Origin of the sequence: Pseudomonas boreofloridensis (assembly GCF_030580795.1) — a bacterium.
Classification (GTDB): Bacteria; Pseudomonadota; Gammaproteobacteria; order Pseudomonadales; family Pseudomonadaceae; genus Aquipseudomonas; species Aquipseudomonas boreofloridensis.
On the sequence record NZ_JAUQOQ010000010.1, the window covers coordinates 56,320 to 112,179 of the forward strand.

Here is a 55,860-nt window from a genome sequence, read left to right on the forward strand (position 1 = left end):
GGATGCCGAGCCGTGGCTGGCGCAACTGGCGGCGTTGCTCAAAGGTTGATCTTCAGCGGTCCGCCAGCGGCCCACGCTCGCGCACCAGGTCCAGCCAGGCCTGCGCGGCGTGCGACAGGTAAGCGCCTTGGCGCCAGATGAAGGCGATGTCCCAACGCAGGTGATCCGGTGCCAGCAGCGGCAGGCGTACCACGCCATCGCGCTGCAGGCGGCGGGCGACCACGCTGGGCAGCAGTACCACGCCCTGGCCAGCGGCGACCAAGGCGGCGAGGAAGTCGGCCTGGCCGCTGCGCCCCCCTTCCTTGGGGGTGAAACCGGCCTGCTGGCAGGCGCTGAGCAGCTTGTCATTGAGCATGAAGCTGCGGTCGTAGAGCAGGAACGGTGTGTCTGCCAGCTCGCTCAGCGTTACCCCATCGCGCCCGGCCAGGGCATGCCCGGCCGGCAGTAGCGCGTCAAGCGGTTCGTTGCAGAACGGCTGGCGGGCGAATGCCGGGTCGCTCGGCGTGACGCTGCCGCCCAACTCCAGTTCGCCACTGCGCACGGCCTGTTCGACGATACGGCTGCCACCTTCGATCAATTGCACGCCGATGTTCGGGTAGCGCCGCCGGTACTCGGCGAACAGGCTGGCGAACAGCGCTTCCCCGCCGATCACCGGCAAGCCCAGGCGCAGTTCGCCGCGGGCCAGTTGGCTGAGGTCGTCGAGTTCGGTGAGTAAGGCCTGGCGCCCACGCCACAGGGCTTCGCCACGCTCGAGCACGATGCGCCCGGCGGCCGTGAGGTGAAGTTGCGAGCCCTGGCGTTCCAGCAGGGGCTGGCCGAGGTCGGCCTCAAGCTGTGCCACCTGCTTGCTCACCGCCGACTGACTGATATGCAGCGTCAGCGCGGCCTGGGTGAAGCCGCCTCGGTTGACCACCTCGATGAAGCTGCGGAGCTGTTTGAAGTCCATCTTTTGAATTCCATTTTGGAATGGTAGGCAGTCTAACAATTCGCTTCTGGCCTGGGCAGCGGCTTTCTACAATGCGCGCATGTCGAGGATCCCCACTATGAATCTTTCCCGCTCCACCCCGTTGTTGCGCCTGCTCGGCGAACTCGCCGTGCTGTTCGTGCTGTACCTGATCGGCGGCCGGTTGGCAGCCTGGTCCGGCTGGCCGATTCCGGCCGGTGTCATGGGCATGGCGCTGCTGCTGGTGCTGTTCGCCATCGGCGCCGTGCAGCCCGGCACCTTGCAGCGTGGCGCCGGCTGGCTGATGGCGCAGATGCTGCTGTTCTTCATCCCTGCGCTGATGAGCCTGCTCGATTACGGCAGTCTGGTACGCAGCGAGGGGTGGCGGATTCTACTGGTGATCGCCTTGAGCACCCTGCTGGTGATGGTGGTCACCGCTGCCACGGTGGAAGTGGTGTGCCGCTGGAGCCTGCGCCATGAATCTTGAGCCGATGTCGCTGTTCTGGCTGGCGCTGACCTTGCTGGCCTACCTGTTCAGCCGCTGGCTGTACGGGCGCACCGGGCGCTACCTGCTGTCGCCGCTGGTGCTGGTGCCGGTCCTGCTGTTGGCGGTGGCGGTGCCGCTGCACACCGCGTATGCCGACTATGCGCGCGACACCCAGTGGCTGGTCGGCGTGCTCGGCCCAGTGACGGTGGCCTTCGCTGTGCCGATCTGGCAGCAGCGGGCGATGCTGGCCCGGCACTGGCCGGCGCTGTTGCTGGGGATGCTCGCCGGTAGCCTGGCCTCGATCGGCAGTTCCTGGGGCCTGGCGCACCTGCTGGCGCTGGACGATGCGGTCAGTCGTTCGTTGCTGCCGCGTTCGATCACCACGCCCTTCGCCATGCCGATGGCCCACGACCTGGGCGGTGTGCCGGAACTGACGGCTGTGTTCGTGCTGTTCACCGGCGTGCTGGGGGCGCTGTTCGGCGGCGTGTTGCTCAAGGTGCTGCCGCTGCGCACGCCCTTGGCGCGAGGCGCCCTCTATGGCGTTGGCGCCCACGGCGCCGGGGTCAGCCGCGCCCATGAGGTGGGCGGCGAAGAGGGCTCGGTGGCGGGGCTGGTGATGGTGCTCACCGGTCTGCTCAACTTGTTCGCCGCGCCCTTGCTGTTGCACCTGCTGTGACCGTTCGTGCGACTGTCCCGCACGGTCATCAAGCTGGCTGCCAAGGCAAGTTTCGCCGCGTGAGGGCCTGACTAGACTGGCCTCGACACAGAGAGCACATGCAAGTGCCGAGGTGCAATGCAATGAACGCAGCCTTGTCGTACATCTTCATCGACACCGTCATTACCTGACCAGCGGGACTATTCCGATGCCTTTGGCCGAGATTCCATTGTGCGTCTGGCGTACCCGTGGGCGCAGTTTCATCTTTCGGGGCCAGAGCATTCGTTATTGGACAGCAGGGCAGGGCGCGCCCTTGCTGCTGCTGCACGGATTTCCTACCGCCAGTTGGGACTGGCACTACCTGTGGGCACCCTTGGCGCAGCGCTTTCGCGTGGTGGCGTGCGACATGCTGGGCTTCGGCGATTCGGCCAAGCCGCTCGATCACCGCTACAGCCTGATCGAGCAGGCCGACCTGCAACAGGCACTGCTCGAGCACCTGCGCATCGTCCAGCCGGTGCACCTGCTGGCCCACGACTATGGCGGCAGCGTCGCCCAGGAACTGCTGGCGCGTCACCACGAAGGCCGGGCGAACATCGCCAGTTGCGCCTTGCTCAACAGCCCGTTGTTCCCTGAACTGTGTCCTTCGCCGCTGATCCACAAGCTGCTGCTCAGTCCGCTGGGCTGGCTGGTGGCGCGCTCGTTCGGGCGTGACGACCTGGTCGACACGGTCAGCCAGTTGTACGGACCGTGCACGCACCCCAGCGAAAGTGCGCTGGACGACTGCTGGAGCCTGCTGCTGTCCAACCGGGGCACACGCATTCTGCACAAGCTGATGGCTTGGGTGCCGGAGCGTCATCGATACCGGCAGCGCTGGGTGGACGCGTTGCAAGCGCCAGGCGTGCCGCTGCGGCTGATCCAGGGCGCGGTCGATCCGTTGCACGGCGCGCGCGTGGTGGAGCGCTACCGGCAATTGCTGCCCGAGGCCGACGCCGTGTTGCTGCCGGGCATCGGCCACTTCCCGCATACCGAGGCGCCGGCGCAGGTGCTGCGTCATTACCTGGCGTTTCGCGAGCAGCCGTTGAAGTGGCTGCCGCAGCGGGTGGCCTGGTCCTGAGCGCGGCGATCATCGCTGGGTGTTATCGACGGTCATTCAGGGCGAGTGCGCTTGATTGTCCGTCGCCCGGTGCTGACCGACACTCCAGGCTTTCCTGTCCTGCCTGGAGCCATGAGCATGAGCGAGCCGATCAGCCTGCAAGACCGTGTGGTCATCGTCACGGGGGCCGGCGGCGGCCTGGGCCGGGCGCACGCGCGGCTGTTCGCTGCGCGCGGGGCACGGGTGGTGGTCAACGACCTGGGCGGCTCCACCCACGGCGAAGGCGCCAGCGCCTCGGCAGCCGACCGTGTGGTCGAGGACATTCGCGCTGCGGGCGGTCAGGCGGTGGCCAACCACGACTCGGTGACCGACGGCGCGCGCATCGTCGAGCAGGCCCTGGACAGCTTCGGGCGCCTCGACGTGCTGGTGAACAACGCCGGCATCCTGCGCGACAAGACCTTCCACAAGATGGACGCGGCCGACTGGGACCCGGTGTACCGCGTCCATGTCGAAGGTGCCTATCGAGTGACCCATGCCGCCTGGCCGCACCTGCGCGGGCAGAACTGGGGTCGGGTGATCTTCACCGCGTCTACCTCTGGCATCTACGGCAACTTCGGTCAGGCCAATTACGCCATGGCCAAGCTCGGCCTGTACGGCCTGACCCGCACCCTGGCCCTGGAAGGCCGCAAGCACGGCATTCTGGTCAATGCCATAGCCCCTACTGGGGGGACGCGCATGACCGAGGGTCTGATTGCGCCGCAGGTGTTCGAGCGGCTGCGGCCCGAGCTGGTCAGCCCGCTGGTGGTGTATTTGGGCAGCGAACAGTGCCAGGACAGCGGCCAGTTGTACGAAGTGGGCGGTGGATGGGTGGGCAAGGTGCGCTGGGAGCGTAGCCTGGGGGTGGGTTTCGACCCGAACGCTGGCTTCACCCCGGAACAGGTGGCCGAGCATTGGGCGCAGATCGGCGATTTCGACGGCGCCGTGCACCCTGAAGACAGCTTGCAGGCGTTGCAGCAGATGATGGCCAATCTTGAGCGCTATCCCGCCGATCAGTAGCGCCGCGAAGACGAAAAAAAGCCGCTGCACGGGCAGCGGCCAATCGAGACGTCAGATCAAGGAGCTTCAAAATCAACGTCGGTGAACCTGGGACAGGCGAACGACGGAGGGGGATGGTGCCGTTCGCGCGACCCAACGATGCGCAGGATAAGCCTCTGATCCATCGGGAAAAATAGCGTCTTGCGACATTCACCTTTACCTCTGGGGTAAAAGTCGGCAGCGCTTCCCGACTGACTCCTGACGGCGCCGTGCTCACCATCGCGACTTTCCACAGCGGAGCGTCGGCGATGATTGATTCACTCGGTTTCGAGCTTTTTCCCCAAGGGCCTGATGGTCAGGCGGCGGTCGATACGCAGACGCCGCGTGAGGACCTGCTGCTGGAGCTGGCCAGGTGCTGCTCGCAGGTGCAGCGCTGTTTGCGCACCGCCCCTCATTTGCACACGATTGCTCCCGCGCTTGACGAAGTCGAGGGCCTGGACGCGGCGCGGTCAGGTCGCAGCGCCGCGCTGGCGCAGTGGTGGGCAACCCACTCGGTGATCAAGCTGAACACGGCCTCATTGGCGTCGCTGCTGCTGCGCCTGGTCGATCTCGAAGAGTTGGCCTTCGTGCACACCCGCCAGAGCGAAAGGGAGGCTATCGGGGCGTTGCTGTTGACGCGGGGGGAGGCCTGCGAACTGCAACGGGTGTGGTTGGTGGTGGGCCAGCAGCGCATTGCACTCCCAGGAACCTACGCCGGTATCCATGACCCGGAGGACGACGTGGCGCCGACCGATCTGCTGGTGCACTGCGTGGCTACCGGCGTGTGGTTCGACGCTCAGCCCAAGCGCGTGGCCCGGCACCTGCGGGCCGCGTTGTTGGAGGGCGGCGTTTGGTTCGAACTGCTGAGCGAGGCCAATCGGCAACACCTGCTTGACGCACAGGATTGCGACCTGGAATTCGAACCGCTGGAGCGGTCGCTGTACAAGACGGTGGTGGAGGATCTGGGTCAGGTGCAGGCGATGCTGTCGAGCAGGGCGTTGCAACGGCATGCCGACACCGTCCAGACGGTCGCCCAGTGGGATGCCGCCGCGCGCCTGGATGCGTTCGTCGCCCAGGCGCAGCAGTATGCCGCCGCACAGATGGCCGCCTATCGCCACAGCCTGCTGCCGCAATGGCAGCGCAACCTGCGCGGCGATGACCTGGAGCGCTATGTCCAGCTCGAACAGCAGATGCTGCAGGCCGAGCAGCAGTGCGTCGCGCATCTGGGGACGCTGGCCAGTGTCGATGCCTACGCGCAGCAGGCCGTGTCCGATTACCTGCAGAAGAACCTGGAGCTGACCCTGGACCCCTCGACGGTTCAGCTCGAAATCGAACGCCGGTTCGCCACGACCGACCCGGTCGCCGACAGTGGCCGCACGACGCTGCTGCGCTGGGCGTTGCGCGGTGGCTACCGGGGCGGGCGTCTGGCGGTCAAGGTGCTCGATCCCCTGTTGGCACCGGCATTGGACGCCGCCAGCATACAGCGCATGATCGACACCCTCGATTTGCGCGTGCGTTACATCGAGGCGATCAAGCAGTTGTATCAGCACGAACAGACCCAGCTCGACGTGCAGGCGGCCATTGCTGCACGTCTGGCGCTGGCCAGTTGCGCGGCGCGATTCCAAGGTGCGGCTGCCCCCGCCTGCGACCTGATCGAGGCCGCCATCGCCGACCAGATGGCGCAGCGGGGCATCAAGGCCGGGCTGTTGCGCATCGATCAGGCGACGTCCCCACTCAAGCACCTGCTGTACCTGACCGATGGCAGCGCGCATCTGCTCTACGCGCCGGGTTCGCCCGATGGCGATTTTCTCGTCTACCCATCGTTCACCGCGCTGTCCTTGGCCGTGGGAGGCTGGACGGCCCAGGCATCGGGGGTGGAGTACCTGGTGGAGCAATCGGCGCTGGCTGACCGCGAGGCGCTGTCGCGCCAGCTTGCCGAGGTCGTTCGCAAGCCGACGCTGTGGACGCCGCAGACCGTCGACGTGCATTGGATCGATTCACAGGCATGGTCGCAGGTGCTGCACGCCGTGTGCGCGCGACGCTGCCAGGCCATGCCCGAGGATCTGCTGGCGTCAACGCCACCGTGGTACCTCGAGGCGAGCGTCGAGCTGCGCCGAGCGCTTGGCGATACCGATCAAGAGCTGGAACAGGTGTTGGCGGTATACCGCCTCGGGACGCCCTTGGTCAGTTTTCAGGACTATGCTCGGCACGAGGTGAGCCAGTACGTCAATAGCTTGCCCGGCAATCGGGCAGGGCACATCGATCCGGACCAGGTGACCGTGCATTTGGACGAGGATCGAAGCCTGAGCCTCACCGAACTGGTCATAAAAGGCCATGACACCAGTTACAACTTCGCTCAGTTTGCACGGATCGATTCCACCACCCGGCTCGGCCAGGATGTTTCGCATCTGGATCGTGTCGTGTTGGCCAGTTATGTTCGCAGCGCCAGGCTCGGTGAGCGCTACATCGAGTTGCTCAAAGATCGCTACCTCGACCCTGCGGCGCCGGACTACACGCGCCAGCGTGAGTTGCACCGGTTGCTGGTGTCGCTGAAGATGCGCCGCGACCTGCTGTGTCAACGGATGCAGGGGCAGATCCCGGAACAGGTCGCCGGTTGGCTGCTCGAGGGCGTCGAGAGTCTGGCCACGCCGCAGATCGCCGACGACTTCGCGGTGGTCGACTTGAGGCTGGACGGCTGTCGGATCGAAGGCGCCTACCGGTTGTACCGCGCCTCCAAACCCGAGGCCGGGGAAGCGCTCTACCTGCCAGACGTCGCCCAGGGTCCGGCCTATCGTTCCCGAACGCACTTGGCCCAACGCTGGCGCGAAGATCGGCTGGGCGATTATTTCTACGCCCGTGCCTCCTGGCGCAATCAGCCCAGGATCGGCAGCCTGCATCAACGGTTCATGCGCGACGGTGATGGGGGCCACGAGGTGGTGATGCGCGCCATTCAGGCCTACCGGGATGAGCCGTTGCGCGACCTGGCCGACGATCTGGCGCCCCGTGTGCGGCGTCTGATCGCCGATGCCGATCGCCATAGCACCAGCGTGGCGGAGCGGGTCTCGTCGCTGGTGGTCGAGTGGGTGATCGTCGCGGCGGGGCTGCTGACCATCCCTATTCCGCCAGCGAACATGCTGGTGGGCATCGGGTGCGCGGTGAGGTCGTTCTTCAGTGCGGGGCAAGCCTGGAAAGATGGCGACCGTGCCGCGTTCTACACCCGACTGGGCGTGGGCGCGCTGGGGCTGTTCGCTTCCAGCGGCGCCTTGGGGCGGGTGCTCGGCCGCGTGTCGCAGTCCTTGCGCGGCCTGTTGGGCCAGCAACCGCAGGCGCCGAGCATCGTGGTGAAAAAGGTGCCGTACGGCAAATGGATCGTGCAATTGGCGGACGACTTCGGCGCGGATGCTGCCTCGGAAGTGCTGCCCGCCCTGTACGACGGCTTCGACGACGAATTGCTCAAGCTGGTGGAGCTCAAGACCTGGAACGCTTGAGTCAGCGAGGCTCGAAGCCCATGCGCCGACTCACTGCCTGAGTAGCCTGGAGCAATTGCACCGCGGCTGGCCCTGCGGCATCGGCATGGAACATGGAGGTGGGGCCGACCACGGTCATCACCGCGGCGATCTGGCCGAGGGCGTTGAACACCGGGGCCGACAGGGCATCGACCCCCGGCATCAGCAAACCGTGGACGTGGTGCAGGCCTCGTTCACGGATCTGCGCCAACGGCTCGACGTAGTCTTCGACGCGTTGCCCCAGTAGGGCCAACTCCCGGTCGCGCAACTCGACGGTCTCGCGTTCCGGCAAGTGCGCGGCGAACACCAGGCCGGTGGACGAACTGAGCAGCGGCAGCACCGAGCCGATCTGGGTGACCACGGTGACCGCACGTACCGCCGGCTCGATGTTGACCACCGTCGCGCCCTGGTTGCCCCACACGGCGATGAAGCAGCTTTCGTTCAGTGCATCGCGCAGGTCGGACAAGGGCCGCGCGGCCACCTTGAGCACGTCGATGCTGCCCAGCGCCGCCAGCCCCACGCGCAGGGCTTCGCGGCCCAGGCCGTAGTGGTTGGTGACCGGGTCCTGTTCGGCGAAGCCGCTGGCGATCAGCGCCTGGAGGTAACGGTGGACCTTGCTCGCCGGCATCTGCACATGCTCGGCCAGGCGCGACAGCGCAGTGGAGGGCGACAGCTCGGCCAGGGCCTTGAGGATGTCGGTGCCGACTTCGGCCGAACGCACTTTCTGCTTGGGGTTGTCGGGAGCGGGCGTGTCTTTGTCCATTGTCGGGCGGGTCCGGGAGTCGTCGTGGCGCCTTTATAGCTTGACGCGGGCGTAGCGGCAAATTACGTTATTCGTAATTGAATTACGATAAAAACAATTTTCCAGGGTGTGGGTTGCGCCAACAGTGCTCGGGCTGTGCCGAGCCGAAGCGACACCGCCCGCCAACGACGGCTCCCCGAGCCCGGAGGCCCTGATGACCCGCGACACCTCTGCCGATCTCACCTACCTGAGCGGCTTCGGCAACGAGTTCGCCAGTGAAGCGCTGCCCGGTGCCCTGCCGGTCGGACAGAACTCGCCGCAGAAAGCGCCCTACGGCCTGTACGCCGAACTCTTGTCCGGCACCGCGTTCACCATGCCGCGCAGCGAACTGCGTCGCACCTGGCTGTATCGCATCCGACCTTCGGCGCTGCACCCACGCTTCGAGCGCCTTGAGCGCCAACCCCTGGCTGGCCCGCTCGCACCTGGCAACCCCAATCGCCTGCGCTGGAATCCTCAGCCGATTCCCGACGCGCCCACCGACTTCATCGAAGGCTGGCGACCCATGGTGGCCAATGCCGAGGCCAGCAGCCCAGCTGGCGTGAGCATCTACCTGTATACGGCCAACCGCTGCATGGACCGCGTGTTCTTCGACGCCGACGGCGAGTTGCTGCTGGTGCCGCAACAGGGCCGACTGCGCATCGCCACCGAGCTGGGCGTGTTGCAGGTCGAACCGCAGCAGATCGCGGTGATCCCGCGCGGCATGAAGTTTCGTGTCGAACTGCTCGACGGCCAGGCCCGCGGCTACATCGCCGAAAACCATGGCGCGCCGTTGCGCCTGCCCGACCTGGGGCCGATCGGCAGTAACGGTCTGGCCAACCCGCGTGATTTCCTCACGCCGGTGGCGCATTACGAAGACCGCCAGGCGCCGGTGCAACTGGTGCAGAAATTCCTCGGCGAGCACTGGGCGTGCGAGTTGCAGCACTCGCCGCTGGACGTGGTCGCCTGGCACGGCAGCAACGTGCCGTATCTGTATGACCTGAGGCGTTTCAACACCCTGGGCACCGTCAGCTTCGACCATCCGGACCCGTCGATCTTCACCGTGCTGACCTCGCCCAGCAGCGTGCAGGGCCTGGCCAACCTGGACTTCGTGATTTTCCCGCCGCGCTGGATGGTGGCCGAGAATACCTTCCGCCCGCCGTGGTTCCACCGCAACCTGATGAACGAGTTCATGGGCCTGATCGACGGCGCCTACGACGCCAAGGCCGAAGGCTTCCTGCCCGGCGGGGCTTCGTTGCACGGGGTGATGAGCGCCCACGGTCCGGATGCCGAAACCTGTGACAAGGCCATCGCTGCCCAACTGGCGCCGCACAAGATCGAACAGACCATGGCCTTCATGTTCGAGACCAGCCAGGTGCTGCGACCCAGCCAGCAGGCCCTCGACAGCGCGCAGCTGCAAACCGACTACGACCGCTGCTGGGCGAGCCTGCCGAGCACCTTCAACCCGAACCGGAGATGACCGATGAACCAAACCGCCATGGCCCGTAGTTGGGTCGAACACGCCAACGGGCATCGCGATTTCCCCCTGCAGAACCTGCCGTTGGGCATTTTCAGCCCAGCGGGCCAGACGCCACGCTGCGGCGTGGCCATCGGTGATGCGATTCTCGATCTGGAGGCGGTGCTGGCCCTGGACCTTCTGGAGGGGGAGGCCAAGGCGGCCGTCGAGGCCACCCGAGGCGGTGCGCTGAATGCCTTCTTCGCCCTCGGTCGAGGGCCGCGCGTGGCCTTGCGCGAGCGTTTGCAGGCATTGCTGGGCGAACACAGTGCGCATCAGCAGGCGCTGACCAGCGCGTTGCATGCGGCGCACGCGTGCCAGATGCACCTGCCGGCCAAGGTGGGTGACTACACCGATTTCTACGTGGGCATCGAGCACGCCCGCAACGTCGGCAAGCTGTTCCGCCCAGACAACCCGCTGCTGCCTAACTACAAGCATGTGCCGATTGCCTACCATGGCCGTGCGTCCACCCTGCGCCCGTCCGGTACTCCAGTGCGCCGTCCCAAGGGTCAGACCTTGCCGGCCGGGCACAGCGAACCGGCCTTCGGTCCCTGTGCACGGCTGGACTATGAGCTGGAACTGGGTATCTGGATCGGCCAGGGCAACGAGATGGGCCAGGCCATCGCCATTGGCGATGCCGCCGAGCACGTGGCGGGCTACTGCCTGCTCAACGACTGGTCGGCGCGCGACATCCAGGCCTGGGAGTACCAGCCGCTCGGTCCGTTTCTGTCCAAGAGTTTCATCACCACGCTGTCGCCCTGGGTAGTGACGGCCGAGGCCCTGGCGCCGTTCCGCAGCGCCCAGGCACCGCGTCCGGAAGGTGATCCGCAGCCGCTGCCGTACCTGTACGACGAACGCGACCAGGCCCAAGGTGCCCTGGACATCGAGCTGGAAGTGCTGTTGCTCACCGAGCGCATGCGCGACGAAGGCCTGTCGGCCCATCGCCTGACCTTGAGCAACAGCCGCAGCATGTACTTCACCGTGGCGCAGATGGTCACTCACCATAGTGTCAATGGCTGTCAGTTGCAGCCGGGCGACCTGTTCGGTTCCGGCACCTTGTCGGGCGCCGAGCCCGGCTCGTTCGGCAGCCTGCTGGAGATCGCCGAGGGCGGCAAGCAGCCGGTGCAACTGGCCAGCGGCGAGGTGCGCACATTCCTCGAGGACGGCGACGAGATCATCCTGCGTGCCCGTTGCAGCCGTGAAGGCGCTGCCAGCATCGGATTCGGGGAGTGCCGCGGCAGGATCGTCGCAGCCAACTGAGGAGGGCAGGGCGATGCAACTGTTCACCTACTACCGCTCCACATCGTCGTATCGGGTGCGCATCGCCCTGGCGCTCAAAGGCCTTGGCTATCAGGCGCTGCCGGTCAATCTGCTACAAGGCGAGCAGCGCGGCGCCGACTACCTGGCACTCAACCCGCAGGGCCGGGTGCCGGCGCTGTGCTGCGACAGCGGCGCGCTGCTGGTGCAGTCGTCGGCGATCATCGAGTACCTGGAAGAGTGCTTTGCCGACCCTCCGCTATTGCCCCAGGGCGCCGAGGCACGCGCCAGGGTACGCGCGGTGGCCGCGCTCATCGGCTGCGACGTACATCCGCTGCACAACGTCAGCGTGCTCAACCACCTGCGTCAGCTCGGCCACGACGAGGTGCAGGTCAAGCAGTGGATCAGCCACTGGATCAGCCAGGGGTTGGCGGCGGTGGAACGGCTGATCGGCGATGAGGGCTTCTGCTTCGGCACGGCGCCGGGGCTGGCGGATGTGTACCTGCTGCCACAGGTGTACGCGGCTGAGCGATTCGAGGTCGACTTGGCGCCGTTTGCGCGCATTCGTCGCGTCACCACACTGGCTGGGCAGCATCCGGCATTCATCGCCGCGCATCCGGCGAATCAAGCCGATACCCCTTGAATCAGTGGATCGAGCGCGTGGCCGTGGGCAGTTGTCCGAGGCGATCGCTGAGTTTCAGGCGCTGCATCGGATCATCGGTCAACAGCAGCGCGTGCTCCAGGTCGAAGCGCTCGGCCTGGGGACAATCCAGTTGCTGGTAAAGCGCGGCGCGGGTCAGGTAGTCGGTGACCTGTACCGGCCCCAACTGCATCACCCGCTCGGCATCGATCAGCGCGGCCAGGGGCTTGTCGTTGCTGATGTGCAACTGGCGCAGGTTGCGTGACAGGCGCTGCAACATCAGCGCTGGCGTGGCGCCGCGCAGGTGCTCGGCGCTCAGGGTCGTCTGCGGACCGTACTGGCGGGCCAGCAGTTCGCGGCAGTCGTTGGGGTACAGGCGTCGGCCACCGCAGGGGTCGAGCAGATGATCCGCCCCCGGCACCCGCAGCAGGAAGTGGCCGGGGAAGTTCACTCCTTCCAGCGGAATCGACAAGCGTCGTGCCAGCTCCAGCGTAAGAATCGCCAGCAGCAACGGCTGGCCGCGTCGGCGCTGCAGCACGTTGTCCATCAGCGCAGCCTGAGGCCGCAGCGGATGGAACTCGTCCTGCTGGAAACCCAGGGCACTGAGTTGGCGCAACAGCGGCTGCGCCAGCTCGACCACTGGCAGCATCGGCAGGCGGGCATTGATGTCCTGATACAGGCCGTTGAATTGGCTGATGCAGGCAGGCACATCCACGTCGCGGTGGTGCTCCGCGGCGATCCACAAGGTGGCTTCCAACAGGGCGACCGGTGAGCGGTCGAGGCAGGCCAGGCAGGCGTGACGTGGGTTCATGGGACTTCTCCGCACACACGAATGCCCTGTCTCGAAAATCCGCGGTTTCAGTTGGGCCGAGTGGCTTGGGGGAAGCGGTCACTGGCAAACCTGAGCAGCACATGTTCGAGACAGGACACTTGAGGTGTAGCCTCGGTAGGCGCGTTCGTCCAGTGGTCTGGCCAACGCCCGGGCGATGGCGAACTGCCTATACTGGATGAGCACCGCGAAGGGGAGCCCGTCGATGTTCGCGCTCATGCAAAGCACCCGCACCCAGTCCCTGCACCTTTGGACCGATCCGGACACGGGCCTGAAGGCCGTGGTGGCCATCCACAGCCAGCACCTGGGACCGGCATTGGGCGGCTGTCGCTACCTGCCCTACGCCGATGAGCAGCGTGCACTGAGCGAGGCGGTGCAACTGGCGCAGGTGATGAGCTACAAGGCGGCGCTGGCGGGGTTGCCGTTCGGCGGGGGCAAGGCGGTGATCCTGCGCAATGTCCATGTCGAGAATCGGGCGGCGTTGTTCGAGGCATTCGGGCGCTTCGTCGACACCCTGCAAGGGCGTTTCATCACGGCGGTGGACAGTGGCACGTCCGTCCAGGACATGGACTGCATCGCCCGAGCCACGCCCCATGTCAGCAGCACGACAGCCTGTGGCGATCCTTCGCCGCACGCAGCGTTGGGGGTGTTCGCGGGGATTCGCGCCACGGCCATGGCGCGCCTGGGCAGCGACAACTTCGAAGGGCTGCGGGTTGCTGTGCAGGGCCTGGGCAACGTGGGCTATGCACTGGCCGAGCAACTGCATGCGGCCGGCGCCGAACTGCTGGTCAGCGACCTGGACCCCGGGCGGGTGAGGCTGGCGGTGGAGCAGCTCGATGCGCATCCCGTGGCGCACGACGCGCTGATCAGCACGCCCTGCGACCTGTTCGCACCCTGTGGTGTCGGACCGGTGCTCAATGCACAGAATGTGATGACCTTGCGCTGCGCAGCGGTGGCCGGTGCCGCCAACCAGCAACTGGCCGACTTGCAGGTGGCCGACCGACTGGAGACGCGCGGGATTCTCTATGCGCCGGAGTATGTGATCAACGCCGGTGGCCTGATTCACGTGGCCCTGACCCACCGTGGCGCCGACCCACGCACCATCACCGCGCATCTGGCCCGCATTCCCGAGCGGCTGACCGAAGTGTTCGCCCACGCCCAAGCCGAAAAACGCTCGCCTGCGCGCGTGGCGCACTGGCTTGCCGAGCGGCTGTTGTACGGCTGAGGCGCCGGTAGCGTTACGGCCTATTCGGCTTCGGCAGGCGTGTCTTCGAGCAACTCGGCCAATGCGTCGGGCTGGCTCTTGAACGCGCGGGCGAACACGTCGCGGTTCTTGGCCATGTAGATACCCGCTTCCTCCACCTGCTGCTCGTTCAGCGACGGCACGGCTTTTTGCAGGACTTCGGCCAGGCGCTCGGCCAATTCGAGCATCTTGTCATGACGATCGGCTTCGGCTTTATCCATGAACAAGCGCTCCGGGTCGCGGCTGCTGCGGTACACCACTTCGACGGCCATTCATCACCTCTGTGCCTTTTGCGTATGTGGGTTGGAAATATGGGGTGCACGATAACTGTATTTTTATACAGTGTCGAGCCTAGTCTATCGCCATCGACCTGGCGAGTGGCCATTTGATTTTAGCGGGCGCAGTGTCGGCAACTGATGACCACAGGTGTCGTGCGGCACTCGGCCGCCTTCCAAGCACGGGGCCTGGCCCTTTAACTGCATGCCACAAGCGTCACAAGGCTGACGCATCATGCTGCCTGTCGTCATGGGGAATCGAACGATCGTGAACATCAAATGGGCTGAAAAGCTGCGCAAGGGCCTGCACGGCTCCGCCGACTCACTGGGCAACCTGTGCGTCGAGTCCTTCCACTACCTGGCGTTGTTCGGCATCGGGGCGATCACCGCCTACGCTGCGGTGCTGACTTTCATCGACATGCTGTCCAAGGGCGGCATCAGCGTCGATGACATCCTGCTGTTGTTCATCTACCTGGAGCTCGGGGCGATGGTGGGGATCTATTTCAAGACCAACCACATGCCCATCCGCTTCCTGCTTTACGTGGCGATTACCGCGCTCACCCGCCTGCTGATCGGCGATGTGTCGCACCACAAGGCGCCGGACGTGGGGCTGCTGTACGTCTGCGGAGGGATTCTGCTGCTGGCGTTCGCGATCCTGGTGGTGCGCTACGCTTCGTACCGCTATCCGTCGACCCGGGTGATCGACGCCAGCGGCAAGGACATGGACGACGGCAAGGTCTGACGCTTAGCGCGCGATGCCCGCCATCTGCAGTACCCGCTCATGGGCACCGCGGTCGGTCATGGCGGCCAGCAGTTCCAGCGCGTCTTCGCCCTGCTCGATGGCCAGTCCCAGGCGGATGCTGTCGACCACACGGCGCAGGCGCACCGGGTCGTTGCGCTGCGCGGCGCTGATCAGGCGTTTGGCGACCACGCCGGTGTCCTTGGACAGGGTCAGCATGATGCTGCCGTCCAGGCGTTCGATACTGAGGTTGACCCGGTAGTGCGGGGCAAAGGCGTCGCTGATCAGGTCGAAGGGATTGGTCATGGGCCTGCATCTTCGCAAAGGTGTGCAAGCATTGACCGAAGGACAGGGCAGATGGTTCAGCGTCGTCGCTGAGGTGACCCGCGTCAGGGCTCCCTGCAGGCTCTGAAGGCCGCACACGAAAACGCCCGGTGCAGTGCACCGGGCGTTTTCAGTGAACCATCATTCTTCTTCGACGGGCTGCAACACGCTGCGCTTGCTGCGCAGCTTGCCGAACAGATGTTCCAGGGCATTGTTCAGCTTGTTCGCCGCGCCTTCGATCGCATGGTCCAGCGAATCGGCGGTGTGGCTGACGGAAATCGGTTGATGGCCTTTGGGCCGCGCCTCCATTTGGCAGCGTTTGTCTTGCGGACCGGCCTTGTCGCCGTTCTCGTCACGCAAGTGGACCTCGATGCGGGTGAGGTCATCCTCGTAGCGCTGCAGCGTGCTTTCCAGCGTGCTGCGGACCCATTCGTTCAGACGGCTGCTGCTGTCGATATGGTTGCTGCTGTTGACCTGGATTTGCATGATTCAATCCTTATTCAGCTTGCTCGCGTGGAGGCGTGCTCAGGCCCTTGAGGCCCCTGGAAATGCTTCGCCTCTTGACTCTAAAGTCAGGCAAGCGCCAAGGGATTTCAACCCCTGGCTGAAAATAAATGTTCTGTTGCATTCGCGCCCGTGCTGCGACGGGCGAGTCTCTGAAGGCGGACCGTCTCGAAGCTTTGCTTATGAGAATTGAAATCATTACTATTGCACGTCTTCATCTTCGCTTCGGACCGCCGCACCATGAAAAGCCAAGCCGCCGGCCTGCCTTTGCGCTATCGCCTGGCCGTCACCTCGCGCAGTCTCGCCGCCTTGTTCGGCGGTTATCTGCTGGCTTCGGCGGTGAGTGTCTGCACCAGCCTGCTGATGCCCGGCGCCCAGGTCGATGCGGCGCTGACCGGGATGATGCTGTCGTTCGTGTTCTACGTGCTCGCCTTCCTCTGGTGCTTCGCTTGCCGTAGCGCGCTGCGCGCCTGGCTGGGCGTGCTGCTGCCGGCATTGGTGCTGGGCGCGGTCGGTGTCTTGGCCTGGTGGGTGAAGCAGCCATGAAGGAAGGCTTCCGTCAGGCCATGGCCTGGTTGCACACCTGGACCGGGTTGATCTTCGGTTGGCTGCTGTTCGCCATCTTCCTCACCGGCACGCTGTCGTACTTCAAGGAAGAGATCACCCACTGGACCAAGCCGGAGATCCAGAGCCATCCGTTGAACCGGGCCGCGAGCCTCGATCTGGCCCAGCGCTACCTGCAAGCCCATGCCGCCCAGTCCAGCACCTGGTTCATTCGCCTGCCCAGCGAGCGCGAGGCGGCCTTGAGCGTTGGCTATCGCGAGCCCGAGCATTCGGGGCGGCGCGGCTTCAACGGCCAGGAACTGGATGCTGCGAGCGGCCAGCCGGTCGAAGGTCGCGACAGCCGGGGAGGCGAATTCTTCTATCGCTTCCATTTCCAGTTGGAGATGCCACACCCCTGGGGCCGTTGGTTGTCGACGTTCTGCGCCTTCATCATGCTGCTGGGGCTGGTGACCGGCATCATCACCCACAAGAAAATCTTCAAGGAATTCTTCACCTTCCGACCCGGCAAGGGCCAGCGCTCGTGGTTGGACGGCCACAACGCCATCGGCGTGCTGGTGCTGCCGTTTCACCTGATGATCAGCTACAGCAGCCTGGTGATCTTCATGTACATGGTGATGCCTGCCGGGATTCTCGCCAGTTATGGCGACACCAACAGTTACTTCAACGACTTGTTCGGGCGCGACGAAAGCATCGAACGCGTCGGCGTTGCCCCGCAGGTGCCGCTCTCGACCCTGTATCACAAGGTGCTGGAGCAAGCGCCGGGCGCACAGATCAATCTGATTCGTGTGGAGAATCCGGGCGATGCCAGCGCGCGGGTCACCCTCAGCCGCGCCTCGGCCGACAGCGTCGCCTACAGGCGCAGCGCCAACTGGACCTTCAACGGCGCCGACGGCGCGCTGCTGTCGCAGGGCGCGGCGGAAAGTGCGGCGATGATGACTTCCTTCACCTTCGTCGGTCTGCACATGGGCAATTTCGCTGGCGCCTGGCTGCGCTGGCTGTATTTCGTGTTCGGCGTCGCCGGCACGGCGGTGATCGGCACGGGCTTGGTGATGTGGCTGGGCAAGCGCCAGCTCAAACACGCCAAGCGCGAGCGTCAGCCGCCCGAACTGCGCCTGGTCGAGGTGCTTAACATCGCCAGCATGGCCGGGCTGCTGCTCGGCGTGGCCGCGTTCTTCTGGGCCAATCGGCTGGTGCCGGTGGCGCTGGAAGGCCGCGCCGAGTGGGAGATCAGGGCCTTCTTCGTGGCTTGGGGACTGTCGCTGGTGCATGCCACGCTGCGTCCCGGCCGGCGTGCCTGGGGCGAGCAGTTGGCCCTGGGCGCGGCGGCGTTCGGCCTGCTGCCGCTGCTCAACGGCCTCACCACCGGCCAGGGCCTGAACCATTCGATCGCCGTGGGCGATTGGGCCATGGCCGGCTTCGACCTCACCGCCCTGGGCACTGGGCTGTTCATGGCCTGGGCGGGGGCGAAGATGTTGCGCGCGCCCAAGCCCGTGGCCAAGCGCGCGGGCCGTGACAAGGCTGCCGGTCCCACTCTGGAAGCGAACTGATGCTGAGCGTTGCCCTGTTCAACTTCGCGGCGCTGGTCGCCCTGTGCCTGGCCATGGACAAGCACTTCACCGAGTTGCTCGCACGCAAGCCACGCGCAGTGGAATTGCGGGTCTTGCGCGTGGGCGGCGCGACGCTGTTGCTGCTGGCGCTGCTGCTGGCCGTGCACGTGCGCGGGCTGGCGTTGGGGCTGGTGGAGTGGACGGCGCTGCTCATGGCCGGTCTGACCCTGTGGGTGTTCGGCCTGCCCTACCTGCCGCGCGTGCTGCTGGGCCTGGCGGGCGCCAGCCTGGTGCTGGCGCCGCTGCTGGCGGTGTTCGCCGCGTGAGCGAGCCGGAACTCGACGAGGCCGGTGGTCGGGCGCGCTTCGTTCAGGTGTTCCTGGCCCAGCGTGGACGCATGGAGGCCTTGGTCAGTCGGCGCGTGGGCTGTCGCGCCACGGCTTCGGACCTGGTCCAGGAACTGTTCCTGCGCTTCTGGCGCCGACCTACGGTCAAGGTCGAAGCGTTGGACACCTACCTGCTGCGCTGCGCGGGTAACCTGGCCATCGACCACTTGCGCAGCGAAGGCAGTCGCGGGCGGGTGGCCGAGGGGCTTTATCTGGACGATGAAGAGCCGTCGGCCCAGGCGCCCGAGCAGGCGCTGGAGGTCGATCACGACCTGCGCCGAATCGAACAGGCCCTGCGCGATCTGCCCGAGCGCACCCGGCAGATTTTCCTGCTCAACCGTATTCACGGCTGCAAGTACGGCGAGATCGCCAAGGCCATGCAGCTGTCCCAGAGTGCGGTGGAAAAGCATATGATGCGCGCCCTAGAAGCGTGCAAGGCGAGTGTCGCCGAGCCCGCCACCGCAACGCGCAGGCCAGGGAGCGAGCGCCGATGAGTCCGTCCGAGCCGATCACCGCCGAGCAGTCGCGCATGGCCCTGGGCTGGCTGAGTCGTATCAACGAGCAGCCAGCCGCCGCCGACGGCGCGGCGTTCAAACGCTGGTTGCTGGCGCACCCGGCGCACCGTGACGCCTACGCCGAGGCCCAGGCACTGTGGCACCAGAGCGAGGGCCCGGCGCTGCGCCTGGCCGAAGAGGAGCAGGCGCAACTGCAGCAGTATCTCCAGGCCATGCGCCCGTCATCGACGCGTCGGCGCTGGCGGGGAGCCGCGCTGGCGACGGCGGCCTGCCTGGTGCTGGCGCTGGGCAGCCTGGCCGGCTGGCAGCCGCAGTTCTGGCTGCAGGATCTGCGCGCCGATTACCGCAGCGCGGCGCAGGTGCGGCAGGTCACGCTCAGCGACGGTTCGCGCCTGACCTTGGATGCCGGCAGCGCCGTCGCCCTGGACTTCGCCGCCGGCCAGCGCCGTGTGCGCCTGTTGCGCGGTGCGGCGTTCTTCGAGGTGACCCACACCGGCGCGCCATTCCTGGTGCAGGCCGCTGGCGGCGAAGTCCGGGTGCTGGGCACGCAGTTCGAGGTGCGCGAGCGCGGCGACAGCGCCGAGGTCACCGTGCGCAGCGGACGCGTGGCGGTGACGCCGGCGCCGGGCGCGACACCGCGCGAACTGGTCGCCAATCAGCAGCTGCGTTATGCCGATGGTCACGCCGGAGAAATGCAGACGGTGGACAGCGACAGCCGGCTGGCGTGGCGTCAGGGCTGGCTGAACTACTACCAAGTGCCGTTGGCGCAGGTGGTCGACGACCTGCAGCGCTATTACCCAGGACGCCTGCTGCTGCTCGACGACGCGTTGGCGCAGCGCCCGGTCAGCGGCAGTTTCCCGGTACAGGAGCCGTTGCAGGCCCTGGCGTCGCTGGGCAAGGTGCTGGGTTTCACGCCGCAGACCTTCTTGGGCCGGGTGACGATCATTCGCTGAGTGCAGCAGGCCCGGGGCGCCGTCGAAAAATATTTTCAAAAGCGGGTGAGGTGAAACGGGCTCGCATCCGTGTAGTGAGTGAAAGTGCGATTCATTCGCAATCAACCCGTTCCCTCACAGGTCTGCGTACATGAAGTTCACCCCGCGTTGCGTCCCTCTCTGGTTCGGTCTTTGCGCCTCGTCCCTGCTGACGCAGGCGCCACTGGCCCGTGCGGCCGAGCAGGTCCAGCTGTTCACCTTCGCCCAGCCCGCCCAGCCTCTGGCCCAGGCACTGGCGGCGTTCAGCCAGACCACCGGGCAGAGCGTGGTGTACACCCTGGCGCTGTCCGGCCAGCAGGCACCGGCGCTGAACGGCGCATTGAGCGCCGAACAGGCCTTGCAGCAGTTGCTCGGCCAGTCGGGTTTGATCTGGCGTCGTCTCGACGCCCGCACCTTCACCCTGGAGGCGATGGATACCGCTGGCGCCGTCAGCCTGCAAGCCACCAACGTCACCTCGCAGTTGGACAACTTCAGTTACCAGCCGCCGGCCAGCGCCTCGATCATGCGCGGCCAGGGCCCGAACCTGGAGATCCCCCACGCGATCAACGTGGTGTCTGCCCAGGTGCTGCGCGACCAGGCCCCGCGCAACCTCGACGACGCGTTGGCCAACGTCAGCGGCATCACGCAGGGCAACAACTTCGGCGGCACCGCCGACACGGTGATGAAGCGCGGCTTCGGCGACAACCGCGACGGCTCGATCATGCGCGACGGCATGCCGCTGGTGCAGGGCCGCAGCCTCAACGCCACCACCGAGCGGGTCGAAGTGCTCAAAGGCCCGGCCTCGCTGCTCTACGGCATCCAGGATCCGGGTGGGGTGATCAACGTGGTCAGCAAGCGCCCACAGATGCAGCAGTACAACGCCTTGACCGTGCGCGGCTCCAGCTACGGCAGTGGCAAGAACGGCTGTGGCGGCAGCTTCGACAGTACCGGCGCGCTGGGCGACAGCAACCTGGCCTATCGCCTGATCGTCGACCACGAGGACGAAGACTACTGGCGCAATTTCGGCGTGCACCGCGAGTCGCTGGTGGCGCCGTCGCTGGCCTGGTACGGCGAAGACACCCAGGTGACTTTCGCCTACGAGCACCGCGAGTTCCTCTCGCCATTCGACCGTGGCACGGCGATCAGCAACCGCACCAACCACCCGCTGGACATCCCGGCCACGCGTCGCCTGGACGAGAAGTTCAACGACATGGAAGGGCGCTCGGACCTGTATCGCCTGGAAGTCGACCATCAGTTGGCCGACGACTGGAAAGTGCACATGGGTTACAGCTTCAACCGCGAAACCTACGATGCCAGCCAGGTGCGGGTGACCGGCGTCAACGATGCCCTTGGCACCTTGAACCGCAGTATCGACGGCACCCAAGGCGCCATGAGTCGCGACCAGTTCGCCACCTTGAGCCTGACCGGCAACGTGCAACTGGCCGGCATGCAGCACGACCTGCTGCTGGGCATGGACCACGAAGACCGCAAGGTCTACCGCGCCGACCTGATCCGCCAGGCCAGCCGTTCGAGGTTCAGCTACCTGAACCCGATCTATGGTCGTGAGCCGGAAGGCACGACCGTGCGCGCCAGTGACAGCGACCAGACTGACAAGCTGCGCACCGACTCGCTGTTCGCCCAGGACGCCGTGCACCTGGACGATCACTGGATCGCCGTGGCTGGCGTGCGCCTGCAGCAGTACGACCAACTCGCCGGACGCGGACGCCCCTTCAGCACCAACACCGATACCCGCGACCACGCCTGGACCCCGCATGCCGGGCTGGTCTACAAGGTCGACGAGCAGTTGTCGTTCTATGGCAGCTACAGCGAGTCGTTCAAGCCCAACTCCAGCATTGCGCCGTTGACCGGTGGGCGCGTGCTCGATGCCTCCATCGCGCCGGAGGAGGGCAAGGCCTGGGAGCTGGGCGCCAAGCTCGATATTCCGGGTCAGATCACCGGCACCCTGGCGCTGTTCGACATCACCAAGCGCAACGTGCTGGTGGCCAACCTCGATCCACGCTCGGGCGAAACCCTCTACAGCAACGCCGGCGAGGTCAATTCGCGCGGCGTCGAACTCGACCTGAGTGGCCAGCTCAGCGAGCGCTGGAGCCTGATCGGCAGCTACGCCTTCACCGATGCCGAAGTCACCAAGGATCCGGCGCTCAAGGGCAATCGCCTGCAGAACGTGGCGCGCCACAGCGGCTCGCTGTCGGCGGTGTACGACTACGGCAGCCTGTTCGGCGGCGACCGCCTGCGCCTGGGCGCCGGTGCGCGCTACGTGGGCGAGCGTGCCGGCAACCCGAGCAACGACTTCGACCTGCCGGCCTACACCGTGGCCGACGCCTTCGCCAGCTACGAAACCCAGTTGGACGCGCACAAGGTGCGCCTGCAACTGAACGTGAAGAACCTGTTCGACAAGGTCTACTACAGCTCGGCGGTGAACCGTTACTTCGTCGCCATCGGCGATGCACGCCAGGTCAGTCTGTCGAGCACCTTGGAGTTCTGACGCCTCGCTGAACGCGCAGGCTCAGGCGAACGCGGCGCGATACGCTCCTGGCGTAGCGCCGAGGGCCTGGCGGAAGCGGTTGCTGAAGTGACTGGCGCTGGCGAAGCCGCACAGCAGCGCCACCTGCCCCAGCGGCAGGTCGCCCTGGCGCAGCAGGCGGCACGCCAGCTCCAGGCGCCGCGCCAGCAGGTACTGGTGTGGCGGCAGGCCGAAGCTTTCGCGGAACATCCGCGCGAAGTGATATTCGGACAGGTTGCAACGCTGCGCCAGATCCGCCAGGGCCAGCGGCTGGTCGAGATGCGCCTCGATGTAGTCGGTCAGTTGCCTGCGCTGGTGCGGCGCCAGCCCGCCTTTGAGCCGCAGGCCCTGGCGCAGCCCGACCTGGTCGAGCACGGCGTGGTCGACGATGGCATGCGCTAGGCTGCTGGCCAGCAGACGCTCGCCCGGCTCGTCCCAGCCCAGGTCGATCAATTGACGAAAGCGCAAGGCTTGCTGCGGCTCGTCGATGAAGATCGCTTCGTGCAACTGCATCTGCCGCGGCTCGCGGTCCAGCAGGCGCAGGCAACCGAGGGCGAAGCGTTCTTCGCTGATGTACAGGTGGGCCAGGCGGATGCTGCCGTCGATCACCCAGTTGGACTCATGGCCGGCCGGCATGATGCACAGCTTGCCCGGCGCGCCTTTGTCGGCGGGGCGCTGGCGGCGATAGGTGCCCGTGCCGTCGGCGATGTAGCACGACAGCGTGTGGTGGCTCGGCGCCTGATAGTCGCGGGTGTCGTCCCGGTTGTTCCACAAGGCCACGGCCAGACCCTCGCCGAGCTGTGCGCTGGACTCCAGGCGCGCCCGCGGCGAGCTGTGCAGGGCATTGAACACGTGCAGTTGATGAAGTGGCGGCATCGGCGGGTTCCTCGTGACTCGCATCCTACTGCGCGGCGGGCGCGTTGCGCAGAGGGCGGAGCGCAAAAGCGCAAGTTTGTGCAAGCGCGGTGGCGCCAGCCGGTGAAGACTGCGGCGGTCGAGGTCGGGCCGCGCACGCCCAGCCGTCACTTCTCGCGCAAGGATCCACGCCATGAACCTGTCCCTGTACCTGCTCACCGTCCTGATCTGGGGCACCACCTGGATCGCCCTGAAGCTGCAACTGGGCGTGGTGGCTATCCCGGTCTCGATCGTCTACCGCTTCGCGCTGGCCGGGTTGATCCTGTTCGCCGTCCTGCTGCTGACCCGCCGCCTGCAACCGATGGGGCGGCGGGGGCACCTGATCTGTCTGGCCCAGGGCCTGTGCCTGTTCTGCGTCAACTTCATGTGTTTTCTCACCGCCAGCCAATGGATCGCCAGTGGGCTGATCGCCGTGGTGTTCTCCACGGCGACCTTGTGGAACGCCCTGAACGCGCGGCTGTTCTTCGGCCAGCGCATCGCCGCCAATGTGCTCGGCGGCGGTGCGCTGGGGCTGCTCGGCCTGGGGCTGCTGTTCTGGCCTGAACTGTCGGACCATACCGCCAGTACCGAAACCCTGGTCGGCCTGGCATTGGCGTTGTTCGGCACCTTGTGTTTCTCGGCGGGCAACCTGCTCTCCAGCCTACAGCAGAAGGCGGGCCTGCGGCCGATGACCACCAACGCCTGGGGCATGGTCTACGGTGCGACGCTGCTGGGCCTGTACTGCCTGGTCAGCGGCGTGCCGTTCAGCGTGGAATGGAACGCGCGCTATATCGGCTCGCTGCTGTACCTGGTTATACCTGGCTCGGTGATCGCCTTCACCGCCTACCTCACCCTGGTCGGGCGCCTGGGGCCGGAGCGTGCGGCGTACTGCACCGTGCTGTTCCCGCTGGTGGCGCTGAACGTCTCGGCCTTCGCCGAAGGTTACCAGTGGACGCCACCGGCGCTGCTGGGCCTGCTGGCGGTGATGGCCGGCAATGTGCTGGTGTTTCGCAAGCCACGACCGATCAAGGCGCCAGGTGCGGCATTGGCGATGAAGTGACGGGCGTGCCTGGCGGGGTTGCAGCAGACGCCAGCGTGGGAGTGTCTACACTTGGTCCACTCCCTCAGATCCCACCAGGTAGGTCATGCAGTCAGTCTCGTCATGGAATCGCCCGCTCACCCTGCGCCAAGCGCAGTTGATCTGCCTGTGTGCGCTGGCGTTGCATGTGTTGCCGCTGATCCTCGCCGACGCGATGTACCTCGACGATGTCTGGCGGGCGCAGACCGCCATCGGTCATTGGAGCGGCGAGGGCCGTCTGCTGACCCAGTGGCTGCATGCCGGGCTGAGCTTTGCCGGTGGTGCCATCAACCTGTTTCCCTTGCCGTTGCTGCTGGTCCTACCCGTGGTGGCCTACGCCTTGGCGCGGCTGGCCCAGCACTATTTCATCGAGCCGCGACCCAGCGATCTGCTGGTAGTGCTGCCGCTGTGGTACAGCCCGTTCTTTTTGCAGAACCTGTCGTACCAGTACGACGGCCCGGCCATGGCGCTGGGGGTGTCGGCGATGATCCTGGCCATTACCGTCGGGCCGCGCCGCCTGCTGGCTGGCGCGGCGCTCATCGCCTGCGGCCTGGGTTTTTATCAGGTGACGCTGAACCTGTTCGTCGGCCTGTGCTGCATCGAGGCGGTACGCGGGCTGCTGCGTGGCGATGAACTGACGAGGGTGCTCGGGGCAGCGGGGCGGCGGCTGCTTCAGGCGCTGTCGGGCGGGGTGCTGTACGTGCTGCTGGCGTTGCCGTGGATGTCCGGGCAGCGCCTGGCGTTGCTGGCGTTCGATTCAGCATGGCCTGGCGAAGTGCTGAGGCGGCTGGGCGTGGTGTTCGAGCATGTTGCGCTGTGGTTCACGCCCGGCAACCTGATCCTGGCGATCGGGCTTGGGCTGCTGGCGCTGATCGGCGTATTGCGCTCGGTTCCGGCGCTACGCAGCGCGTACGGAGTGGGCGGGTTGCTGGTGCGGGGCATCGGCCTGTCGCTGGTGCTGCTGGTGCTGCTCAGCATGACCTCGGGGATCATGCTGATCTTCGCCTACTTCATTCACGGTGCACGCACCTTGATGGGCTTTGCCTGCGTGCTGGTACTGCTGCTTTACCTCGCTCGGCGCGGCCTGGGCGAGGCCTCGCCCCACCGCGCCCTGATCCTCGGCCTGCCGCTGTTATCGATGCTGTCGCTGGCCTATGCCTATGGCCGCGTGCTGGAGGCGCAGAAAGCGCAGACGGCGGCCATCGCCCAGTACATCGGCCAGGACATCCTCAGCCACCCCGAGCTGGACAAGGCGCGGGCCTTCTATCTGCTCGAGTCGAACCAGTCCGACGGTTGGCTGCCGGCCGCCTCTGGTGCGCTGACGCGGGCGCCGCTGCTCGCGCTCATTCGCAGTTCTGATTTCGTCCTGCTGCCGGAGATGATGACGCAGGTCGGCATGGGCCAGTTCTACCTCAACAGCAGCGCCAACCAGAGCCCGCCACCGGCCTGGCAGGCCGACGCGCTGGCGGCTCGGGGCGGCACGCCGGTGGTCGACAACCGCTTCTATCGCATCTACCTGATCGACCAGCAGGGCTACGTGGTGACCAAGCCGCAGCACCGCCCCTGGACACTGCCATGACCCCACACGCGCATGGCCTGTGGCGGCAGATGCGTCGCTATGCCCTGGTCGGGGTGGGCAACACCTTGACCCACTGGGCGGTGTTCTTCGGCCTCTACCTGCTGCTGGGCCTGCGCCAGGCCACCAGCAACCTGCTGGCCTTCCTGGCCGCCGCAAGCCTGTCGTACTACGTCAACGCCCGCTACACCTTCGCCGCACGCCCCAGCAAGCGCCGCTACCTGCTGTTCATGTCCGGCATGGGCGCCTTGAGCCTGGCCCTGGGCGCGATTTCCGACTGGGCGCAATTGTCGCCGTGGTTGACGCTGTCGAGCTTTTCCGCGCTGAGCCTGGTGTTGGGCTACAGCTTTTCACGCCGTGTGGTCTTCAGAGGAAGGACGCCATGAACATCACCTTGATCGTGCCGGTGTACAACGAGCAGGACACCCTCGAGCACTTCTACCGCACCGTGCGCGCCGAGCCGTCGCTGCAGGGCATGACGGTGGAGATCCTGTTCGTCAACGACGGCAGCAGCGACGACACCGAAGCCCTGTGCGCGGAACTGGCGCTGCGCGACGAGTGGGTGACGGTGATCAACTTCTCGCGCAACTTCGGCAAGGAGTCGGCGCTGTTCGCCGGGCTGGAGTACGCCGATGGCGATGCCATGGTGCCGATCGACGTGGACCTGCAAGACCCCATCGAGCTGATCGCGCAGATGGTCGAGCGCTGGCGCCAGGGCGCCGACGTGGTCCTGGCCAAGCGCCGCAGCCGCAACGCCGACACCCCACTCAAACGCTGGACCGCGCGCCTGTACTACCGGCTGCACAACCGCATCGCGTCCACCCATATCGAGGAGAACGTCGGCGACTTCCGCCTGCTCGACCGCAAGGTGGTCGCGGCGATCCGCCAGTTGCCGGAGCAGCAGTTGTTCATGAAGGGCGTGCTGTCGTGGGTGGGCTTTCGCACCGAGATCATCGAGTACGACCGCCCGCCACGGGTGGCGGGGGAGAGTAAGTTCGGCCTGTGGCGGCTGTGGAACCTGGCGCTGGACGGCATCACCTCGTTCAGCACGGTGCCGCTGCGCTTGTGGACCTACATCGGCGCCGCGGTGTCGCTGTTCGCGCTGTTCTTCGCCGTGTACCTGATCGTGCAAAAGGTGCTGTGGGGCGTGGACCTGCCAGGCTATCCGTCGCTGCTGTCGGCGATCCTGTTCCTCGGCGGGGTGCAACTGATCGGTATCGGCATCCTGGGCGAGTACGTGGGGCGCATCTACCAGGAGACCAAGCACCGTCCGCGCTACGTGGTGCGCAAGGTACAGGGGCGGCGGCGGCAGCCGCGCGCCCCGGTGACGACGCCGTCCGTGTAGCCGGCGCCGATCGCCTCAGCCCTTCCACACCTGCGGATTGACCAGATCGCGCGGCCGCTCGCCGAGCAGCGCCGCGCGCAGGTTGTCGAGGGCACGGTTGGCCATGGCCTCGCGGGTTTCGGCGGTGGCCGATCCCACATGGGGCAGCGTCAGGGCGTTGGGCAGCGCGAACAGCGGCGAGTCGGCCAGCGGCTCTTTCTCGTACACGTCCAGTCCGGCGCCGCGAATCGTACCGGCTTGCAGCGCTTCGATCAGCGCTGCCTCGTCCACCACCGGGCCCCGGGCGATGTTGATCAGGAACGCGCTGGGCTTCATCAGTTTCAGTTCGCGGGCGCCGATCAGCTTGCGCGTAGCGTCGGACAGCGGCACCACGATGCAGACGAAATCGGCTTCGCCCAGCAACTGCTCCAGGCTGCGGTATTGCGCGCCCAGTTCCTGCTCCAGCGCCGGCTTGCGGCTGTTGCCGGCGTACAGCACCGACATGCCGAAGCCGAGCCGCCCGCGTCGGGCGATGGCCGCGCCGATGTTGCCCAGGCCGACGATGCCCAGGGTCTTGCCGTGCACGTCGCTGCCGAACTGCGCCGGTCCGACGCTGGCCTGCCAGTGCCCGGCCTTGGTCCAGGCATCGAGCTCGGCGGTGCGCCGGGCGCAGCCCATGATCAGTGAAAAGCCCAGGTCGGCGGTGCTTTCGGTGAGCACGTCGGGGGTATTGGTCAGGGCGATGCCGCGTTCGTTGAAGTAGTCCAGGTCGTAGTTGTCGTAGCCCACCGAGACGCTGGACACCACCTCGAGCTTGCCCGCGCCTTCGAGCTGCGCGCGGCCCAGCTTGCGGCCGACGCCGATCAGCCCGTGGGCCTCGGGCAGCGCCTCGTTGAACTGGGCGCTGATGTCGCCGAGCTTGGGGTTGGGCAGGATCACGTTGAAATCCTGCTGCAGGCGCTCGGCCATGGCCGGCGTGATACGGCTGAAAGCCAGGACGGTCTTTTTCATGGGCTACTCCTTGGGAAGCGCTACACGCTACGCGTTTACGGCGGCGAGAAAAAGCGGCGGCCGCTTTCTAAAGGTGGGTCTTGAGATCGGCCTCATGCGCGGCGAGGATCTCCGGCAGCGAATTGCGCAGGTACTCCACCCAGGTCTTGATCTTCGCGTCCAGATACTGGCGCGAGGGGTAGATGGCGTAGAGGTTCAGCTCCTGCAGGCGGTACTCGGGCATCACCCGCACCAGGCTGCCGTCGCGCAGGCCGTCGATGGCTGAATAGATGGGCAGCACGCCCACGCCCATGCCGCTGCGGATCGCAGTCTTCATGGCGTCGGCGGAATTGACCTGGAACGGCGAGCTGGTGACGTTCACCACCTCTTGTCCTTCGGGGCCGTTGAACAGCCACTTCTCCAGGGCAATGACCGGGCTGACCATGCGCAGGCATTGGTGCTTGAGCAGTTCGGCGGGCTTTTGCGCGCTGCCGTGGCGGGCCACGTAGTCCGGCGAGGCGCAGACGATGCTGTAGGTGATGCCCAGGCGCTGGGAAACGAAACCCGAGTCGGGCAGCTCGGTGGCCAGCACGATGGAGACGTCATAGCCCTCGTCGAGCAGGTCCGGCACGCGGTTGGCCATGGTCAGGTCGAAGGTGACGTCCGGGTGGGTTTCGCGGTAGCGGGCGATGGCATCGACCACGAAGTGCTGACCGACGCCGGTCATCGAATGCACTTTCAATTGCCCGGCCGGACGGGCATGGGCGTCGCTGGCCTCGGCCTCGGCTTCTTCGACGAAGGTGAGGATCTGTTCGCAGCGCATCAGGTAGCGCTTGCCGGCCTCGGTCAAGGCGATGCGGCGGGTGGTGCGGTTGAGCAGGCGGGTTTGCAGATGGGCTTCCAGGTTGGAGACCGCCCGCGACACGTTCGCGGTGGTGGTGTCCAATTGCCCGGCAGCGGCGGTGAAGCTGCCGAGCTGGGCGACGCAACTGAAAGCACGCATGTTTTGCAGGGTGTCCATGGGTCACTCTCGATTTAGAGGGCGAAATTGTGACATGCCGCGACAAAAAAGCACGTGCGACCAAAGCCGGATTATCGCTGTTTCGGTAACAAAGATTCGCAGGAATACGTGCTTATCGCCAATGAAACCCGCCCCTAGAATTGCCCGGCCCACCACCTCATCCTCGGGAAATCGCCGCAGTGCCGCGTCGCCACCTCGGAGCGTTTCGAACGCTCAGTGCCTGTGCCCTCAGTCTGACCTTGAGCGGCTGCATCGCCACCTTGGGCATCGCCCCGCAAAGCCACACCCTGCAACCCAATGAACTGAGCATCGACCACGCCATCGGCGCGGCCGCACAGGACGCCGCCTGGCCCGCCCAGCAGTGGTGGCGAGCCTACCGCGATCCGCAACTGGACCGCTGGATCGAACTGGCCCTGGCCGGCAGTCCGACCCTGGCCATGGCCGCCGCCCGTGTGCGTCAGGCCCGTTCCATGGCGGGTGTGGTCGAATCGCGCGAGCAGCTTCAGGGCGATGGCGCGCTCACCCTCAAGCGCCACAACTGGCCGGACGATCAGTTCTATGGCCCCGGCGCGCTGTCCGGCGCCAACACCTGGGACAACGATGCCCACCTCGGCCTGCGCTACGCCCTGGACCTGTGGGGCGCCGAGCGCAACGCCAGCGAGCAGGCCGTGGACCAGGCCCACGTGCGCGTCGCCGAAGCCCGGCAGGCGGCCCTGGAGCTGCAGAACAATGTGGTGCGTGCCTACATCGACCTGAGCCTGCAGTTCGCCCGGCGCGACATCGTCGCCGCCGAGCTGACCCAGCAGCAGCAGATTCTCGACCTGGCCCAGCGTCGCCTGGCCGCCGGTATCGGTACCCACCTGGAAGTGAGCCAGGCCGAGGCGCCGCTGCCGGAAACCCATCGCCAGCTCGACAGCCTCGACGAGGCCATCGCCCTGAGTCGCAACCAACTGGCGGCGCTGGCTGGCAAAGGGCCGGGGGAGGGCGCCCGCCTGGCGCGGCCGAGCCTGTCGCTGGCCGCGCCGCTGGCCCTGCCGTCGGCGTTGCCCGCCGAGCTGATCGGCCAGCGCCCGGATGTGGTCGCCAGCCGCTGGCAGGTGCAAGCCCAGGCCCGGGGTATCGATGTGGCCCACGCCGCGTTCTTCCCCAATGTCGACCTGGTCGGCGGCCTGGGTTTCATGGCCACTGGCGGTGGCCCGCTGGCGTTTCTCAGCGGCCGCACGTTCAGCTACAACGTGGGCCCTGCCATCAGCCTGCCGATCTTCGACGGCGGCCGCCTGCGCGCGCAGTTGGGCGCGGCCTCGGCCGAGTACGACCTGGCAGTGGCGCACTACAACGCCACGGTGATCGACGCCTTGAAAGCGGTGTCCGATCGACTGATCCGCCGCGAGTCGTTGCAGCAGCAGGCGCGTTTTGCCACCGAGTCGGTCGCCGCCGCGCAGAAGACCTACGACATGGCCACCCTCGCGTTCCAGCGCGGGCTCACCGATTACCTCGACGTGCTCAATGCCCAGACCCTGCTGTTTCGCCAGCAGCAGGTGCAGCAGCAGGTGCAGGCCGCGCGCCTGAGCGTGCATGCCGACCTGGTCACCGCGCTGGGCGGCGGGCTGGGCGCAGGGGCTGATGTGCCGTCGGAGCCGCCGCGATGAGGGACTGGCTGGCGCGCCTTGAGTGGCGCCGCGGTTTCTTCGCCTGGGCGCGCACCGACGGCGTCACCTGGATCTACATCTTCAAAGTGCTGGCCGCCGCCTTCCTGACCCTCTGGCTGGCCATGCGCCTGGAATTGCCGCAGCCGCGCACGGCGATGATCACGGTGTTCATCGTCATGCAGCCGCAAAGCGGTCATGTGTTCGCCAAGAGCTTCTACCGCCTGCTTGGCACCCTGGCCGGCTCGGCGATGATGGTCACGCTGATCGCGCTGTTCCCGCAGAACACCGAGCTGTTCCTGCCCAGCCTGGCGCTGTGGGTGGGCCTGTGCTCGGCCGGGGCCATGCGCTATCGCACCTTTCGCGCCTATGGGTTCGTGCTGGCCGGCTACACCGCCGCGATGATCGGCTTGCCGGTGCTGCAGCACCCGGACCAGGCGTTCATGGCGGCGGTGTGGCGCCTGCTGGAGATTTCCCTGGGCATCCTCGTCTCCACCCTGGTCAGTGCCGCGATCCTGCCGCAATCGGCCAGCGCGGCCATGCGCCACGCGCTCTACCAGCGCTTCGGCGTGTACGCCGGGGTGATGGTCGAAGCCTTGCGCGGCCACAGCGAGCGCGCCCAGCTCGAGACCCGCAACGTGCGCTTCATCGCCGAGGCCGTGGGGTTGGAAAGCCTGCGTAACGTCACCGCCTTCGAAGACCCGCACATGCGCCGCCGCTCCGGCCGGCTGATGCGCATGAACAGCGAGTTCATGGCCATCACCACCCGTTTCAACGCGCTGCACCGGCTGCTGGAGCGGCTGCGGGCGCGCGGGCCTGCGCAGATCGTTGTGGCCATCGAGCCAGGCGTGCAGACCCTGGTGGCGTTGCTCGAACCCTACGTGAACCGCTACCTGACCGACCCTGACGCCCTGCGCCTGACCCTGGAACTGGCCGCCTACAAGGACGGCCTGCAAACCCAGGTGCGCAGCCTGCGCGCTGCCTACCTGGAGACGTCACCCAGCGAAGCCGACCTACTGGATTTCCACACCACCTACGAGCTGCTCTATCGCCTGATCGACGAGCTCTACAGCTACGCCCAGACCCACGCGTCGCTGGCGGCGCACAACCACGAGCGCGAACGCTGGGACGAGCCCTACGTGGCCCAGACCAGTTGGCTGGTGTCGCTGGCCGCCGGGGTGCGCGGCGCGGCCGTGCTGTTGCTGCTGGGCAGCTATTGGCTGCTCAGCGACTGGCCCAGCGGCGCCATGATGACCTTGGTCGCCACGGTCACCGCCGGGCTCTCGGCGGCCTCGCCCAACCCGCGGCGGATGGCGTTCCAGATGGCCTGCGGCACCTTGCTCGGTGCCTTCATCGGCTTTTTCGAAACCTTCTTCGTATTCCCCTGGATCGACGGCTTCACCCTGCTGTGCCTGGTGCTGGCACCGGTGTTCGCGCTCGGTGCGTTTCTCGCCTCGCGCCCGGCCTATGCCGGCTACGGGGTGGGCCTGCTGGTGTTCTTCTCGATCGGCTCGGTGCCGAACAACCTCACGGTCTACGACCCGTACAGCTTCATCAACGACTACCTGGGCATGGTCATCGGCATGCTGGTGTGCGCTGCGGCCGGGGCGATCATCCTGCCGCCGAACAGCCGCTGGCTGTGGAGCCGCTTGCAGCAGGCGCTGCGCGAGCAGGTGCTGTTCGCCATCGGCGGGCGCCTGCGCGGCCTGGGGTCGGCGTTCGAGAGCCGCACCCGCGACCTGCTGCACCAGGCCTACGGTCTGGCCGCTGGCAAGCCGCAGGTGCAGGCCGAACTGATGGACTGGATGTTCGTGGTGTCGGAGGTCGGCCACGCCATCATCGAGTTGCGCAAGGAGCAGGCTAACGCCCCGGTGCACCCGGCCTACGCCGAGTCGCAGGCGTGGCGCCAGGCGATCCGGGTGATGGGCCGGGCCTTGGCGCGGCTGTTCCTGCAACCCAGTGCCGCCAACCACGAGCGTGCGCTGGTGGCCGTGGATCACGCCATCAGCCGCGTGCAGGCCACCGACGAACCGTTCGCCCGGCACTTCGACACCTCGGTACTGCGCCGCGCACAGAGTTACCTGCACTTCATCCGCAGCTCCCTGCTCGACCCCCAGTCACCCCTGGCCCCGGCCAAAGGATTGCACCATGCCCCGTGAGATCGCCTTCCATGGCGTGTACCTGCCCACCATGACCTTGATGTTCCTGCTCGCTGCGGGCCTGGCCTGGGGCCTGGACCGCTTCATCGCCAGCCATGACGGTTATCGTTTTTTCTGGCACCCGGCGCTGCTGCGCCTGTCCCTGTTCGTCTGCCTGTTCGGCGTGATGGCGCTGTCGGTCTACTGGTGAGAATGCCCCGATGAAAAAGTTCTTCAGCCTGCTGGCCACCTTGCTGGTGCTCACCGCTGCCGTGGTGATCGGTCGCCAGTTGTGGCTGCACTACATGACCACCCCCTGGACCCGCGATGGCCGCGTGCGCGCCGATATCATCAACGTCGCTGCCGACGTACCTGGCTATGTGGTCGAGGTGCCGGTGCACGATAACCAGCGGGTGAAGAAGGGCGATGTGCTGATTCGCATCGACCCCGAGCATTACCGGGTGGCGCTGGATCAGGCGCGCGCGCTGGTGGCTTCGCGCAAGGCCACTTGGGAGATGCGCAAGAACAACGCCCGCCGCCGCGCCGATCTGGACAACCTAGTGATCTCCAAGGAGAACCGCGACGACGCCAGCAACCTCGCCAACGCCGCGCTGGCCGATTACCAGCAGGCCCAGGCGCAGTTGGCGGCGGCTGAGCTGAACCTCAAGCGCACCGAGATCCTCGCCAGCGTCGACGGCTACGTGACCAACCTCAACGTTCATCAGGGCGACTACGCCCGCACCGGCGAGGCGGTGATGGCGGTGGTGGACGAGCAGTCGTTCTGGGTCTACGGGTTCTTCGAGGAAACCAAGCTGCCCCATGTGAAACCGGGCGATCGGGCCGAGTTGCAGATGATGAGCGGCGAGGTGCTGCAGGGGCATGTGCAGAGCATCGCCCGAGGGATCTACGACCGCGACAACCCGCAGAGCCGCGAGCTGGTCGCGGACGTCAACCCGACCTTCAACTGGGTGCGCCTGGCCCAGCGGGTGCCAGTGCGCATTCACATCGACGAGGTGCCCGAGGGCTATCTGTTGGCGGCGGGCACCACCTGTACGGTGGTGGTGACGCCGAGCATTGAAGACTGAATCCGCCGCGAAGCGGGCGCAACACCTGGCGACCGAAATCATCCTGAAACCCCGCGATGGCTGATGACGGCGCGCTGCGCGCCAGGCCTTCGCGACAGGCTGTGAGCAGGTGTCAGGACGCGGGGCAGACCAGCACCGGCACCTTCACCCGGTCGATCACCTTGGCACTGATCGACGGGTCCAGCAGTCGCCCCAGCCGCGACAGGTGCCGGTGGCCCATGACGATCAGGGCGCAGTCCAGTGCCTGGGCCTTGGCGACGATAGCGTCCTGTGGCTGCCCAGCGACCATGGCGCTCTCGCAGTCGAAGCCCGCCTCGCGCAAGGTGGCCACGGCCTGCTGCAGGGCGCGCTCGGCCAGTTGCTGCTCGTCGCAGGCCGCAGGATATTCCTCGCGCTCCTCTTCGGAATAGGTCGCCGGGCGCGCGTGCACGGCGAAGGTCGGGTCGATGGCCAGGAGCACGTGCAGGCGGTGTTGGTCGGGGCGGCAGTAGCGACGCGCGAGGTCGATCAGCGCGGTGCTGGCGGGGGAGGCGTCGATGGCGATGAGGATCGGCTGAGGCATGGAAACTCCTGGCGGGGTGGGGTTCGCCGCAGCGATTGACCCGCAAACGACCGCTCGCATTCTTGCGCCTTTGCCAGCCACGATAAAGAGCCTGCCGCGCACGTCGTCATTGCACCAGACGCAATCGTGCGACCTGCTACCATCGCGCTTCACACACGGATCACGGTAATCGCCCATGCAACTTCCGGACATGAACCTGCTGGTCGCCCTCGACGCTTTGCTCGACGAGGGCAGCGTGGTGGGCGCGGCGCAGCGCATGAACCTGAGCCCTGCCGCCATGAGCCGGACCCTGGGGCGCATTCGCGAGGCGCTCGGCGACCCGATCCTGGTGCGCGCCGGGCGCGGTCTGGTGCCTACCCCTCGGGCGATGGCCCTGCGAGATCAGGTGCGGGCGCTGGTGGAGCAGGCCGGGCTGGTGTTCAACAGCGGCGAGGACGTAGACCTGTTAGGCCTGGAGCGCACGTTCAATATCCGCACCAACGACCTGTTCGTCGCCTTGTACGGCGCACGCCTGCTGCATGTCATGCAGGAACAGGCGCCGCGCACGGTGCTGCGCTTCGTGCCGGAGGCGCATGGCGACGACGACCTGGTGCTGCGCCAGGGCCAGATCGACCTGGTGGTGAGTTCGAGCATCGACCTGGGCCCGGAGATCAAGGTGCAGCATCTGTTCGACACCCATTTCGTCGGTCTGGCCCGCGAGCAGCATCCGATCTTCGCGCAGCCCATCACCCCCGAGCGCTTCACCCTGTATCCACAGATCAGCGTCTCGCGCCGTGGCCGCGCCAATGGCCCGATCGACGTGGAGCTGGCCAACCACAAGCTGCAACGGCGCATCGCGCTGATCACCCCCAGCTTCCACTCAGCGATGTTCTCGCTGCCGGTGTCGGACCTGATCCTGCCGATGCCGGCCAACATCCTCGGCAATGTCCTGGAATTCGGCCTGCCGCTGCGCGCCTTCGAGATCCCGGTCCCCCTGGAAAAAGTGCGAGTGATGCAAGCCTGGCACCCCCGCTTCGACAACGACCCCGCCCACCGCTGGCTACGCCGCACCGTCAAGGACTGCGCCGCCTAGCGGCGCTTAGCTTTAAGCTGCAAGCGGAAAAGGCGAGCTGCAAGGGGCAAGCTGCAAGCTGCAAGAAAAATCAAAAGCGCCGCGATCCGCTTTTACTTGCAGCTTGCCGCTCGAAGCTTGCCGCTGGTTAGAGTTGCGCCCGGCGCAACTCTAACCTTCCGACAAGTCAGTTTTCGTAAGCATTGGCCGCCTCTAAAATTCTTCCAGCCAAGAATTGTTGCTGGAGATGTCTTAATCATGAGTGCCCTGACCGCACCTGCTATCGCCGCCCCGGTGGCCGCAGCGCCTGCGCAATCGCCGTTTGGGCTGCGGGTGGTGGTGGGGCTGTTCGGCGTGCTGCTGGCGGTGCTGTGTGCCGGGCTCAATGAAGGGGTGACCAAGATCGCCTTGGCCGATATACGCGGGGCCATGGGCATCGGCGCCGATGAAGGGGCCTGGCTGCTGGCGGTGTATGCCGCGGCGTCGGTGTCGGCCATGGCCTTCTCGCCCTGGCTGGCCACCACCTTTTCCTTGCGCCGCTTCACCCTCATCGCCATTGCCGCCTTTGCCGGGCTCGGCCTGGTGCAGCCGTTCGCCCCCAACCTGCACAGCCTGATGCTGCTGCGCGTGTTGCAAGGCTTCGCCTCCGGCGCATTGCCGCCGATGCTGATGAGCGTGGCGCTGCGTTTCCTGCCGCCGGGGATCAAGGTCTATGGCCTGGCCTGCTATGCCCTCACCGCCACCTTCGGACCGAACCTGGGCACGCCGCTGGCCGGGCTGTGGACCGAGTACGTCGGCTGGCAGTGGGCGTTCTGGCAGATCATCCTGCCGTCGCTGCTGGCCATGGGCTGCGTGGCCTGGGGGTTGCCGCAGGATCCGCTGCGCCTGGAACGCTTCGCCCAGTTCGACTGGCGCGGCGTGCTGCTGGGCCTGCCGGCCATCAGCAGCCTGGTGTTGGGCCTGTCGCTGGGCGACCGCTGGGGCTGGTTCGACTCGCCGCTCATCTGTTGGCTGCTCGGCGGGGGCAGCCTGCTGCTGGTGCTGTTCCTGTACAACGAATGGTCCGAACCGCTGCCGTTCTTCCAGTTGCGCCTGCTGTCGCGGCGCAACCTGAGTTTTGCCCTAGTGACGGTGGCCGGGGTGCTGATCGTGCTCTCGGGGGTGGCCAGCATTCCTTCGGCCTACCTGGCGCAGATCCAGGCCTATCGCCCGGCGCAGACCAGCCCGCTGATGCTGCTGGTGGCGCTGCCGCAACTGTTGGCCCTGCCGCTCACCGCCGCGCTGTGCAATATCCGCGCGGTGGACTGCCGCTGGGTGCTGGCGGCCGGGCTGGCGATGCTCGCGGCTTCGTGCCTGGGCAGCAGCCTGCTGACCAGCCAGTGGATTCGCGGCGACTTCTACCCGTATTACGTGTTGCAGGTGTTCGGTCAGCCGATGGCGGTGCTGCCGCTGCTGATGCTCTCCACCACCGGCATGAGCCCGCAGGATGGCCCGTTCGCCTCGGCCTGGTTCAACACGGTCAAAGGGCTGTCGGCAGCGGTCGCCGCCGGCCTGCTCGATGCGCTGGGCACCCTGCGCCGGCATTTCCATTCCAACCACCTGGTCGACAGCCTGGGTAACGCGCCGCTGGTGGACGACGCAGCGGCCAACCTGGCCGGGCGCCTGCATCAGCAGGCCCTGGTGCTGACCAGTGCCGACCTGTACCTGGTGATGGCGGCTGTCGCCGTTGCCCTGATCTGCCTGATTCCCTTCGTGCCTACCCGGGTCTTCCCACCCCGTGCCGTGGCCTGATCCCGTTCGAGACAAGCGAAAATGACCCACACGCGCAAGACACTCATCATCGCGGCGGTGCTCGCCGTGGCCCTGCTGGCCGCCGTGGTCGGCCCCTGGCTGCTGGGCAGCGACCACCAGCAGCGCACCAACGACGCCTACGTCACCGCCGACTACACCGTGGTCGCGCCGAAGGTGGCGGGCTTCGTCAAGCAGGTGCTGGTGGAGGACAACCAGCAGGTCAAGGCCGGTCAGTTGCTGGCCACCCTCGACGCCCGCGATTACCAGGCCGCGCTGGATGCCGCCCAGGCCCAGTTGCTGGTGGCCAAGGCGCAGAGCCTGGATGCTCGCGCCACACTGGATCGCCAGGCGGCGCTGATCGCCCAGGCCGAGGCGGCGGTGAAAGCGGCGCAGGCCGAAGTCGGCTTCGCCGACCATGAAGTGACCCGCTACAGCCGCCTGGCCGAGCAGGGCGCCGGCACGGTGCAGAACGCCCAGCAGGCGCGCAGCCGGGTCGACCAGGCGCGGGCACGGCTGGCCAACGCCCAGGCGGCGCTGCTGGCCGCGCGCAAGCAGGTGGACATTCTCCAGGCCCAGGTCGCCAGTGCCGACGGCCAGCTCAAACGCGCCGAGGCCGGGGTGGAGAAGGCCGAGCTGGACCTGTCCTATACGCGCATCGTCGCGCCGGTGGACGGCATGGTCGGCGAACGCGCGTTGCGCGTGGGCGCCTACGTCAATCCAGGCGCGCGCTTGCTGTCGGTGGTGCCGCTGCAGCGGGCCTACGTGGTGGGCAACTTCCAGGAAACCCAGCTCACCCACGTCCAGCCGGGCCAAGCGGTGCGCATCAGCGTCGACACTTTTTCGGGCGAAACCTTGCACGGGCGGGTCGAGAGCATCGCTCCGGCTACCGGCGTGACCTTTGCCGCCGTCAAGCCCGACAACGCCACCGGCAATTTCACCAAGGTGGTGCAGCGCATCCCGGTGCGCATCGTCTTCGATGACGACCAGCCCCTGCGCGAGCGCCTGCGGGTGGGCATGTCGGTGGAGGCGACCATCGATACGCAGGATGACGGCCTCGCCGGTAAACAGGTGAGCGCACGATGAGCCGCCAGCCAGCCGTCACCCTGTTACTCGTCGCGCTGCTCAGCGGCTGCACCCTGGGCCCGGACTTCCAGCGCCCCGACAGCCAGGCGCCGCAGCAGTGGGGCGCCGTGCAAGGCGAGCAGGCCGCCAGCCAACCCCTGGCCGAGCCGCTGCAACAGCGTTGGTGGGAGAGCTTCCACGACCCGCGCCTGAGTGCCCTGATCGAGCAGGTGGCGGCCCGCAACCTGGATTTGCAGATGGCCAGCGCGCGCCTGCTGCAGAGCCGGGCGCTGCGCAGCAGCGTGGCCGCCGACCAGGCGCCGTCGGTGGCGGCCGAGGCCGGCTACAGCCGCTCGCGCAACAGTGCCGAGGGCCTGAACGATCCGTCCGGCAACGCCGGCAAGTCGGCCTACAACCTCTGGCAGGGGGATCTGGTGGCCGGCTGGGAGCTGGACCTGTGGGGGCGCGTGCGGCGTCAGGTGGAGGCAGCCGATGCCAATGTCGCGGTGGCCGAGAACGACCGCAATGCCGTGCTGCTGGCGCTGCTGGCCGAAACCGCTGGCGACTACATTCAGTTGCGCGCCGTGCAGCACACCTTGCAGATCACCGAGGACAACCTCGACCTGGCCCGGCACAGCCTGACACTCTCCGAACAGCGCCAGGCCGAAGGCGTCGCCACCCGGCTCGACGTGGCCCAGGCCAACGCCCAGGTGGCGATGATCGAGGCGCGGCTGCCGACCTTGCAGGCGCGTCGCGACGACCTGATCAATGCCCTCAGCCTGCTGGCCGCCGAACCGCCGCGCAGCTTGCAGAGTACCCTGCTGGCGCCCGGCGAGCTGCCGGCGCCACAGCAGCGCTTCGCCATCGGCATCCCGTCGCAACTGGCCGAGCGGCGCCCGGACATCCGCCAGGCCGAGGCCCGTCTGCACGCTGCCACCGCCAGCATCGGGGTGGCCAAGGCCGATTTCTACCCGAGCATTCGCTTGTCCGGCAGCGCCGGGTTCCAGTCGCTGCAGCTCGCCGACTTCGGCGCCTGGGATGCGCGGCGCTTCGCCTTCGGGCCGCAGGTGTCGTTGCCGATCTTCGAGGGTGGACGGCTCACAGGGCAGTTGCAGTTGCGCGAGGCCCAGCAACAGGAGGCGGCGCTGAACTACCGCAAGGTGGTGCTCGGCGCCTGGCACGAGATCGACGATGTACTGCGCTTGTACAACGCCAGCCAGTTGCGGCGCGACCATCTGGCCGAAGCGGTGAAGCAGAACCGCATCGCGCTGGAAACGGCGCAGCGTCAGTACGTGGAAGGGGCGGTGGACTTTCTCAACGTGCTGTCGGTGCAGTCGGCGCTGCTGGCCAGCGAAGAGCAGTGGATCGACAGTTCGGCGGCGGTGTCGCAGGCGTTGGTGGGGCTGTACAAGGCGCTCGGTGGCGGTTGGCAGGCGTTCGATCTGGGTTGAGGTCGAGCGCCGCCGCGCAGCTTACAGCGGTCGCAGCAAGCCGAAGCGCTTGCGCAGCACCCAGTCCAGCAGCCGTCGCGGCAGCCACCGGGCAATCAGCGGCAGTGCGCTGCTGCCATTGCCCAAGCGCACCAGCGCCGGCACCGGCGAGCGCTGGGTCGCGGCCAGCAGCCCTTGGGCGAACACGCTGGCCGGGGTCGGGCGGTCCTGCGAAGCCCGCGCCCGTGCCTGCACCTGTTCGCGCAACGGCCACCATGGCGAGTCTGCCGCCAGCAGCTGTTCGACCGAGTGCTGGGCATGGTTGGCGAACTGCGAAGCGATGGCCCCCGGCTGCACCTCCATGACGCGGATGCCGAACGGCGCCAGTTCCAGGCGCAGAGCATCGCTCAAGGCGTGCACCGCGGCCTTGGACGCGCAATAGGCCCCGGCGAACGGGGTGACTAGCACGCCGGACACGCTGCCGATGTTCACCACCAGGCCACGGGAGCGGCGCAGCAGCGGGAACAGCGCGCGGGTCACGCCGACCAAGGCGAACAGGTTGGTTTCGAATTGCTGGCGCAGCGCCTCGACACCGCCGTCGAGCAGCGGTCCCATGGCGCCGTAACCGGCATTGTTGATGAGGATGTCGAGGTGCGGCAGCTCTTCGGCCAGGCGGTCGAGGGCCTGGGCGTCGTTGACATCGAGCTGGCGGGCGCTGAAGCCGGCCGCGTGCAGGCGCTGAACGTCGGCGTCTTTACGGGCGGTGGCCCAGACCTCGTGGCCGGCATCGCGAAAGGCGTCGGCCAGGGCGCGGCCGATGCCGCTGGAGCAACCGGTGATGAGCACGGTAGTCATGGTCAAAGCCTTTAGTTGGGGCAGGTCGGATCAATTGGCGAAGGTGCCTTGCAGATGCTCGGCGCGAAACTCCAGGGTTTGCGGCCGATACCCGGCGCGCAGCGGCGGCAGCGGCAGGCAGTCGTTCCACTCGGCGCCGGCCTGCAGCTCACCCGGCCCGCGATAGCGCGGCGCAGCGTAGGTGTTTTCAGCGAGGTTGACGGTATCGCCCGGCGCATAAGCGCCCACGCGCCAGCGCAGTTCGCTGAGCGGGGCTTGGTTGGCGTTTCTCATGCTGACGTGCAGCGCCCGATCGGCAGGACATTGCCCAGGCGCATAGCTCAGGCGAATGTCCAGTCGCGCCAGTTGCGAGGCTTCACGACTGTCCTGCCAGACCACGACCAGGGCGACCAGCCCCAGTCCGCACAGCGCCGCCAGCGAAATCGGCAAGGCCTTGCCCGGATAACGCAGCAGCAGCACCAACCAGGTAAGGATGAGAAACGCACCGATGATCATGACGTGCCCAGGCCTTCGGAAAGCTACAAGCTACAAGCTTGTAGCTGCAAGCGGCAAGCGGCAAGCGACAAGAAAAAGCGGGACGGTGGAGTAGTGCTGTTCACTTGAGGAATGCTGGGGCTGCTGCGCAGCCCTTTCGCGGCACAAGACCGCTCCCACAACGTCCGCGTGAACCCAGAAACATGGGTTTATACGGCCCCTGTGGGAGCGGCCTTGCGCCGCGATGGGCTGCGCAGCAGCCCCAATTCCAGCTATGCACATCTTGAGTGAATCGCGTTAGGACGGTGGTGAGCGCTCGATTTCGAATGCCCCACCGCCCCGCTTTTACTTGCCGCTTGTAGCTTGCCGCTCAAAGCTGGCCGTAGGCCCAGGCCTACTGCGCGATCGTCTTGACCGAGACGCCGCGTTCGACCGGGGTGGAGGTGCGGCCGTAGACGTCCTCGAAGCGCTCGATGTCATCCTCGCCCAGGTAGCTGCCGGACTGCACCTCGATGATCTCCAGCGGAATCTTGCCCGGATTGCGCAGGCGGTGCACCGACGCGATGGGGATATAGGTCGACTGGTTCTCGGTCAGCAGGAACACGTTCTCGTCGCAGGTCACCTCGGCAGTGCCGCTCACCACGATCCAGTGTTCGGCGCGGTGGTGGTGCATCTGCAGCGACAGGCTGGCGCCGGGCTTGACCGTGATGTGCTTGACCTGGAAACGCCCGCCCATGTCCACCGAGTCGTAGGAGCCCCACGGACGGTAGACCTCCAGGTGATTCTGGGTCTCGCTGCGGCCCTGCTCGTCCAGGGTGTTGACCATCTGCTTGACGCCCTGGACCTTGTCCTTGTGGGCAATCATCATCGCGTCCTTGGTCTCGACCACCACGATGTTCTCCAGGCCGATCACCGACACCAGCTTGCCGTTGCCATGGATCATGCAGTTGTGGCTGTCCTGCACCACCACATCGCCCTTGGTCACGTTGCCGTTATCGTCCTTCTCGTGCACGTCCCACAGCGACGACCAGCAGCCCACGTCGCTCCAGCCGGCCGACAGTGGCACCACGCAGGCGCGCTGGGTCTTTTCCATCACCGCGTAGTCGATGGAGTTGTCCGGGCAGCAGGCGAAGGTGGCCTCGTCGATGCTCAGCGCATCGGCGTCTTCTTCGCTGCGCTCCAGGGTCAGCAGGCAGGTGTCGTAGATGTCCGGGTCGTGCTTTTTCAGTTCTTCGAGGAAGCGGCTGGCGCGGAACAGGAACATGCCGCTGTTCCAGAAGTAACCGCCGGCGCGGACGAACTCGTTGGCGCGTTTCTCATCGGGCTTCTCGACGAACTGCGCGACCCGCGCCACGCCCTCGGGCAGCAGCGCATCCTGGCTGGAGCGGATGTAGCCGTAGCCGGTCTCAGGCTTGGTCGCCGGCACACCGAACAGCACCATCTCGCCCCGCTCGGCGGCCACGGTGGCCAGGGCCAGGGCGCGTTGCAGGGCCTTCTGGTCCTCGATCACGTGGTCGGCCGGCAGCACCAGCATCAGCTCGTCGCGCCCTTCATTGACCAGCTTCATCGCGGTCATCGCCACCGCCGGCGCAGTGTTGCGGCCGAACGGCTCCATCAGGATCGCCTGGGTGTCGAGCTTCAGCGCGCCCAACTGTTCCTGGACGATGAACTTGTGGTCCTTGTTGCAGACCACGATGGGGGTGTCCATGCCCTCGAACACCAGGCGCTCGATGGTTTGCTGGAACAGCGTGTGCTCGCCGGTCAGGGCCAGGAACTGCTTGGGGAACTGCTTGCGCGACAAAGGCCACAGACGCGAACCGCTACCACCAGAAAGAATTACCGGGATCATCGTGTTTCTCCAATAGTCGTTGAGAGGCAGGGATCAGTTGCTGGCCACGGGGCGAGTGACCCACACCGGCGACAGGCGGGTGCCGGAACCGGTGACGTACAGCACGGCCGCTTCGCCGCGCTCCAGAGCGACGGGTTTGACGTCGCCGACTTTCTTGTTGCCTTCGAACAAGGCCAGGTTGACCTTGACCGGATTGATCTCGCGCTCGCCGCGCCCCTTGGCCGCCACCGACTTGACCACCTCGGTCTTGCCGTCGGCGGTCTTCAGGGTCAGGGCCTGGTCGCTGAGGTTCTGCACCCGCACCAGCGCCTTCTGCTTGTTCTTGAACGGCGGTTCCTCGACCAGTTGCGGGGTGCCGCTGGCGTTGTTGACCAGGGTGTAGTACTTGTCCGCGGCCAGCTTGACCGGCACGCTCTGGCCGCCCACCTGGGCGGTGTAGTCGCCGCCGGGCAGGAAACTGAAGTCGCTGCTGGCCTGGGCGCCGACCTGCTTGATCTGGGTGTTGCCCACCGAGGCTGCCGTTGGTGCGGAGCCGGCGTTGTACAGGCGCACGAAGGTCGAGCCTTTCGGTGCGCTGGGGCCGTACAGGGCGGCGTCGGCGCCGGCGAAGGCCTGCAGCGATGCCAGGGACAGGCCGGCCGCGAGGGTGAGGGCTTTGGCGATGGATGGCTTGCGAGTCATGTGCGTGTTCCTCTCTTTCAGTGGGTCGTCCGGGTGGACGACAGGGCCAGGTGTGCTTCGGATTGACGGGTGTTCTTCAACTGCGCGATCCACTGCGGATCGAAGCTGCTGAGGTCGGTGCCCATGGGCAGGTAGCGCTCCGGGAATTCCCAGACCACCACCTGCGGCGGGGTGTTCTTGAAGGCGTCGCTCTGCAGGAACTTGAGCATCGGCTGGATGGGGCCATGGCCGTCTTCGGCGTAGTTGGCCACGTCGCTGTGCAGCGCCTGCTGCAGCGCGCCGAGGAAGTTCCAGTGCGGGTTGGCGCTGTAGCTGGTGCCCACCAGCGCGACCGGAATGGACGCGTCGGCGAACAGCGCGTCGTCGCCTTCGCCCTGGGTTTGGGCGGGGCGCGTGGTGCGCTGCTGCAGGGTGTCGGGGTGTGGCAGCAGGTCGCTGAACAGCGGGTCGAGCGGCAGGAAGTTGGTCAGGTCGCCCTTGTACGGCGCGCTCTTGCCCGCCTCGGTGATGTAGGCCTGGGGCTCGGCCTTGAGCAGTTGCTGGCGCTTGACCGCTTCGCCCAGGCTCTGCGCGACCACTTCGGCGCCCATCGGCGTCCAGTGCGTGTCGGTGCGCAGGAACACCTGGCCGCGCGCCTTGGCCTGCTGCAGCGGCGCCAGCAGGTCGGGGGCGAACACGTTGGCCTGGCGCGCCTGGGCGTGGAACTGGTTGAACAGCTCACCGTGCAGGCTGGCCGGCTGTTCCTTGCCCAGGTATTCGGCGTACACCCGCGCTTTGGCCGGCACGATCGCCAGCACCAGCTCGATGTTGCGCTGCTGCAGGGTATCGCGCACGCCACGGATCAGCGCCAGGTTGTCCTGCATCTGCTGGCCGGCGCTGGCGTCGGGCTTGAACTCCTCGTCGCTGAACAGCCACTGGTCACGGCCCAGCACCACGCCGGGACGGCCTTCGTTGAACAGCGTGAAGTCCAGCGCCGCCCACAGGTTGGTGCCCACGCGCTTGATCGGGAACTGTTCGTCGTAGTGGGTCTCGGCGGCCTTGGCCAACTTGCCGTCGAGCAGGGTCATCTGTTGCGTGCGGGTAAAGCCGTCCAGGCCGCCCAGCGACCAGGCGCCCAGGCCGACCAGCAGGCCCAGGAACGACAACGAATAAGTGATGCGAAGTGTCCGGTTCATGTCATCCCCTCAGAACTGGAAGTACAGGAACGGCGAGTAGCTCTGCGCCGAAAGCTTGAGGATCGAGGCAACGAACAGCAGCAGCACCAGGGCGCGGGTCATCACCCGGGTCCAGTCCAGGCTCAGGGTGCCGTCGCCGTGGACCTGCGCCGGCACGCGCGCCGCAATCGGCGGGGTGGCGTTGCGATAGAAGTCGCGCAGGCCGAAGAACGCCAGGCTCAGGTAGGCGACCACCAGGGTGGCCACTTGCAAGCCGGTGAGCTGGGCGCGGTTGAGTTCCGACAGTTGCCACTGGCCGAAGCTGAACATGGCGCCGTACATGCGACCGGCCACTTCCAGGTTCTCGGCGCGGAAGATCACCCAGCCGACCACCACCAGCAGGAAGGTGAAGGCCCACTTGATCGGGTTGAAGCGCTGCGGATTGGTGTCGATGCCCAGCGCCCGTTCGATGGCCAGCCACAGGCCATGCCAGGCGCCCCAGATGATGTAGGTGAAGTTGGCGCCGTGCCACAGACCGCCCAGCAGCATGGTCAGGAACAGGTTGCGGTAGGTGGCCAGGGTGCCTTTGCGGTTGCCGCCCAGGGTGATGTACAGGTAGTCGCGCAGCCAGGTCGACAGGCTGATGTGCCAGCGCCGCCAGAACTCGGTGATCGACTGGCTGATGTACGGCTGCTTGAAGTTCTCCATGAAGCGAAAGCCCATCATCAGGCCCAGGCCGATGGCCATGTCGCTGTAGCCGGAGAAGTCGAAGTACAACTGCGCGGTGTAGGCCAGCGCGCCGAGCCAGGCATCGCCCGTGGTCGGGTTCTGCAGGGCGAAGCAGTGGTCGGCGACCACCGCCAGGGTGTCGGCGATGAACACTTTCTTGATGAAGCCCTGCATGAAGCGGGTGCAGCCTTCGGAGAACTTGTCCAGGGTGTGGGTGCGGTGGTTGAACTGCTCCACCAGGTCCTTGAAGCGCAGCACGGGACCGGCGATCAGGTGCGGGAAGATCGCCACGAACGCGGCGAAGTCGATCAGGTTGCGCGTGGCCGGGGTGTCGCCGCGGTACACGTCGATGATGTAGCTGATCGACTCGAAGATGTAGAACGAGATGCCGATCGGCAGCAGCACATGGGTGAGGATGAACGGTTCCAGGCCGAACGAGGCGATGATCGCGTTGAGGCTGTCGACGCCGAAGTTGGCGTACTTGAAGTAGCCGAGAATCGCCAGGTCCACGCCCACGCCCAGCAGCAACCAGCGCTGGGCAGGTTTGCTGCGCACGCCGGCGGCGCCGACTTTCAGGCCGATCCAGTAGTTCCACAGGGTCACGCCGGCGAACAGCGCGAGGAAGTCCACCCGCCACCAGGCGTAGAAGATGTAACTGGCGACCAGCAGCAGCAGGTTGCGATAACGGTTGCCGCTCAAGTAGTACAAGCCGAGGAAAACCGGCAGGAACAGGAACAGGAACACGTTGGACGAAAAGACCATCCCGGTTCTCCTTTTTATTCACAGCAGCCAGGGCACAGCGCCCCCCAAACCCCCCACGAAAACGCGGCGGATCACCTTGGTCCCTGTGTGCGGGCTTGTCGCGATTGCGTCAGTCGATTCGCCGGTGTTGTCCAGTCGGACGCAATCGCGGGACAAGCCCGCTCCCACAGGGGTCATTTCATTTCTTGCGTTCTGCGTTCGGGTCGTACACCCGGGTCATGTCGCCGCCCATGCGGAAGCTGTTGAACGGCTGCATGCCGTGCTTGCGCTGCTGGGTGTCGCCGACGCACTGGTACAGCGCGCACCAGGGTTCGAGCCAGGCGTACTTGCTGTCGACCTTGAGGTCCTTGAGGTCCTGCTTGACCCCGGCGCGCTCGGCGAAATGCACCGGGTCGCGAGCGCCGGCCAGCACGCCTTCGCCCAGACGCTGCAGGGCGAAATTGTTCTCGCTGCGCAGGTCGACGTCGTTGGCCTTGGCGAAGCTGGCGATCATCGCCAGCGGCGGCAGGGCGTAGTTGTGGTAGGCCAGGGCGCGTTGGCGGCGCTTGATCTCGTTGGGCAGGAAGCCTTGGTCGTCGATCTGGTTGATGCCGACCTTGTATTGCTTGATCGCCCAGTCGAACAGGTCGCGGCGGTCGGTGGCCACGGCAGTGGCCATCACCGACCAGGCCGCCCAGTAGCTGTGGTTGTTGATCTTCTCCAGCGGCAGGTCGCTCCAGTCGCGCACCGTCTGCTCGGCCAGCTTGGCGAACCAGCGCTCGATGCGCTGGGCCTCGGCGCGGTGCGCAGCCAGGGGCTGGGCGCTGGAGAATTTCAGGCGCAGCCAGGAGCCGCTCATGCTGCCCAGCGCCCATTTGCGCATGGACTTGCCGGTGTGGTTGAAGTCGGTGGACTCCAGCGCATCGGCCTCGGCCCAGCGGTCCAGCCAGCCGAGCACGCAGTCGAGCTGCGCCGGGCGTCCGTCGCGCATGTACTGACCGACCATCTTGCTGACGCCCTTCTCCAACGTGGTGATGTCGGCGGTGGACTGGTGGAAGGCTCGCTCGGAAGCCAGGTTCAGGGTGGCCCGGGCCTTGTCCGAGCCTTCGTATTTGCTGCGAAATTGCAGCGCGCCGGTGTAGGGCTTGGGCGCCGGTTCGCAGCGGAAGTTGCCGTCGCTGACCTTGAGCTTCTCGATGCCCTCGTAGTAGCCCTGGGGCGGGACCAGGGCCGCGTGGGCGACGCCGCCGAACAGGGCCAGGGTCAGTAATGCAGGACGCAGGGTGCGCGTGAATGCCGTCATGTTCGCCTCACTGGCCGGCTTGCGCGGTGTGGCGCGCGCTGCCGGCGAAGTTGTTGCGTTTGCAGAGTTTGGCCTCGACCTTCTGGGTGCCGCTTTCCGGTCCCTGGACTTCCAGGGCCAGCAGGTTCTGGCTGGCCCAGTCCTCGTCTTCGCGCATCTGGAAGACGAAGCGCCCGTCGGTGTCGGAGGTCTCCGGTTTCTCCAGCTTGATGTCCTCGTGGCGACCGTTGAGGTACCAGAGGGTGGCTTGCAGCACCTTGACCGACGGATCCTCGAAGCGGATGTCGAGCTGGTGGTTGCGGTTGACCAGGTCCTTGATCACGCCATTGCGACCGTTGACCAGCAATTCGTTCTTGCCGGGCTTGAGCGTGGCGCTGGCGCTCATCTGCGCGGGGCGGTCGTCGCAGCCGTCGTCGAGCAGGGCGAGGATCTGCCGCCAGATGGTTTCCTGGTCCAGGCGATAGAGCGGGGAGAATTCCCAGATCAGGATCTTCGGTGGGTTCTTGTGGAACTCCTCGCTGCCCAGGTACTGGATCATCGAGCCTTCCAGGCCGCCGCCGGGGAAGGCGACGTTGAGCACGTCGGCGCCGATGGCCTGTTCGAGGAAGCCTGCGAAGTTGTAGTTCTTGCCGCTGTGGCTGGTGCCGACCAGGGTGATCTGGGCGTTGCCCGAGTCGCCGAACAGGTCGTCGCCGCCGCTTTCGCCCTTGGGCTCGGTGGTGAACTGGTCCATGTACTGCACCGCGTAGCTGGTGCCGCACAACTGCCCGGCGACGTTGTGCAGGGTGCCGGTCTTGCCCATGCGCCCGGATTTCTGCGTCTCGAATTCCTTGCGCGGGATGCCCTCGAACGCCGGCATCTGGTGCACCGTGTCGGCCACGATGCGCGCCGCGCGCTGGGCGCCGTAGGGCGTCCAGTGCTGGTCGCCGCGGAAGTAGAAGTCCTTGCCCTGGTCGGCGGCGGCCAACTGCTCGTTGGTCAGGGGCGACAGGTCAGGCACGTTGTAGCCCATCTTCGCGAAGCGCTGCAGCATGGCCTGGTAGTTGTGCAGGGCCTTCTGGTAGTCGAAGGCGGCCTTGTCTTCGGGCTTGAGCATGTTGCGGTTCACCAGGCCACGGGTGGGCTGGTACACCACCACCAGTTCGATGCCGCGCTTCTTGAACGCATCGTGCACCTGCTGCAGGCGCTTGTAGCCGCCGGGGGTGGTGTCGAACTCGGTGCGCAGGTCTTCGCGGGTACGGAACAGCCAGTCGCCCTGGGCCTGCACCAGCGTGGTGAAGTTCTGCTGGTAGCGGGTCACGTAGCGGCTGGCGTCATGCGCCTCGGGGCACAGCTGGCAGCAGGGCTCGGCGCTGAAACTCGGCGCCTGCACCTGCTCGGCGCGCACGCCCTGGCTGATGGCCAGGAGGGCGGCGGACAGGCCGAGCAGTTTGATCAAGTGTGGGGTCATGGTCTGGGCTTCCTTAATCGATCATTTCGCTCTGGCGCTCGACCGGGTCGATCAGCACGGCCTTCTGCTGGCGCACCAGCAGGTCGAGGATTTCGTCCTGGCGCTCGCCGAGCACGCCGTTGAGGCTGATGCCGCTGGACTTGCGCGGGGCGAGCATGGCCACCTTGTACAGCTCCACCGACAGGGGCGAGTCGATCGACAGCGGGCCGGAGCCGTTGGCGGTGAGTTCGCCGCCGACCACGATCAGCGAGACCTTGGCGTCGAAGGGGTCCAGGGCGATGTCGCGGTCGGTGTCGGTGAGGTCCTTGATGTGGCCGTAGACCCCGACCAGGCCATTGGCCATGGCGATGTTTTCGTACAGGCGGATGTTCACGCTGTTGCGCACGCGGATGCCGTGGCGGCGGTTGTTGATCACCTGGTTGCCCCAGATCAGGTTGTCGCCGCTCTCGTAGAGGGTGATGCCGTCGGTGTGGTTGCGGTAGATCTCGTTGTAGGCCACCAGGTTGTTGATGCTGTTGCGGTCGATCACCACGCCCGAGAGCTTGTTGTCGAAGCTCTTGTTGTTGATGATCCAGCTGTCGTTGACCTCACGCGAGACGATGATGCCGTGCTTCTTCTGGGTGCCATGCACGGTGTTGCCAGCGATGATCAGGCCGTGCGAGCGGTCGTGCGGGTCGATGCCGTAGACGATGTTGTCGCGGTAGGTCGAGTCCTTGATCACGAAGCCCTGGGTCTCGTAGCAGTAGAAGCCGTACCACATGTCGCTGAACTCGGAGCCGATGATCCAGCCGGTCGGTTCGGGGCGGCCCATCTGCTTGGCCATGTTCGGCGTGTACTGGGAGATGCTCACCCCGTAGGACTTGGACTTGGCGTAGCCGAAGCTGGCCATCTTGCTGTTGACGATGTAGGTCTCGGTGCCGCCCCAACTGAGCAGGAACGGGCGGAATTCCTTGGGCGAGCGGAACGTGGCCGGGCCGTTGTCCTTTTCCCGCCAGCCGGTGACCTGGGTGTCGCGCACGAACAGCTTGCCGTCGTTGATCAGGAACGCGCCGCCCTCCTGGGACAGGCGCAGTTCCTTGACCTTGCCGTCGATCTCCAGCACGCCGTGGCGTCCGACCACGATCGGCAGGCGCGCCAGGTACACGCCCGGCGCGGTTTCGCGCAGGTACTGGGCGGGCACTTTGCGGCTCAGTTCGGTCAGGTCGACATGCCCGTCGTCGACGAAAATCGCCTGGGGAATGCCGTGTTGGCGCTGGACCCACTCGGCGGCCTTGTTGTCGCCGCCGATGAACTCCTTGAGTGCCTCTTCCTGGAGCATGCGGCGCACGCTGACCTTGCCCTTGTGGCGACGGTCGATCTTGCGCTGCACGGCCTCGGCGGTGTAGCCGGAGAGGTCGGGCAGCGTCGGTGGGTCCATCTGCAACGGTTCGCTGGGCGCGGCGGCCACGGTGTAGGTCTTGGCCTGTTGCAGCCCCTTGGCGGTGAGCGCAGGTTCCGCGGCGGCCACACCGCAGGCCAGCAGCAGGGCGCTGGCCAGCAGGCTGTGGCGAAGGTTCGGGTGCAGGTTCATAAAAGTCCTTGGCCGGCCTTAGAAGCGCCAGATCACGTCGACGAAAGCGCGGTGCATGTACGAGTCCGCTTCCTTGCCGTAGGCATCGCCGGGCTTGAACACGCCGGCGCGCAGGCGTACCAGCGCCGAGGGCTCGTCGATCGACTGGCTCAGCGAGGCGGGCAGCAGGCCCTGCTTGAAGTACTTGGTCACCACCACGTCCATTTCCTGGCCCAGGTCTTTCTCGCCATTGACCAGCGGACGGTTGATGCCGTCGTCGTTGACCACCGCGTTGATACCGCTGGAGCCGATGTTCTGCTCACCGTCCACGCGCCAGAACTTGTGGTAGATGAAGCTGGCGTCGTAGTCCTCGCGCAGTTGCCAGGAAGCGAACAGGGTGGCTGCCTGCAGGTTGCCCAGCTCGCCACGGAAGGCTTCGCCGAAGCGGTGCACGCGCGAGCGGGTGCCGGTGAAGTTGGAGCGGTTGCTTTCAAGGCCGGTCTGCTCGAAGTTGTTCGAGCCGTCGCTGCCGCCGCCGCTGCCGCGGGCATAGGCCGCGCCGACCTGCCAGTTGGGGTCCAGGCGCAGGCGGATGCCCAGGTCGGTGGCCCAGGCGTTGACGTCGCCGCTGCGGGTGCCGGTGGCGACCTGCTCGTCGCCCACCAGTTGGCTGCTCAGGGTGTCGCGGTTGCCGGTCAGCCAGGTCAGGCTGCCCCAGTAGTTGACGGTATGGTCGTTGCGCCAGTTGTAGGCATCGCTGTTGGCTTCGAGGCCCAGCCAGGTGAGATCGCCGGTGCGGGTCTTGTCCAGGGCATCGACGCGCTCGCCAGGGTTGTTCAGGCTGCCGCTGTCGTGGGTGTGATGGGCGCGCAGGCCGACCCAGTGCCCGGGCGTCCACTGGGTGGCGACGTTACCGAAGACATGGGTGCGGTGCTTGTCTTCGGGGGCCAGTTCGGTGAGGTCGGTGCGGTATTCGCTGAAGCGCTGCGCCACGCCCAGGTCGGCCTTGAGCAGGGTGGTGTCGAAGCTCCAGTTCAGCGCCTCGATGTTGGTGTCGCGCCACATGCCGTCGTCGCTGCGCAGGCGCTGGCGACCAAAGCGCAGTTGCTCGCCGGGGTAGGGCGTGAAGCCGCTGTAGCCGACCCAGAACTCGCGCAGGGCCAGGTAGCTCTTGTCCGGCTTGCGGCTGTCGTCGCCGGTGTCCACGGCGGTGCCGTCGTCGTTCTGGCGCAGGGTGTCGGTTTCGATGGTGTCGGTGGCCGTCACGGCCTGGCCCATGGCATAGGCGCTCCAGTTACCGCGCTCGCCGTAGACCCAGGGGCGCAGGTCCAGGCCCAGGCCGTTGACGTCGCCGCCGGGACGGGTGCCCAGGTCGCGGTCGTCTTCGGACTGACCGGTGACTTTGACCTCCAGGCCGAAGTTCTTGGCGGCGGTTTCGGCAGCCAGGGTCGGCAGCGACCACAACAGGGCGAAGCTCAGGCCGATGCCGGCTTTCACGAAGGGGTTGAGCGTCATAGCGAATCCTCGGCGTCTGCGTCGTTCTGGTCGTTGCCGTCCTGCAGGGCGTCCAGGGCCAGGCTGCTGGTGCTGGCCTGGAGCATCCCGGCCCGCGCGGTCTTTTCCTGCTCCAGCAGGCGCTGGGCCTGACTGCGCTGCTCGGCGTCGAGCTGCGGTTCGAGCTGTTGCAGCAGCTCGCTGGACTGCTCAGTGGGGTTGAGCTGGGCGAGCTGGGCGAATACCCAGGCGTTGCCCGGATTGGGACGGATGCCGTGGCCTTCGCTGTACAACTGGGCCAGGGCATAGTCGGCGCTGAGCTGACCGCCACGGGCGGCGCTGAGCAGGTGATCGACCGCCTTCTGCGGTTCCACCTGACCCAGGTAGCCACGGCGGTAGAGCTGGCCGAGGTAGTAATGGGCACTGATTTCGCCGGCATCGGCCGCAGCCTGCAGGTGCTGCTCGGCCTTGTGTGCATCGGCCGGCACCTGCTTGCCTTCGTAGTACAGACGGCCCAGCAGCAGGTCGGCGCGCGGCTGTTCGGCGTCGCGACCTTTGTCGAGGTAGGCCAGCAATTGCTCGGTGTCGCCCAGCTCGGGGAAGTCGTAGAGCAGTTGCGCCAGGCTCACCCAGGACGCGGGGTTGTTCGGGGCGACGGATTCGAGCAGGGCCTGGGCGGTCTTCTCGTCGGTCTGGCCGAGGCTGCGGTCGGCCAGCACCCGGGCGACGCTGTCGACGCGGGTGGCCGGCACCGTGCCACGGGCGTGGGCCGACTTGAGCTGGTCGAGCAGGGCGGCCTGGCGGTCGCTCTGGCCACGCTTCTGGTAGACGGTGGCCAGTTCCACGTAGCAGACGTCGGCGGCGCTGAGCGCGGCCTTGCAGATCTGCTCGACGTCGTCCAGGTGCTGGTCGTAGCTGCCCTGGGTACGGTACAGCAGCACCTGGGCCAGGCCCGCCTCGGGGTTGCCGTCGGCGCGCCACTGGTCGATCTGGCGCTGGGCGTTGATGTCCGGGAAGCTCTGCGGGTATTGCAGGTAGAGCATGGCCAGCGGAATCAGGGTATTGCCCTCGCCTTGCTTGGCGGCGAGCTTGAGCAGGGTTTCGGCTTCTTCGCGCTCGGCCTGGGTGCTGCCGGGCTTGGCCACCAGCAGGCGGCCCAGACGTGCCTGAGCCCGCGGCGAGGTGGCGGCGGCCGCGCGGTAGGTGGCTTCGGCCTGTTCGAGCTGCGCCGGATCGCGGCTGCCGACCTGGATATCGGCCAGCCCCACCTGGGCATCGCTGTAGCCCAGGTCGGCCAGGGCCTTGTAGTTGGCCTGGGCGGTGGCGGTGTCGCCGCGTTTCAGCGCTTCGTTGGCCAGGCGCTGGTCGGGCAGGCCGGCGCAGCCGGCCAGGGCGATGGCGGCGGCCAGGGCACACCAGGCCAGTGGGCGGGCGCTGGGCGCCCGATCGCGGGACGAGCCCGCGCCCACAGCGCTCGTCTCCAGCGCCGTACCGGTGGGAGGCAGCATCGCCGCCACCGAAGAAACACCGTTCAAAGGCTTCATCCCCGGTCCCCTTACAGCCCGCGCGCCACGGCGCGGTCGATCAGCCAGTCCATCGACGGACCACGGTCGCTGTTCACCGAGGCCGGACGCCCGGCCAGCTCTGCGGGCAACGCGCCGTCAGGCTCGATCTGCACGCGGATGTCCGAGGCCAGGTTGTCGGTGTCCAGGCTGCTGCTGCCGACGATCACGCCGGTGCGCACTTGGTCTTCGCCAGCCACCTGGAAGTTGACCCGGGTGCCGGGCTTGACCTCGTCGAACTGGCGATAGCTGAAGCGTGCTTCGACCGTTGGATTGGTGGTGCGCGGGATCAACTGGTACACCGGCTGGCCTTTGCTGGCGTACTGGCCGTCGTCCACCAGTTGCCGCGCGACCACGCAGTCGCAGGGGCTGGTGAGGGTGCCGGAGAGCTGCTTGCCGAACAGCTCCTCGACCTTGGCCGGCTCCAGTTGCGAGTCGTCCAGGTGGCCCTTGAGCAGGTCCAGCATGCTGGTGTTGAAGGTGGCCAGCGGCGCGCCCTTGCCGATCTGCGCGCCGGTCTGCACCAGACCCTGCAAGCTGCCGTCGCGGGGCATGGTGATGGTGGTGGTGGGCACGGCGACCACCCCGGCTTCGGCGTGGCTGACGAAGTACAGGCCGTACAGCGACTTGGCGACGAAGCCGAAGGCGGCGATGCCGACCACGAACACGCCGAGGGTGACGCTGACCGCACGCAGGCGGGCGAAGGGCGACAGGCCGGAGCCGGCGTCCTTCTGCTTGCGCGCCTTGGTGAAGTTGTCGCGCTGCAGGGTACTGAGCACGTCGCCGACGCTGATCAGCTCACCGGACAGGTGGCTGGTGATGATGTGGCGCAGGGTGGCGATGTCGCGCGGTTCCAGGTTCTGGAACTCGGCGCCGATGCGCCCGCTGCTGGTGTCGCTGGAGCGCACCAGCAGCTCGACGTCCATCGCCAGGCCGAGGTTGTCGACCACGAACTGCAGGCGGCCGCGCAGCAGTTCGCCGACCGGCAGGGCGCGCTTGGCATGGAACGACAGGCCGCCGGCGGACAGGTCGTCGACCTTGACCTCCTGCTGCTGGCGCTCGCCGTCGAGGTAGCGCAGCTTGGCGGGAATACGCACGCGAGCGTGCTGGCGCTGGGCCTCGGACTCATGCACGACGTTGACGTTGACAGCGTTATTCATGGCGATTTGTTCCTTTGCATCGATCCGGGTTGGGCTCACACGACCATGAACAGCACAGCGACGAAGATGCTGGCCGCCGAGAAGGTCATGGTCCGCGAGGACCAGGTGTTGAACCATTGTTGAAAGCTGGCGAGGTCACGCTTGAGGGCCGTCGGCTGACGGGTCCAGGACTGCTTGTCGAGGCGGAAGAACACGTAGATCTTCATCAGCGCGCCGACGATCTGGTTGTAATAGAGGATCAGCGGGTAGGCCGGGCCGACGCTGTGGCCCGAGCACAGCAGCATGATGGTGAGGATCAGGCGGGTGATGCCGATCCACAGCAGGTACACCAGCAGGAACTGCAGGCCGAACTTGAAGCTGGCGATCAGCGCCACGGTCAGGCCCAGCAGGCTGGTCCACATCGACACGCGCTGGTCGAACAGCACGATGCTGGTGAACAGCCCCAGGCGCCGCAGGCCCAGGCCCAGGGCGCGGGAGTTCTGCCGCAGGTTGTTGCCGTACCAGCGGTACATCAGCTTGCGGCTGGCCTTGAGGAAGCTCTTTTCCGGCGGGTGTTCGACCGTGTTGATCGCCGCGTCCGGCACGTAGAAGGTGTCGTAGCCCAGGCGCATCAGGCTGAACCAGCTGGACTTGTCGTCGCCGGTGAGGAACTTGAAGCGGCCCAGGCGCCAGTGCATCAGCGAGTCGCTCTCGACGTCGGCGATGAACTCGGGGTTGGTGACCACGCTGGCGCGGAACATCGACATGCGCCCGGTCATGGTCAGCACGCGCTTGCTCAAGGCCATCGAGCACATGTTGATGTGGCGCTGGGCGAAGCGCAGCTTGTGCCACTCGCTCATGA

52 protein-coding genes (2 of these 52 cut by a window edge) are annotated in these 55,860 nt (G+C 66.4%); 29 read left to right on the plus strand and 23 right to left on the minus strand.

The genetic code is table 11. The features are described from left to right. On the plus strand, positions 1–49 hold the end of the coding sequence (locus tag Q6A47_RS13805; RefSeq protein ID WP_304484579.1) for a flavodoxin. The gene continues 407 nt to the left of window position 1, outside the view; only the last 49 of its 456 coding nucleotides appear in the window; its start codon lies beyond the left edge, outside the window; it ends in the stop codon at positions 47–49. Positions 50–52: 3 nt separating this feature from the next. On the opposite strand, the gene Q6A47_RS13810 is transcribed toward Q6A47_RS13805, so the two are convergent. Further along, positions 53–946 carry a LysR family transcriptional regulator gene (locus Q6A47_RS13810; protein ID WP_039580045.1) on the minus strand — a complete coding sequence of 298 codons (894 nt, stop codon included), beginning with the start codon at positions 944–946 and terminating at the stop codon, positions 53–55. Between the two features lie 97 nt (positions 947–1,043). On the opposite strand from Q6A47_RS13810, the gene Q6A47_RS13815 reads away from it, so the two are divergent. The 5 genes from Q6A47_RS13815 (at position 1,044) to Q6A47_RS13835 (ending at position 7,740) form a co-directional block, all read left to right on the plus strand. Continuing rightward, on the plus strand, positions 1,044–1,430 hold the full coding sequence (locus tag Q6A47_RS13815; protein ID WP_304484580.1) for a CidA/LrgA family protein: 387 nt from the start codon (positions 1,044–1,046) through the stop codon (positions 1,428–1,430). Continuing rightward, entirely contained in the window at positions 1,420–2,106 is a 687-nt protein-coding gene (locus Q6A47_RS13820; protein WP_039580041.1) for an LrgB family protein, read from the plus strand. Before Q6A47_RS13815 ends, Q6A47_RS13820 begins: the two co-directional genes overlap by 11 nt. A 187-nt stretch (positions 2,107–2,293) precedes the next feature. Beyond that, positions 2,294–3,199 (plus strand): alpha/beta fold hydrolase, encoded by a 906-nt coding sequence (locus Q6A47_RS13825; protein ID WP_039580039.1) that lies wholly within the window; start codon positions 2,294–2,296, stop codon positions 3,197–3,199. A 117-nt stretch (positions 3,200–3,316) separates the two neighbouring features. Beyond that, positions 3,317–4,234, plus strand: a complete 918-nt coding sequence (locus Q6A47_RS13830; RefSeq protein ID WP_039580036.1) for an SDR family oxidoreductase — start codon at positions 3,317–3,319, stop codon at positions 4,232–4,234. 287 nt (positions 4,235–4,521) lie between these two features. Beyond that, positions 4,522–7,740, plus strand: a complete 3,219-nt coding sequence (locus Q6A47_RS13835; RefSeq protein WP_304484581.1) for a DUF6543 domain-containing protein — start codon at positions 4,522–4,524, stop codon at positions 7,738–7,740. Between the two features lies 1 nt (position 7,741). On the opposite strand, the gene Q6A47_RS13840 is transcribed toward Q6A47_RS13835, so the two are convergent. Then, positions 7,742–8,521, minus strand: coding sequence for an IclR family transcriptional regulator (locus Q6A47_RS13840; RefSeq protein WP_304484582.1), 780 nt, complete (start codon positions 8,519–8,521; stop codon positions 7,742–7,744). Positions 8,522–8,714: 193 nt separating this feature from the next. Here Q6A47_RS13840 and hmgA point away from each other — a divergent pair, with 193 nt between their 5' ends. Genes hmgA through maiA form a run of 3 tightly spaced genes read left to right on the plus strand, consistent with a single transcriptional unit; the run spans position 8,715 to position 11,952 of the window. Then, positions 8,715–10,016 carry a homogentisate 1,2-dioxygenase gene (hmgA, locus tag Q6A47_RS13845; RefSeq protein WP_304484583.1) on the plus strand — a complete coding sequence of 434 codons (1,302 nt, stop codon included), beginning with the start codon at positions 8,715–8,717 and terminating at the stop codon, positions 10,014–10,016. Between the two features lie 3 nt (positions 10,017–10,019). Then, positions 10,020–11,312: a fumarylacetoacetase gene (gene fahA / locus Q6A47_RS13850; protein WP_304484584.1), complete on the plus strand. Its 1,293-nt coding sequence runs from the start codon at positions 10,020–10,022 to the stop codon at positions 11,310–11,312. Positions 11,313–11,325: 13 nt separating this feature from the next. After that, positions 11,326–11,952, plus strand: coding sequence for a maleylacetoacetate isomerase (maiA, locus tag Q6A47_RS13855; protein ID WP_304484585.1), 627 nt, complete (start codon positions 11,326–11,328; stop codon positions 11,950–11,952). A gap of 1 nt (position 11,953) precedes the next feature. On the opposite strand, the gene Q6A47_RS13860 is transcribed toward maiA, so the two are convergent. Next, the gene (locus Q6A47_RS13860) at positions 11,954–12,760 is read right to left on the minus strand and encodes a SirB1 family protein (protein WP_029614663.1); all 807 of its coding nucleotides are present in this window, start codon (positions 12,758–12,760) and stop codon (positions 11,954–11,956) included. A gap of 223 nt (positions 12,761–12,983) precedes the next feature. Between Q6A47_RS13860 and Q6A47_RS13865 the strand changes: the two genes are divergently transcribed. Next, the gene (locus tag Q6A47_RS13865) at positions 12,984–14,003 is read left to right on the plus strand and encodes a Leu/Phe/Val dehydrogenase (RefSeq protein ID WP_295487360.1); all 1,020 of its coding nucleotides are present in this window, start codon (positions 12,984–12,986) and stop codon (positions 14,001–14,003) included. Positions 14,004–14,023: 20 nt separating this feature from the next. On the opposite strand, the gene Q6A47_RS13870 is transcribed toward Q6A47_RS13865, so the two are convergent. Next, the gene (locus Q6A47_RS13870) at positions 14,024–14,293 is read right to left on the minus strand and encodes a YebG family protein (protein ID WP_029615010.1); all 270 of its coding nucleotides are present in this window, start codon (positions 14,291–14,293) and stop codon (positions 14,024–14,026) included. Between the two features lie 271 nt (positions 14,294–14,564). On the opposite strand from Q6A47_RS13870, the gene Q6A47_RS13875 reads away from it, so the two are divergent. Continuing rightward, positions 14,565–15,038: a phosphate-starvation-inducible protein PsiE gene (locus tag Q6A47_RS13875; RefSeq protein WP_037028783.1), complete on the plus strand. Its 474-nt coding sequence runs from the start codon at positions 14,565–14,567 to the stop codon at positions 15,036–15,038. 3 nt (positions 15,039–15,041) lie between these two features. Here the strand turns inward: Q6A47_RS13875 and Q6A47_RS13880 are convergent, their stop codons facing one another. Next, positions 15,042–15,341 carry a DUF3509 domain-containing protein gene (locus Q6A47_RS13880; RefSeq protein ID WP_039580015.1) on the minus strand — a complete coding sequence of 100 codons (300 nt, stop codon included), beginning with the start codon at positions 15,339–15,341 and terminating at the stop codon, positions 15,042–15,044. A gap of 159 nt (positions 15,342–15,500) precedes the next feature. After that, on the minus strand, positions 15,501–15,845 hold the full coding sequence (locus Q6A47_RS13885) for an HPF/RaiA family ribosome-associated protein (RefSeq protein ID WP_029615012.1): 345 nt from the start codon (positions 15,843–15,845) through the stop codon (positions 15,501–15,503). A 258-nt stretch (positions 15,846–16,103) separates the two neighbouring features. On the opposite strand from Q6A47_RS13885, the gene Q6A47_RS13890 reads away from it, so the two are divergent. The 6 genes from Q6A47_RS13890 (at position 16,104) to Q6A47_RS13915 (ending at position 22,352) form a co-directional block, all read left to right on the plus strand. Continuing rightward, on the plus strand, positions 16,104–16,409 hold the full coding sequence (locus Q6A47_RS13890; protein WP_295487369.1) for a DUF3649 domain-containing protein: 306 nt from the start codon (positions 16,104–16,106) through the stop codon (positions 16,407–16,409). Continuing rightward, positions 16,406–17,974, plus strand: coding sequence for a PepSY-associated TM helix domain-containing protein (locus tag Q6A47_RS13895; RefSeq protein ID WP_304484586.1), 1,569 nt, complete (start codon positions 16,406–16,408; stop codon positions 17,972–17,974). Before Q6A47_RS13890 ends, Q6A47_RS13895 begins: the two co-directional genes overlap by 4 nt. Then, complete coding sequence (locus tag Q6A47_RS13900; protein WP_295487375.1) at positions 17,974–18,300, plus strand: DUF3325 domain-containing protein; 327 nt, start codon at positions 17,974–17,976, stop codon at positions 18,298–18,300. The genes Q6A47_RS13895 and Q6A47_RS13900 overlap by 1 nt, the downstream gene beginning before the upstream one ends. Beyond that, the gene (locus Q6A47_RS13905) at positions 18,297–18,854 is read left to right on the plus strand and encodes an RNA polymerase sigma factor (protein ID WP_029615014.1); all 558 of its coding nucleotides are present in this window, start codon (positions 18,297–18,299) and stop codon (positions 18,852–18,854) included. Before Q6A47_RS13900 ends, Q6A47_RS13905 begins: the two co-directional genes overlap by 4 nt. Further along, complete coding sequence (locus Q6A47_RS13910) at positions 18,851–19,828, plus strand: FecR family protein (protein ID WP_304484587.1); 978 nt, start codon at positions 18,851–18,853, stop codon at positions 19,826–19,828. The genes Q6A47_RS13905 and Q6A47_RS13910 overlap by 4 nt, the downstream gene beginning before the upstream one ends. A 130-nt stretch (positions 19,829–19,958) precedes the next feature. Further along, entirely contained in the window at positions 19,959–22,352 is a 2,394-nt protein-coding gene (locus Q6A47_RS13915; protein ID WP_304484588.1) for a TonB-dependent siderophore receptor, read from the plus strand. Positions 22,353–22,373: 21 nt separating this feature from the next. Here the strand turns inward: Q6A47_RS13915 and Q6A47_RS13920 are convergent, their stop codons facing one another. Then, complete coding sequence (locus Q6A47_RS13920) at positions 22,374–23,246, minus strand: helix-turn-helix domain-containing protein (protein ID WP_304484589.1); 873 nt, start codon at positions 23,244–23,246, stop codon at positions 22,374–22,376. Positions 23,247–23,418: 172 nt separating this feature from the next. Here Q6A47_RS13920 and Q6A47_RS13925 point away from each other — a divergent pair, with 172 nt between their 5' ends. The 4 genes from Q6A47_RS13925 (at position 23,419) to Q6A47_RS13940 (ending at position 27,263) form a co-directional block, all read left to right on the plus strand. Further along, positions 23,419–24,324, plus strand: coding sequence for a DMT family transporter (locus Q6A47_RS13925; protein WP_295487388.1), 906 nt, complete (start codon positions 23,419–23,421; stop codon positions 24,322–24,324). 85 nt (positions 24,325–24,409) lie between these two features. After that, a complete protein-coding gene (locus Q6A47_RS13930; RefSeq protein WP_304484590.1) occupies positions 24,410–25,921 on the plus strand; it encodes a glucosyltransferase domain-containing protein in 1,512 nt (503 codons plus the stop codon). Further along, positions 25,918–26,304 (plus strand): GtrA family protein, encoded by a 387-nt coding sequence (locus Q6A47_RS13935; protein ID WP_295487394.1) that lies wholly within the window; start codon positions 25,918–25,920, stop codon positions 26,302–26,304. Before Q6A47_RS13930 ends, Q6A47_RS13935 begins: the two co-directional genes overlap by 4 nt. Beyond that, positions 26,301–27,263, plus strand: coding sequence for a glycosyltransferase family 2 protein (locus tag Q6A47_RS13940; RefSeq protein WP_039579988.1), 963 nt, complete (start codon positions 26,301–26,303; stop codon positions 27,261–27,263). Before Q6A47_RS13935 ends, Q6A47_RS13940 begins: the two co-directional genes overlap by 4 nt. A gap of 15 nt (positions 27,264–27,278) precedes the next feature. Here Q6A47_RS13940 and Q6A47_RS13945 read toward each other — a convergent pair whose 3' ends face one another. Next, positions 27,279–28,253 (minus strand): 2-hydroxyacid dehydrogenase, encoded by a 975-nt coding sequence (locus Q6A47_RS13945; RefSeq protein WP_304484591.1) that lies wholly within the window; start codon positions 28,251–28,253, stop codon positions 27,279–27,281. 67 nt (positions 28,254–28,320) lie between these two features. Continuing rightward, a complete protein-coding gene (locus Q6A47_RS13950) occupies positions 28,321–29,253 on the minus strand; it encodes a LysR family transcriptional regulator (RefSeq protein ID WP_039579983.1) in 933 nt (310 codons plus the stop codon). Between the two features lie 179 nt (positions 29,254–29,432). Between Q6A47_RS13950 and Q6A47_RS13955 the strand changes: the two genes are divergently transcribed. The 4 genes from Q6A47_RS13955 to Q6A47_RS13970 are packed head-to-tail and all read left to right on the plus strand — an operon-like array spanning position 29,433 to position 34,122. After that, positions 29,433–30,902, plus strand: coding sequence for an efflux transporter outer membrane subunit (locus Q6A47_RS13955; RefSeq protein ID WP_304484592.1), 1,470 nt, complete (start codon positions 29,433–29,435; stop codon positions 30,900–30,902). Then, positions 30,899–33,058: an FUSC family protein gene (locus Q6A47_RS13960; RefSeq protein WP_039579969.1), complete on the plus strand. Its 2,160-nt coding sequence runs from the start codon at positions 30,899–30,901 to the stop codon at positions 33,056–33,058. Before Q6A47_RS13955 ends, Q6A47_RS13960 begins: the two co-directional genes overlap by 4 nt. Continuing rightward, a complete protein-coding gene (locus Q6A47_RS13965; RefSeq protein ID WP_029614886.1) occupies positions 33,048–33,248 on the plus strand; it encodes a DUF1656 domain-containing protein in 201 nt (66 codons plus the stop codon). Before Q6A47_RS13960 ends, Q6A47_RS13965 begins: the two co-directional genes overlap by 11 nt. Before the next feature lie 10 nt (positions 33,249–33,258). Then, on the plus strand, positions 33,259–34,122 hold the full coding sequence (locus tag Q6A47_RS13970) for an efflux RND transporter periplasmic adaptor subunit (RefSeq protein ID WP_304484593.1): 864 nt from the start codon (positions 33,259–33,261) through the stop codon (positions 34,120–34,122). A gap of 112 nt (positions 34,123–34,234) precedes the next feature. Here the strand turns inward: Q6A47_RS13970 and Q6A47_RS13975 are convergent, their stop codons facing one another. Continuing rightward, complete coding sequence (locus Q6A47_RS13975) at positions 34,235–34,684, minus strand: universal stress protein (protein ID WP_039579964.1); 450 nt, start codon at positions 34,682–34,684, stop codon at positions 34,235–34,237. A 175-nt stretch (positions 34,685–34,859) separates the two neighbouring features. Between Q6A47_RS13975 and Q6A47_RS13980 the strand changes: the two genes are divergently transcribed. The 4 genes from Q6A47_RS13980 to Q6A47_RS13995 all read left to right on the plus strand — a co-directional run bounded on the left by Q6A47_RS13980 (position 34,860) and on the right by Q6A47_RS13995 (position 40,039). Next, positions 34,860–35,756 (plus strand): LysR family transcriptional regulator, encoded by an 897-nt coding sequence (locus Q6A47_RS13980; RefSeq protein ID WP_029613960.1) that lies wholly within the window; start codon positions 34,860–34,862, stop codon positions 35,754–35,756. Positions 35,757–35,993: 237 nt separating this feature from the next. Continuing rightward, on the plus strand, positions 35,994–37,526 hold the full coding sequence (locus tag Q6A47_RS13985; protein WP_304484594.1) for an MFS transporter: 1,533 nt from the start codon (positions 35,994–35,996) through the stop codon (positions 37,524–37,526). A gap of 21 nt (positions 37,527–37,547) precedes the next feature. Then, positions 37,548–38,609, plus strand: coding sequence for an HlyD family secretion protein (locus tag Q6A47_RS13990; RefSeq protein WP_304484595.1), 1,062 nt, complete (start codon positions 37,548–37,550; stop codon positions 38,607–38,609). After that, positions 38,606–40,039, plus strand: coding sequence for an efflux transporter outer membrane subunit (locus Q6A47_RS13995; protein ID WP_304484596.1), 1,434 nt, complete (start codon positions 38,606–38,608; stop codon positions 40,037–40,039). Before Q6A47_RS13990 ends, Q6A47_RS13995 begins: the two co-directional genes overlap by 4 nt. Positions 40,040–40,060: 21 nt before the next feature. On the opposite strand, the gene Q6A47_RS14000 is transcribed toward Q6A47_RS13995, so the two are convergent. The 13 genes from Q6A47_RS14000 to alg8 all read right to left on the minus strand — a co-directional run. After that, positions 40,061–40,873 (minus strand): SDR family oxidoreductase, encoded by an 813-nt coding sequence (locus Q6A47_RS14000; protein ID WP_304484597.1) that lies wholly within the window; start codon positions 40,871–40,873, stop codon positions 40,061–40,063. Between the two features lie 30 nt (positions 40,874–40,903). Next, a complete protein-coding gene (locus Q6A47_RS14005; protein ID WP_029615254.1) occupies positions 40,904–41,368 on the minus strand; it encodes a hypothetical protein in 465 nt (154 codons plus the stop codon). A 373-nt stretch (positions 41,369–41,741) separates the two neighbouring features. Then, a complete protein-coding gene (locus Q6A47_RS14010) occupies positions 41,742–43,196 on the minus strand; it encodes a mannose-1-phosphate guanylyltransferase/mannose-6-phosphate isomerase (RefSeq protein ID WP_295487420.1) in 1,455 nt (484 codons plus the stop codon). A gap of 33 nt (positions 43,197–43,229) precedes the next feature. Next, complete coding sequence (locus Q6A47_RS14015; RefSeq protein WP_039579947.1) at positions 43,230–43,877, minus strand: alginate O-acetyltransferase AlgF; 648 nt, start codon at positions 43,875–43,877, stop codon at positions 43,230–43,232. Between the two features lie 17 nt (positions 43,878–43,894). Then, positions 43,895–45,052: an alginate O-acetyltransferase gene (locus Q6A47_RS14020; RefSeq protein WP_304484598.1), complete on the minus strand. Its 1,158-nt coding sequence runs from the start codon at positions 45,050–45,052 to the stop codon at positions 43,895–43,897. Positions 45,053–45,061: 9 nt separating this feature from the next. Next, on the minus strand, positions 45,062–46,522 hold the full coding sequence (locus Q6A47_RS14025) for an MBOAT family O-acyltransferase (RefSeq protein WP_116889038.1): 1,461 nt from the start codon (positions 46,520–46,522) through the stop codon (positions 45,062–45,064). 178 nt (positions 46,523–46,700) lie between these two features. Further along, on the minus strand, positions 46,701–47,804 hold the full coding sequence (locus Q6A47_RS14030) for a mannuronate-specific alginate lyase (RefSeq protein WP_304484599.1): 1,104 nt from the start codon (positions 47,802–47,804) through the stop codon (positions 46,701–46,703). Positions 47,805–47,811: 7 nt separating this feature from the next. After that, entirely contained in the window at positions 47,812–49,254 is a 1,443-nt protein-coding gene (locus Q6A47_RS14035) for an alginate O-acetyltransferase (RefSeq protein WP_304484600.1), read from the minus strand. Positions 49,255–49,267: 13 nt separating this feature from the next. Further along, positions 49,268–50,824: a mannuronan 5-epimerase AlgG gene (gene algG / locus Q6A47_RS14040; protein ID WP_304484601.1), complete on the minus strand. Its 1,557-nt coding sequence runs from the start codon at positions 50,822–50,824 to the stop codon at positions 49,268–49,270. Positions 50,825–50,842: 18 nt separating this feature from the next. Continuing rightward, complete coding sequence (locus Q6A47_RS14045; RefSeq protein WP_304484602.1) at positions 50,843–52,318, minus strand: alginate export family protein; 1,476 nt, start codon at positions 52,316–52,318, stop codon at positions 50,843–50,845. After that, the gene (algK, locus tag Q6A47_RS14050; RefSeq protein WP_304484603.1) at positions 52,315–53,841 is read right to left on the minus strand and encodes an alginate biosynthesis TPR repeat lipoprotein AlgK; all 1,527 of its coding nucleotides are present in this window, start codon (positions 53,839–53,841) and stop codon (positions 52,315–52,317) included. The genes Q6A47_RS14045 and algK overlap by 4 nt, the downstream gene beginning before the upstream one ends. 11 nt (positions 53,842–53,852) lie before the next feature. After that, the gene (locus Q6A47_RS14055) at positions 53,853–55,019 is read right to left on the minus strand and encodes an alginate biosynthesis protein Alg44 (protein ID WP_304484604.1); all 1,167 of its coding nucleotides are present in this window, start codon (positions 55,017–55,019) and stop codon (positions 53,853–53,855) included. A 35-nt stretch (positions 55,020–55,054) separates the two neighbouring features. Continuing rightward, a protein-coding gene (gene alg8, locus Q6A47_RS14060) for a mannuronan synthase (protein WP_039579927.1) crosses the window boundary here: on the minus strand, positions 55,055–55,860 show its 3' portion. The gene runs 676 nt beyond the window's last position; 806 of the gene's 1,482 nt are visible here — the last part of the coding sequence; its start codon lies off the right edge, out of view; the stop codon is at positions 55,055–55,057.

Coding starts and splice junctions, on each gene's coding strand:
- Q6A47_RS13910 (WP_304484587.1), top strand. CDS start 18,851: ATGAGTCCGTCCGAGCCGATCACCGCCGAGCAGTCGCGCATGGCCCTG.
- Q6A47_RS13865 (WP_295487360.1), top strand. CDS start 12,984: ATGTTCGCGCTCATGCAAAGCACCCGCACCCAGTCCCTGCACCTTTGG.
- Q6A47_RS13840 (WP_304484582.1), bottom strand. CDS start 8,521: ATGGACAAAGACACGCCCGCTCCCGACAACCCCAAGCAGAAAGTGCGT.
- algG (WP_304484601.1), bottom strand. CDS start 50,824: ATGAACCTGCACCCGAACCTTCGCCACAGCCTGCTGGCCAGCGCCCTG.
- Q6A47_RS13920 (WP_304484589.1), bottom strand. CDS start 23,246: ATGCCGCCACTTCATCAACTGCACGTGTTCAATGCCCTGCACAGCTCG.
- algK (WP_304484603.1), bottom strand. CDS start 53,841: ATGAAGCCTTTGAACGGTGTTTCTTCGGTGGCGGCGATGCTGCCTCCC.
- Q6A47_RS13995 (WP_304484596.1), top strand. CDS start 38,606: ATGAGCCGCCAGCCAGCCGTCACCCTGTTACTCGTCGCGCTGCTCAGC.
- Q6A47_RS13885 (WP_029615012.1), bottom strand. CDS start 15,845: ATGCAAATCCAGGTCAACAGCAGCAACCATATCGACAGCAGCAGCCGT.
- Q6A47_RS14010 (WP_295487420.1), bottom strand. CDS start 43,196: ATGATCCCGGTAATTCTTTCTGGTGGTAGCGGTTCGCGTCTGTGGCCT.
- Q6A47_RS13950 (WP_039579983.1), bottom strand. CDS start 29,253: ATGGACACCCTGCAAAACATGCGTGCTTTCAGTTGCGTCGCCCAGCTC.
- Q6A47_RS13960 (WP_039579969.1), top strand. CDS start 30,899: ATGAGGGACTGGCTGGCGCGCCTTGAGTGGCGCCGCGGTTTCTTCGCC.
- Q6A47_RS13820 (WP_039580041.1), top strand. CDS start 1,420: ATGAATCTTGAGCCGATGTCGCTGTTCTGGCTGGCGCTGACCTTGCTG.
- Q6A47_RS13980 (WP_029613960.1), top strand. CDS start 34,860: ATGCAACTTCCGGACATGAACCTGCTGGTCGCCCTCGACGCTTTGCTC.
- Q6A47_RS14005 (WP_029615254.1), bottom strand. CDS start 41,368: ATGATCATCGGTGCGTTTCTCATCCTTACCTGGTTGGTGCTGCTGCTG.
- Q6A47_RS13860 (WP_029614663.1), bottom strand. CDS start 12,760: ATGAACCCACGTCACGCCTGCCTGGCCTGCCTCGACCGCTCACCGGTC.
- Q6A47_RS13925 (WP_295487388.1), top strand. CDS start 23,419: ATGAACCTGTCCCTGTACCTGCTCACCGTCCTGATCTGGGGCACCACC.
- Q6A47_RS13880 (WP_039580015.1), bottom strand. CDS start 15,341: ATGACCAATCCCTTCGACCTGATCAGCGACGCCTTTGCCCCGCACTAC.
- Q6A47_RS13895 (WP_304484586.1), top strand. CDS start 16,406: ATGAAGGAAGGCTTCCGTCAGGCCATGGCCTGGTTGCACACCTGGACC.
- maiA (WP_304484585.1), top strand. CDS start 11,326: ATGCAACTGTTCACCTACTACCGCTCCACATCGTCGTATCGGGTGCGC.
- Q6A47_RS14030 (WP_304484599.1), bottom strand. CDS start 47,804: ATGACGGCATTCACGCGCACCCTGCGTCCTGCATTACTGACCCTGGCC.
- Q6A47_RS13970 (WP_304484593.1), top strand. CDS start 33,259: ATGAAAAAGTTCTTCAGCCTGCTGGCCACCTTGCTGGTGCTCACCGCT.
- Q6A47_RS14015 (WP_039579947.1), bottom strand. CDS start 43,877: ATGACTCGCAAGCCATCCATCGCCAAAGCCCTCACCCTCGCGGCCGGC.
- Q6A47_RS13940 (WP_039579988.1), top strand. CDS start 26,301: ATGAACATCACCTTGATCGTGCCGGTGTACAACGAGCAGGACACCCTC.
- Q6A47_RS14025 (WP_116889038.1), bottom strand. CDS start 46,522: ATGGTCTTTTCGTCCAACGTGTTCCTGTTCCTGTTCCTGCCGGTTTTC.
- Q6A47_RS13825 (WP_039580039.1), top strand. CDS start 2,294: ATGCCTTTGGCCGAGATTCCATTGTGCGTCTGGCGTACCCGTGGGCGC.
- Q6A47_RS14055 (WP_304484604.1), bottom strand. CDS start 55,019: ATGAATAACGCTGTCAACGTCAACGTCGTGCATGAGTCCGAGGCCCAG.
- Q6A47_RS14035 (WP_304484600.1), bottom strand. CDS start 49,254: ATGACCCCACACTTGATCAAACTGCTCGGCCTGTCCGCCGCCCTCCTG.
- Q6A47_RS14020 (WP_304484598.1), bottom strand. CDS start 45,052: ATGAACCGGACACTTCGCATCACTTATTCGTTGTCGTTCCTGGGCCTG.
- Q6A47_RS13900 (WP_295487375.1), top strand. CDS start 17,974: ATGCTGAGCGTTGCCCTGTTCAACTTCGCGGCGCTGGTCGCCCTGTGC.
- Q6A47_RS13815 (WP_304484580.1), top strand. CDS start 1,044: ATGAATCTTTCCCGCTCCACCCCGTTGTTGCGCCTGCTCGGCGAACTC.
- Q6A47_RS13810 (WP_039580045.1), bottom strand. CDS start 946: ATGGACTTCAAACAGCTCCGCAGCTTCATCGAGGTGGTCAACCGAGGC.
- Q6A47_RS13985 (WP_304484594.1), top strand. CDS start 35,994: ATGAGTGCCCTGACCGCACCTGCTATCGCCGCCCCGGTGGCCGCAGCG.
- hmgA (WP_304484583.1), top strand. CDS start 8,715: ATGACCCGCGACACCTCTGCCGATCTCACCTACCTGAGCGGCTTCGGC.
- Q6A47_RS13975 (WP_039579964.1), bottom strand. CDS start 34,684: ATGCCTCAGCCGATCCTCATCGCCATCGACGCCTCCCCCGCCAGCACC.
- Q6A47_RS13935 (WP_295487394.1), top strand. CDS start 25,918: ATGACCCCACACGCGCATGGCCTGTGGCGGCAGATGCGTCGCTATGCC.
- Q6A47_RS13990 (WP_304484595.1), top strand. CDS start 37,548: ATGACCCACACGCGCAAGACACTCATCATCGCGGCGGTGCTCGCCGTG.
- Q6A47_RS14000 (WP_304484597.1), bottom strand. CDS start 40,873: ATGACTACCGTGCTCATCACCGGTTGCTCCAGCGGCATCGGCCGCGCC.
- Q6A47_RS13870 (WP_029615010.1), bottom strand. CDS start 14,293: ATGGCCGTCGAAGTGGTGTACCGCAGCAGCCGCGACCCGGAGCGCTTG.
- Q6A47_RS13915 (WP_304484588.1), top strand. CDS start 19,959: ATGAAGTTCACCCCGCGTTGCGTCCCTCTCTGGTTCGGTCTTTGCGCC.
- Q6A47_RS13930 (WP_304484590.1), top strand. CDS start 24,410: ATGCAGTCAGTCTCGTCATGGAATCGCCCGCTCACCCTGCGCCAAGCG.
- fahA (WP_304484584.1), top strand. CDS start 10,020: ATGAACCAAACCGCCATGGCCCGTAGTTGGGTCGAACACGCCAACGGG.
- Q6A47_RS13890 (WP_295487369.1), top strand. CDS start 16,104: ATGAAAAGCCAAGCCGCCGGCCTGCCTTTGCGCTATCGCCTGGCCGTC.
- Q6A47_RS14045 (WP_304484602.1), bottom strand. CDS start 52,318: ATGACGCTCAACCCCTTCGTGAAAGCCGGCATCGGCCTGAGCTTCGCC.
- Q6A47_RS13835 (WP_304484581.1), top strand. CDS start 4,522: ATGATTGATTCACTCGGTTTCGAGCTTTTTCCCCAAGGGCCTGATGGT.
- Q6A47_RS13830 (WP_039580036.1), top strand. CDS start 3,317: ATGAGCGAGCCGATCAGCCTGCAAGACCGTGTGGTCATCGTCACGGGG.
- Q6A47_RS13965 (WP_029614886.1), top strand. CDS start 33,048: ATGCCCCGTGAGATCGCCTTCCATGGCGTGTACCTGCCCACCATGACC.
- Q6A47_RS13945 (WP_304484591.1), bottom strand. CDS start 28,253: ATGAAAAAGACCGTCCTGGCTTTCAGCCGTATCACGCCGGCCATGGCC.